Below are 57,671 nucleotides of genomic sequence, written 5' to 3'. Positions count from 1 at the left end.
TTGGTTGCAAAAATTCCGTTTCTGTTGTAAGATTGCAGAAGATCAGAATAATTGGCAATGGTACAATGCGTAAGATTATAGGTTCCTCCCCTGAAAATTCCTATGGCAGATTCTCCACAGTTGTTCATCACCAAATTCCTGGCAGTAATTGTAGATCCGACAGCATAAATCCCATATTCCTGGAAAGTATGAATGAAAGAATTATTGATCGTAGCATTGGTTTGTTTCATTTCGAGACCTTTTGTACCACCAAAAAGTCTTGCATAGTTCATATTTAAAGCAGAACCGGCTTCCATTTTAATAGAATTCCAGTTTTTAGGAATGGTATCGTATGCGGGATCATTTCTGTCGCCACGTAGTATAACATTATTGGCAAGAGTACCATTAATATTCAACGTTGCTCCTGAGAGAACCTTCATACCGCTGTTTTTATGAAAATACACTTTGGTTCCCGGCTGTATATTCAGGATTACATTCTGATCGACTGTTAAATCACCGTAGATAATTTTAGCTTTATTATTGTTCCATGTTGCATCAGAAGTGATAATATTCGGGTTGGATGAGCTTTTAATAAAGAATTCAGCATCCTGAACCACGGAAAATAAGACCACATTCTGCTGTCCGGCAGGGCTGTCGAAAAGAATTTTATCTTCAGCAATAGCTTCGGGACCGGTAGCTTCCGGAGCAATTTCTACAAAAATATAAAGGCTGTCTTTCTTTCTTAAAGGAACATCTTTAAAATCATATCCCGGTTTCCCGTCTACATTGATTTTATATAATGATGAAGCTCCTTTTTCCAGATGAATTCTCGGAATCAGGATGTCCTTATCTTCATTGTTGTAAACTTTCACCGCATATGTTTCAGAACGAACCTGATGATAAACCGTATCACAGAAAACGGTGTCTTTTGAAAAACTTAGTTTTTGCGAAGGCGCATCAAAACTGATGTCATCCTTATTGCAGGATACTGCCATAACAAGCATCCAGAAAGAAAAAGCCAGTATTAATTTGAATTTCATCGAAATTAAAGTTTAATAAATTTCAAATGTAACGAAAATACTTCGGATTTCTTATGAAGAAAAAAATATTGACATCATATTTGCAAATTCAAAAAAATATTGTACTTTTGCAACCTAAAATTAGCAGAGAAATATCCATTACTATTTCGAAAGCAAACTTTAATTTTTAACATTGTATTATGAAACCGCAAGGTTACATGTGACATTAACAAAAAAAGAAATTTACACATGAAAAACGGAATCCACCCAGAAAATTATAGACTTGTTGTTTTCAAAGATATGAGTAACGACGAAGTATTTCTTTGCAAGTCTACAGCAGAAACAAAAGACACTATCGAGTATGAAGGACAAGAGTATCCTTTGATCAAAATGGAAATCTCTTCAACTTCTCACCCTTTCTACACTGGTAAAGTGAAATTGGTTGACACTGCAGGTAGAGTTGATAAGTTCATGAACAAATACAAAAAATTCGCTAAGTAATTTTTTGACATTAAAAATATTAAAAGTCTTTCGGTTTCCGGGAGACTTTTTTTTGTTGTAATTTTGTTAGACTTGAATTTTAACATTAAACTTAAAAAACTGAACGATGCAATTAGTATTTTCAGATGCGCAATATTGGGAAGATTTTCTTCCGCTTACTTTTACTCGTCCGGTAGCAGAAATGCGATGCGGAATTCTGACATTCTCCGAGAGATGGCAGAAAATTTTAGAGAACACCGAAATCTCTTTTTTTACCGAAACTTATTTACAGAAAAAATTCCCGGAGCCTGAAAAAAAAGAAAGTCTTTTCCTGGTAACAAATTTTTTGCCCAGTGAAAATGTCATTCAACAAATAAAAGATCTTAAACAAGGAGAAGCATTAGTGCATGAAGATGAATTAATTGCTGCTAAAATTAATATGGATGGTTTTTCTCTTAATCAGATTGAGAAAATGACCGACATTAAAGAAGAGCTTGTTTTCTTTAAAAAACCAACAGATCTTTTTACCTATAATCAGAAAGCCATTGATTTTGATTTTGATTTGTTCACAAATGGGAGAACTTCTCAGGAACTTTCCTCCACCAACGGATTCTTGGGTGATAAAAAAAGATCTCTTTATTGAAGAAGGTGCTCAGATTGAATTTTCAACGATCAATACCAAAACAGGAAAAATCTATATTGGCAAGAACGCTGAAGTGATGGAAGGATGTAATCTTCGTGGTCCAATTGCGCTTTGTGAAGAATCTAAATTTAATTTAGGCGCAAAAATCTATGGTGCAACGACGGTTGGTCCACATTCTAAAGTAGGTGGAGAGGTGAGCAATATTGTTATTTTCGGATATTCAAATAAAGGACATGATGGCTTTGTAGGGAACTCTGTCATTGGGGAATGGTGTAATCTCGGAGCAGATACTAATTCTTCCAATCTTAAAAATAATTACGGAAACGTGAAATTGTGGAACTACAGAACAAAAGATTTTCAGGATACAGGGCTTCAGTTTGCAGGGCTGATCATGGGAGATCATTCTAAAACGGCTATCAATACCCAACTGAATACAGGAACAGTTATTGGTGTTGCTTCCAACATTTTTAAAGAAGGTTTTCCTCCCAATCATATTGAAAATTTCTCCTGGGGAGGTTTTAAAGATGATGAAAAATTTAAATTGGATAAAGCCTATGAAGTTGCAGAAAGAGTGATGGCGAGAAGAAAAATACTTCTAACTGAAGAAGATAAGGCTATTTTAAAACATATTTTTGATACGTATTAAACCGATTAATAAAGAGAACTTCAAATTTTTTTGAAGTTTTTTTACTTTTAATGTAATATTATGTAAAATCTGATTGTCTTACTTATAGAAACAAAACTTATGACCCAAGAGACTTTTAAAAGTACGGTATTCATTCTCAAAAATGAGATGTATCGCTTTGCGAAAAGGTTTGTCATGAGTAGTGATGAGGCAGAAGATGTAGTTCAGGATCTGATGATCAAATTCTGGCAGAAAAAAGAAGAGCTTGAAAAGTTTGGAAATTTAAAATCCTATGCTTTAAAAGCGGTCCGGAATGAATGCCTGAACAGACTGAAGCATCACGATGTAAAGATGGGTTTTGCGGATATGCAGGTTCATCGGTCAGAGCTTTACAGTATGGAAGTCAATAATTTGAAAGAACATATCATTGGTTTTATCAATCAGCTTCCGGAAAAGCAAAAGATAGTTATCCATTTGAAAGATGTGGAAGAGTATGAAGTCTCGGAGATCGCAGAAATGCTGGAAATGGAAGAAAACGCAGTAAGAGTAAATCTGATGCGGGCAAGACAAAAAGTAAAAGAACAAATCTCACAATTGATGAGCTATGAGCAAAGACAAATTTCAAGATAAATACGACGAGATCTTCCAACATTTAAAGGGAGAAAAAATGGACTGGGATTTCGAGGATTTTCTGAAAAAAGCGGAAGGTAAAGATGAAGTAAAAGATAATAATGGAACTCCGATTATTCCGATTGACAGTAAAAACAAACCTTCGATTCCGAAATGGTTCTGGATGGCAGCGAGTGTAGTGGTGCTGTTAAGCATTGGGTTTATATTTAATTATAATAATAAAAACATTGAAGATCAGGCTCAGCTGGTGGAAAATCAGATCAAATTGCAGAAAAATAATTTCATCGAAGAAAACAGTGAGCATCAGGCTCAGGTTGCTGTAAACCATGTGTCGGATTCTGTTTCAGGAGCGAAGAAAGATTCTGTTTTTCAGGAAAATACAGTAGCTGAAAAGGATTATTTAGATGAAATTTTACCAAAAAGAGGAAGGCTTAAAAAAGAAAGAAAGCCACGATATGTTTACAACTCCTCTTATCGAAAAGCTTCAAAAGATTCTACAGGATATAAGAATTCTTACGTTATTGTGAACGGAAAAAGAATTGATAATGTAGAAGAAGCCATTAATGTGACTAAGTATTCATTCCAAATATTTGCAAATAACGTCAGTGAAAAATTAGCAAAACCAACAGTCGTAGACGACGATTATTAATTAACCTTAAAAGATTTATGCACCTGATCAGGCACTAATAATCAAAAAAAATAAAATTGACTCATGAAAAAAATATTCATAATATTCGCACTGGCCTTTTCACATTTTTTCAATGTGTATGGGCAGAAAGATAAAGTAGACCAGCTTTTTGATAAATATCAGGAGGTGGAAGGGGTAACTACCATTAAAATTGCAAAACCGATGTTCGGGATGCTGAGCAATCTGGATTTGGGAGATGCAGAACTGGATCAGATAAAACCTCTTCTGGCAAAAATAAAAGGCCTTAAAGTACTGATTGCAGAAAAGCCTTCAAACTTGAAATCGGTCAAGGCGCAGGAGCTGTCGCAGATTAACAAAGATATCAGATCTTATTTAAGTGATCTGAATTACAACGAGATCATGACGATGAACAGTAGTGGCGCGAAAATAAAATTCCTTTCAGCAGAAGAAAAAGACGGAATTCTGGATGATCTCTTGCTGAGCATTGATAGCGGTGGTGAAGAAAGTATTTTGATAAAGCTTGACGGCAGACTTTCTATGGATGACATTAATAAACTCATTAATTCTACAGAAACCAAAACAAATTCTTCAACCAGTACAAGAACCAGCTTTGCTGCTCAGAATACGTCTTCATATCTTAATGGTGAATCCAGAAATGTGGGAGAATTCTCAGGCGTTCAGGTAAGCACCGGTGTCATTGTAAACTTTAAACAGGAAAATCCTACTTCCGTAAAGGTAATTGCAGACGCAGATAAACTTCAATACATTATAACAAAAGTTGACAACGGAGTTCTGAAAGTATATGTTGACAATAAAGGACAGCGAAATTTAAAGTTTAAAAATATCAATGTAAATGTTTCCTCACCGAGAATTGATAACATTAAAACCTCGTCGGGAGCTATTTTCAATGCTGTTAATAATATAAACGAAAATATGGTATCAGTTGATGTTTCATCAGGATCTGTGGTCAATGGTAACTTTAATATTTCAGACAATGCAAAAGTAGAGCTGAGTTCGGGTGCAGTGGTAAACTCTATGATAAATTCAACGTCAGTAAACGTAAAAGCATCAAGTGGTGCAGCAGCAAATCTCAGCGGAAGAGCTAATATCGGATCGATAGATGTGAGCAGTGGTGCCGTTTGTAATGCAGAAAAATTTCAGTTCAATGAGCTTGAGGCTGAAGCTACTTCCGGGGCTGTCGTATCCGGTCATGCAGTGGAAAGCTTAAAGGCAACTGCATCTTCCGGAGGAACCATAAAGTACAAAGGAAATCCTGTCATAAATTCTAATATCAGTAAAACGTCAGGCGGAAGCTTGAAACAAATTAACTAAAAATTAATAGCCATGAAAATATTAAAAAACATCTTTATAATTCTTTCCGTAATGTGCATGATGCAGTCCTGCATTGTTTCCGAAAAGCCGAATATGGCATACTTTTCAGAGTCGGGACGTGACTTTAAAGGAGCGAAGTTTGTAAGCATTAATGTTCCGTTGTTTTTGGCTAAACCTTACATCAAAAAAGCTTTAAGGGAAGACGGCGGAGATGAAGAACTTATCAGATTGGTGAAAAAAGTTTCTAAGATTAAAGTGTTGACTGTCGAAAACGGAGATCGCGAAATGCTTAAAGATTTTGCCAGCTATCTGAATAACAATAACTATGAAGAGTGGGCAACCATAAAGCACGATGGAGATAATGTAAACATTCGGGTAAAGCAGAAAGGCGATGCTATTAAAAATATGCTGATCACTGTAAACTCAGATAAAGAACTCGTGTTCGTTGATATTAAAGGAAGTTTTACAGCAGATGATATCTCAAGAATGATTGCTTCCGCAAAGGATAAATAGACATTTTCATATTCAATCATATTCTAAATTTTATTTTGTACAAAAGGCCATTTCTCATTAAGGAATGGTTTTTTAATTTACGTCATTGATTATTAAGTTTTATTTAAACTATTAAAATCCATTTTCGTAATTCATCAAAAAACCTTAATTTTGCAAGAAAGTAAAGATGTCTATTCATAACAAAATTGTAGAGACAGCCATCACTTTCGATGACGTGCTTCTAGTCCCTTCTTATTCTGAAGTTTTACCTAATCAGGTTTCATTAAAATCAAGACTTACCGACAAAATTACGCTGAATGTCCCTATAGTTTCTGCTGCGATGGATACAGTAACCGAAGCTGAACTGGCCATTGCACTGGCAAGAGTGGGAGGTTTAGGTTTCATTCATAAAAATATGACGATTGCAGAGCAGGCTGCACAGGTAAACCGTGTAAAACGTTCTGAAAATGGGATGATCTCTGATCCGGTAACGCTTACAAAAGATCATACTCTGGCTCAGGCTAGGGATACGATGGCTAAATATAAAATTTCCGGACTTCCTGTCGTTGATGCCGAAAATACTTTAATAGGAATCATCACCAACAGAGACGTAAAATATCAGGAAAACCTTGATATGAAGGTAGAAGAGATCATGACAAAAGATAATCTCATCACTTCCGATAAAAATACCAATCTGGAAAAAGCCAAAGAAATTCTTTTGAAGAACAGAGTGGAAAAACTTCCTATCGTTGATGCTGAAAATAAATTGGTTGGATTAATCACTATTAAAGATATTGATAATCAGTTGGAATATCCAAATGCTAATAAAGATCAGAACGGAAGGTTAATCGTTGGAGCAGGCGTTGGAGTAGGGGAAGACACTCTTCAAAGAATTGAAGCATTGGTAAAAGCTGGTGTGGATATTATCGGAATTGATTCTGCACACGGACATTCTAAAGGCGTTTTAGATAAAATCTCAGAAATCAGAAAAACATATCCGGATCTGGATATCGTTGGTGGGAATATCGTTACAGCGGAAGCTGCTAAAGATTTGATCGAAGCAGGAGCAAACGTTCTTAAAGTAGGGGTTGGTCCTGGTTCTATCTGTACAACGAGAGTTGTTGCAGGAGTGGGAGTTCCACAGTTATCTGCTATCTATAACGTTTACGAATATGCTAAAACTAAAAATGTCGCGGTCATTGCAGACGGTGGTATTAAACTTTCAGGAGATATCGTAAAAGCTATTGCAAGTGGAGCAGGCGCTGTGATGTTAGGGTCTCTTTTAGCCGGAACTGATGAGGCTCCGGGCGAAGAAATTATTTTCCAGGGCAGAAAATTCAAAACATATCAGGGAATGGGAAGTCTTTCTGCGATGAAGAGAGGTGGCAAAGAAAGATATTTCCAGAGTGAGGCTAAAAAATTCGTTCCGGAAGGAATCGAAGGAAGAGTTCCGAGCAAAGGTAAATTGGAGGATGTTATTTTCCAGTTAACCGGAGGTCTCAGAGCAGGAATGGGATATTGTGGGGCTAAAAATGTTGAAGCTTTACAAACAGAAACCAAAATGGTAATGATCACAGGAAGCGGATTGAAAGAATCTCATCCTCATGATGTTATTATTACTCAGGAAGCTCCGAATTATTCTTTGTAATAATAAATTCAATATAAAATGTAAGGCTATCTCAGTGTTGAGGTAGCCTTTAAATTTATAGTTATTCAACCTTTTTATATTTGAATTTTGGCTTAATAACATAATTCAAAAATCTTCCTTTAGATTGCACGGTTTTGAATCTTTCAAAGATTTCTGAAGGAACCTTCAAATAGTCATATACCGCACCCGACTGATAAATAATTCTTAAAATTTCAGTCTCAGGAAAATACAGATATTTATGGACTACTGATGACGGCATACATAGTTTTAAACAAAAAATATTCCTTTACCTATTGTTTATCCATAAAAAAAGCCTTCCGGAGAATTCCGAAAGGCTGATGAGATATTTTTTAATGAATTATTTGCCTAATTTGTCTTTGAAATCATCGATCCTGAAATTCGTTAAAGCATTTCCTTTTTCTACCTTTTCTTTAGAATAGAGTCGGAAATCATTTTCTGTTTTTTCCAGGAGATAATCATAAGGTCCGATATGAGAAATTAGTTTAACCAGCACCGGAGAAATCTCGAGACAAATGAAAAGTCCCATGATGAAAGCGGCTGCCAAACCAATAATGGCTGAATTTTTACCCAACTCGTCCAGAGCCTGAAGCCGTGCTGCAAAACCGTTAAATTTATCTTCAAATGTTTCCGTAGATTTTCTCTCCGTTTCCAGATTGGTGTAGACTTTTGAAATTTCTTTGTCTAAATATTCCAAACGAGGAGCTGCCTGCTTCTGATAATTTTCCAGATCCAGCCGTCTTTGTTCCTTTAGTTCCTGTTTACGTTTTGCATTGGGTCCGAAACCCTCTTTTCCGCTGGTTAATCCTGATTGTTTTCCCAGAATTTCTTTTTCGAGTTCTACTGATGCAGAATCATAAGATTTCTGATAGTTGGCAATTTTTTCTGAGATCTGCTTCTTTTCGGTTTCAAAAGGTCCGCTTTGCTGCAGAATCCTTCCGTTCATTTCACCCTGAAGCTGTTTTTTATTTCTCTGAATAATGGTATTCAACTGTTTATTAACTTCTTTTTCAAAGATTTTAAGTTCTAACGGTTTAGAAATTATAATTCCTAAGAAAGTTGCCAGAATCAGTCTCGGAATGGCCATTAAAACCTGATTCCACCAGGTCCCTGTTTTTTTAATGGAAGAAACAATGTAACGATCAAGATTAAAGATCATCAGTCCCCATAAAACACCAAAACCGATGGCAGACCAGATATTGTCAAAAACAGTGTACATCGCGTATCCTGCAGATAGGGTAGCGAAAACGGCCGTAAATAAAACGATTCCTCCGATCCCGGCAAATTTGTTCCATTCGCTGGGTGTTTTTCTTAAAATATGAATATTTCCTCCGGAGCATACCATTAGAAATTTCTGAAACCAATTTATGTTATGATTCAACTGATTTATAGTTTGTTGATTATTTTTCATGACAGAAAATTTATACAAATGTACTATTAAAAATCATACCAATGCAAAAGATAGTATTATGTTTTACCAAGTATGATTAAATATTAAGTTATTTTACTGTTAATCAATAAATTAAAATTATTTAAGAAAATATTCTTATCTTTAAGTAGCAATCACTAAAATTTTAAATATGAAAAATGTAATCAGCCTTTCACTGGTATGCTTATCGCTCGCCTTAACTTCGTGTAAAAAAGAAAAAACAATTGATGACGATCTTAAAGAAGTTGCCGCCAATATCAACAAAACAACACCACAAAACCTGGCCGATGGAGTTCGTCTTGATAGTGTATCCGCGCAACCCGGAAAAATTTTCAGATACAATTATACTTTAACTGAGGATGTAAACGAAAGTGTGACCCCGGAGCAGATAGAAGCTTTTAAAAAAACGGCAAAAGAGGGAGCCCTGCAAGTCATAAAAACTTCTCCTGATATCAAGGAATTCCGTGATAATGATGTTACAATGGTTTATACTTATTATGATAAAAACGGTAAACCAACAACAGATTTTAAAATTACTCCTCAGGAATATAAAACAAAATAATTACAAAATATCCCGGAGATTTTCATGCAATCTTAGATGAAATCTCTGGGTTTTATTTTAAACGATTTGGGTTTTGCTTTAAAAAACTTTCCCAACCGGTGTAAGATTTCGTGTCTGCAATGGTTCCCATATTGAAATGATGGCATACGGCTACAGCGAGACCATCGGATGCATCAAGATATTTTGTGGGAAATTCTTTTAGATTCAGAAGATTTTGCAGCATACCCGCAACTTGTTCTTTACTGGCATTTCCGTTTCCGGTAATGGCCATTTTTATCTTCTTCGGAGAATATTCTGTGATGGGAATATTGCGGTGAAGACTGGCTGCCATTGCAACGCCCTGGGCGCGTCCAAGCTTCAGCATACTTTGCACATTTTTACCGTAAAATGGGGCTTCCAAAGCAACTTCGTCAGGATGAAATTCATCAATTAATGCTAAAGTTTTATCGAAAATATATTTCAGCTTAGTCTCGTGATTTGGATATTTTTTTTAGCAATAATTCATGAATGGAAATCATTTCCATTTTACCTTTTTTTATGGAAATAATTCCAAAACCCATTATCGTTGTTCCGGGGTCGATTCCTAAAATAATCTTCTCTGCAATCATTGGGTCAAAGATATGACTTTGTCAGAAAATTAGATATTTAAATCATATTTAATTTTCCTTACAAAACTATCGTTTATTTAATCGTTGAAAGGCAGAAATCTGTATAAACTAAAATATTAGTTTATGTGCTTTATTTTAAAACCAGATCACAAAACCAGAAAACGTAGTCTCCATCATGGCTTTCAATGTCGGATTTTGGTTTGGGATAGGTCTTTTTAACAATTTCACCAATTTCAAAATCAATTGGATTTTTAAAAATCGGTCCATCAAAAGTGAATGTGTGAAATTCTCCGTTTTCTCCGCACGGATCTACATTTGCCGGTAAATCATTAATAAAATTTTTATCGATAATTCTTCCTGCAAAACTTTTGTCAAGATAAGTTTCGCTCACACAAGTTACAATAGTTTTAAAACCTAGATCCAGAAAATCATGAATAAGATCGGTTGTATTGATTTTCCACAGTGGAAAAATACCCTTAATTCCTATAGATTCTAATTGATCCTCTCGATATCTCCTTAAATCTTCCAGGAAAATGTCTCCAAAAATAGAGTGAGTAATGCCTTTAGCTTTAATTTTATTCATGGTTTTACTCATGATTTCACGGTATTCTTCCATGGTCGGCTCTTTCGGAAGCTCCATTTTGATTAACGGAAATCCTAAACTTTCAGCCTGTTTTTCTAACAACGAGACATGAACGCCATGCATTGATATTCTTTGGAATTCTTTATTAATGCTTGTGAGCAAAGAGACAATTTCAAATTGGTTTTCTTGTAAAATTTTATATAAAGCAAACGCTGAATCTTTTCCGCTGCTCCAGTTGAAGATTGCTTTGGGTTTCATTTCGCAAACATACTATTTAAAACAAAAAACCTCAAAGAATTTCCTTGAGGTTTTTTGTTTATACTTGTTAAAACAGTTTATTATTCAATAATTGTCTGTCCAACACGGACCGGACTACATATTCCGTCTATACTTACCGCCCACTTCAAACAAAGCATTGGTAATCTGTCCAAGCGAACAGTATTTCACAGCATCCATCATCACTTCGAATAAATTTTGCTGATTAATCGCAGCGTGTTGCAAAGTTTTCAGAGCGGCTTCGGATTTATCTTCATTAGATTTCTGGAAGTTGTGTAATGTTTCAATCTGAACCTGCTTTTCTTCCTCAGTCGAGCGGATCACTTCTCCCGGACGAACCGTTGGCGAACCGTCTTTTCCAAGGAAAGTATTCACCCCGATGATAGGATATTCTCCTGTATGTTTCAACCATTCGTAATGCATCGATTCTTCCTGAATTTTCGAACGTTGGTACATTGTTTCCATCGCACCCAAAACGCCACCTCTTTCCGTAATTCTGTCGAATTCTGCATAAACAGCTTCTTCAACCAGATCCGTCAGCTCTTCAATAATAAATGAACCTTGAAGCGGATTTTCGTTTTTAGCTAAACCTAATTCTTTGTTGATAATCAACTGAATCGCCATCGCTCTTCTTACAGATTGCTCAGTCGGCGTTGTAATTGCCTCGTCATAAGCATTGGTGTGCAAAGAATTACAGTTATCATAAATGGCATATAAAGCTTGCAAAGTTGTTCTGATGTCATTAAAATCAATTTCCTGGGCGTGAAGTGAACGTCCAGAAGTCTGGATGTGATATTTCAACATCTGGCTTCTTTCGTCTGCACCGTATTTCAGTTTCATTGCTTTTGCCCAGATTCTTCTCGCCACACGTCCGATCACTGAATATTCAGGGTCGATACCGTTGGAGAAGAAGAATGATAAATTCGGTGCGAAATCATTGATGTCCATTCCTCTTGACAAATAATATTCAACATAGGTGAAACCATTTGCCAATGTAAATGCCAACTGAGAAACCGGATTCGCACCCGCTTCTGCAATGTGATATCCTGAAATAGAAACCGAATAGAAGTTTCTTACTTTTTCTTTGATAAAATATTCCTGAACGTCACCCATTAATCTCAAGGCAAATTCAGTAGAGAAAATACAAGTATTCTGAGCCTGATCTTCTTTTAAAATATCTGCCTGAACGGTACCACGAACGGCAGCGATTGTTTTAGCCTTAATTTCAGCATAAGCTTCGGCAGGAATAACTTCATCTCCCGTGATTCCTAATAATTTTAAACCTAAACCATTATTGGAAGGAGGTAATTCGCCGTTGTATTTTGGTCTTTCTAAACCTTTGTCGTCGAATTTTGCTTTTAAAACAGCTTCAACTTTAGCCTCCAATTTATGCTCTGCAATATATTTTTCAACATTCTGGTCGATGGCAGCATTCATGAAGAAAGCCAGCAACATAGGCGCAGGTCCGTTGATTGTCATCGAAACTGAGGTCATTGCATTCACCAAATCAAAACCGGAATACAATTTTTTAGCATCATCCAACGTTGCGATAGAAACTCCTGCATTTCCGATTTTACCGTAAATGTCCGGTGGTAAAGCTGGATCCTGACCATATAAAGTCACAGAGTCAAAAGCTGTTGATAAACGTTTTGCATCCATTTCCGCAGAAACATAGTGGAATCTTCTGTTGGTTCTTTCAGGACCTCCTTCGCCGGCGAACATTCTCGTTGGATCTTCTCCGGTTCTTTTGAAAGGGTAAATTCCGGCGGTGTAAGGAAATCCTCCAGGAAGATTTTCCTGACCTTTCCATTTAATCAAATCGCCCCAGTCGGTATATTTTGGTAACGCTATTTTTGGAATTCTTAAGTGTGATAAAGATTCTGTTGAGGTTTCAACTTTAATTTCCTTTCCACGAACGAAATACGAATAAAACTCCTCGTGGAAGGCTTTTTTCGTATCATCCCAAGATTTCAGGAAGTCAATATTTTCCTGTTGAAGTTCTTTTTCAGCTTTTTGATATTCAGCATCCAACGTTTCATTAGAAAGGAAATTTTTCACTCCTTCAATATGATACATTTTTCTTGCTAATTCGGCTTGCTTTTCAACATTAGCATCATAAATTCTGTTGTTTTCAACAATTTCAGATAAATAACGAACTCTTTTTGGAGGAATGATGGTTACTTCGTCTGTAATTTCCTGTTCAACAAAACCTTGAAACTTTGGAGCATTGTCACCCTGAGCCTGTCGAAGGGTTTCGTTTACTTTTTCGATTAATCTGTTGTATAATTCCGTGGTTCCGTGATCATTGAATTGAGAGGCTTTTGTCGCATACACCGGCATATCATCCAACGGACTTTCCCACAGCAAATGGTTTCTCTGGAACTGTTTTCTTACAGCCTGAAGCGCATCCAAAGCGCCACGTTTGTCAGATTTATTTAATGCAACCAAATCTGCATAATCCAACATATCGATTTTTTCCAACTGTGTCGAAGCTCCGTATTCCGGCGTCATCACGTACATTGAAACGTCTGCAAAGTCCGAAACCTCCGAACCGGATTGTCCGATACCCGAAGTTTCCAGAATGATAACATCAGGGTGAGCTAATTTCAACACATTCAAAGCGGAATGAATGAACGGAGAAACAGAAACGTTGTTCTCTCTCGTCGCCATCGAACGCATATAAACTCTCGGATCATTGATCGCATTCATACGGATTCTGTCACCCAACAATGCACCTCCTGTTTTCTTTTTCGAAGGGTCAATCGAGATAATGGCAATTTTTTTATCTGTATTAGAACGAAGGAAACGTCTTACCAATTCATCTGTTAAAGAAGATTTTCCGGCCCCTCCAGTTCCCGTGATCCCGATGATTGGAATATTTAAATCTTTTGATTTTTCGTCAATCGCTTTTACCAATTCCGGTTTTTCTTCTGAAAAGTTTTCAACCGCAGAAATGATTTTGGCAATGCTTGTAGGATTTTTAAAACTGATTAAATCTAGGTCATTTGCTGTCACATCTTTTCCTGTGGCAAAATCTGATTTTTTAACCAGATCGTCGATCATTCCCTGTAAGCCAAGCTCACGACCGTCATCCGGAGAATAAATTCTGTCGATTCCGTAATCCATTAGATCTTTGATTTCTTCAGGTAGAATAACACCACCGCCGCCGCCAAAAATCTTGATCTGCGGCGAGTTTTTTTCTCTTAAAAGGTCGTAAATGTATTTAAAATATTCGTTGTGACCGCCTTGATAAGATGTTAAGGCAATGGCATTAGCATCTTCCTGAATGGCTGTGTTTACAACTTCTTCAGCAGATTTGTCGTGGCCGAGGTGGATGACTTCACATCCTGTTCCCTGGATCACGCGTCGCATAATGTTGATCGCAGCATCATGACCGTCAAATAATGAGGCCGCCGTAACAATTCTTACTTTGTTTTTAGGAGTATATTTTTGGGTTTCCATAAAAAATCTGAACAATTTCTAAATTCCAAATATAACAATAAAATAACAACCTTTTGTTTGTGGTTAATATTTTGATTTTCAAATGTTTAATGAAAATTAATGGGTTTTACACTTGCCTGACGAATAAACATTCGTTTAGGATTAAGGTTGAGACTCGCACTAAGTTTGAGGTAAAAAAACTTTAAATGGGTTTTGTAATATTAATTTCAAAAATCAGCAGCTTTTAAATTCTCAAATTAATTTCTTTACTTTTGCATTACATTTAATGGATATGAAAAAGGCATTGCTCTATTTTTTGTTGGGAACAGTTGTAAGTTTTTTAATCAATTATTTCTTTTACAGTTCAGAGAATATAAGACTTGATATTTACTATGCCATCGCTTTTGGTTTTGCGTGGGGAATTGCCTATTATCTGGATACGCCCAATTTTACACTGCCGCAAAAGTTAGGTCTGTCTTTTTTGGCAATGGCAATATTGGTAGCGTTTGGTGCTTTACTATTCAATCTTGAACTTGCGATCCCTTCAATCCTGAAGTTTTCTACAGTCTTTGTAGCGTATTATCTCATTGCGAGTTTCAGGGCCGGTAAAACGCTTCGTGATTAATGCATCATAATAAAGCTTGTGTACATCAATAAAAGCAGCATGCATAAAATTCCGACGAAGTTAATGATAAGCAGTAAAATGCCTTTCATTACACTGATTCCTCTTGAACTTTCATATACACGATGGTGTGCTATGAAAAAGTAAAGAAATAAATAAGTGATACCGGCTATATAAGCTAATGTCTGCAAGATACTAAGGATGATATTGTCTGGAATAATATCAATAAGCCTGTTGAAAAATATCAGAATCAGAATTCCTAATAACAGAAAAGAGAAATAATGCAACGTGAAAATCCCATGATCAAAGTACCACCATTTCTTTTTATTGTGGAAAATCCAGAGGAAAAGAGCAAAAATAGGGAGATATATAAAAAGAGCTTTAGGAAGTGTGTGAACAAAAGTTTCAGAGAATCTGTTGAAGATTTCTTCTCTTCCCAGACCTTGGTCCTGCAGGTGAAATACTTTTTTTAGCGAAAGGTCTCAGGAAGTCGAAAATACGCCGGTCACTCATTTTTTTAGCGTATAAAGAATCAAATTGCTTCATATTTGATGCTCCGAGAATACTTATTTTGCCATCTTTGGTTTCTGATAAAGCATCGGTTTCTATATCATTGCCATTGACTTCTGTGATTTTGGTATCTTTATAATATGCTTTTTTCCCTTCAGCGTTCTGTTTGCTTTTTATCTGTTGGGTGAGGCTGTCTGTAAACTTTGCAATCTTCTGTTCCTGTTGTTTTTCCCTAAGAATTGTCTGGGATGCTTTTTCTGTTTTATCATGCCCTTCCTCAGATTCTTCAAAACCTGAAAATAAGGAAGGAAGAAGGAAAGTAATGAAACTTATAAATATATACAGCTTTACCGGTGCAACATATGCCTGTCTTTTTCCGTTAAGATATTCTTTGGTGAGTCTTCCGGGATTAAATAAAAGATATCTGATTGTTTTCCAGAACTGACCGTCATAATGCGTAAAATCCTCAATAAAATGAGTAAAAAGATAATGGAACGGCTGTTTTGTTTCCGTATTTTCCTGTCCGCAGTGCGGGCAGAATCTTTCTTCAACGGTATGACCGCAATTAAGACAGTTCTTATCTGCTCTGATTTTTCCGTGGCTCATGGTTTTATAAGATTTACCGCAAATATAAATATTTAGTTAATATTGTGATTGTATTCTTAAACTTTAAATACGTTATTGAATAAAGTTTAATAAACGGAGCGTCTTATAATATTTCTAATATTCTTAAATAGGGTAATATGCCTTTAAGGTTATTCTTTTATAAACTTTTCAGAATAAATAATTCCATTCATTGTATAGGTGATAAAATAGATTCCGGGGGTTAATTCATGTATAGAGATCCAATATTCATCATTCTTAAAGACTGATTTACAATTTGTCTTCTTTCCGTTACTGTCGAGAATTTCCATACCGGATAATTTTTTATCTGTTTTAATTTTTAGAATATCTTTAGCAGGAACCGGATAGATTTTAAAATCAGGCTTTGAGATTTCAGCCGTTCCTAATGTTGTAATGTTTATTTTTTTTATTTTGGTAGTTAACTGCCCACAAGCATTTGTTGTTAGTTTTACATCATATGTGCCCTCGTTATAGATATGCAGAGGATTTTCTATACTAGATACTGTACCATCTCCAAAGTCCCATTGGAAAGTTGTAGCTCCTGAAGACTGATTGGTAAACTGTACGGTATTTAAATTTATAATCTGATAATTAAATCTTGTATGGACATCATTAACATTAATATACCAGGTATCCATGTTATTATAGACTACATTCTTTACGGCATTCCTCACGATATTGGCATCAGCAGAAGACAAATTTCCATTGAAAGTAACTGTAGTAGGATCTCTCTTAAATATAGCAGTATAAAAGGTATATGCAGCAATCATTGAACCTAAATAACTGGGATGCGATTCATCACTTTCATACAGCTCTAATGCAGGATATTGCGTACGTATATATCTCCATACCCTGCCTACAGGTGAAACTATGCTTTCGTTATCCGACGCAGCCTGCATATATCGCTCATAAAGCATGTCATCCATTCCTTCATAGGTGCACAGGTAAGAGCCTGGAGTACAGTTTTGCGTATCTCCGTTTTTTTCTACCCCACGTCATATAGAATATGACATTTCCGCAGGGATTGTTGTTCCTTATATTAATTGCCAGCTGAGCTGCAAATGGGAAAAATTCTGTTTGAACAAATGATGTGGAAAAAGCAGGTATCTGACTTTGCTCCTGCAGGACCACATAATCCCAGTTTCCCTGACTAATCGTATTTGAAACAATGGGATTTCCTGCATGATCTTGTAATGTAGATCCGCCCGGAGTATAGCTTTGGAAGTTGAGATTGTCACCGGCACTGCCTGCTATGTTACTGATAAGTTGCGGAAGATTGTTTTCTCCGGTGTAGCTATTGCCAATAAAATAAACATTTTTTGTAACCTGACCGGAATTTAGGGAGCCAATTAATAGAAATAAAAAATATAATTTTTTCATCATGAGATCATTTGTTTTGTAAATATAAAAAAAAATATTCATTCTTATCAATATTGCTCTACTCATTTTTTATATGATAACAGACTAAATATCTTGATTTTATGTTTACAGGTGTAATAATTCTAAGATATGTTTTTGGGTTACCAAAATAATTTGTACCTTTGCACACCCTTTTAAGGGAAAATTATGTTTAATCTTTAACTAAAACGTGTGAATACATTAAGTTACAAAACTGTTTCAGCGAACAAAGCTACTGCTAATAAAGAATGGGTTGTGGTAGACGCTGAAGGACAACCGTTGGGAAGACTAGCTTCTACGGTTGCAAAGATTTTGAGAGGTAAGCACAAAACAAACTTTACACCTCACGTAGATTGTGGTGATAACGTTATCGTTTTGAACGCTGGGAAAGTTACCCTTTCCGGAAACAAGTGGAACGACAAGACTTATATCTGGCATACAGGATACCCTGGAGGACAGAAGTCTATGACTGCGGCTGAACTTCAGAAAAAAGATTCTTTAAAAGTATTGGAAAAATCTGTAAAAGGTATGTTGCCTAAAAACAGATTGGGAGCTGCTTTATTAAAGAACCTTTATCTATATGAAGGAACTGAGCACAAACATGAAGCTCAACAGCCAAAAACAATTAATGTTAACGAATTTAAATAATTAATTATGTCTATAGTTCACAAAATCGGAAGAAGAAAAACTTCTGTAGCTAGAGTTTATGTAAGACCAGGTTCTGGAAACATTACAGTAAACGGTAAAGATGCTGCAACTTATTTCTCTACAGACGTGATGGTTTACAAATTAAACCAGCCGTTCATCCTTTCTGAAACTGTTGGTCAGTACGACGTTACCGTAAACGTATTCGGTGGTGGAAATACAGGTCAGGCAGAAGCTATCAGATTAGGTATTTCTAGAGCGCTTTGCGAAATTAATGCTGAATTCAGATTAGCTTTAAAACCTGCAGGTTTACTTACAAGAGATGCAAGAATGGTAGAAAGAAAGAAGCCAGGTCAGAAAAAAGCAAGAAAGAGATTCCAATTCTCAAAACGTTAAGAATTGCGGTAAGCTTAAAGCAATATGCAATAAGCTATTTGAACTTATTAAAATTTTTAATCCGCTTGAAAGCTTACAGCTTAATGCCTAAAGCTTAAAGCAACTTTGCCCGTTATGTTTAGCATCCAAACATTTCTCCCATCTAAAGAAATTGTTGATTGTTTAAAAAACGGAAAGTAAACTAACAAAAACAGAAAACATGGCAAAAGCAAATGTAAAAGACCTTTTAGAGGCTGGCGTACACTTCGGTCACATGACCAGAAAGTGGAACCCAAATATGGCTCCATACATTTTTATGGAGAAAAACGGTATTCACATTGTAGACTTACATAAAACAGCAGTTAAATTGGATGAAGCTTGTAGCGCTTTAGAAAAATTAACTTCTGCAGGTAAAAAAGTTCTTTTCGTAGCAACTAAAAAGCAAGCGAAAGAAGTAGTGGCAAAACACGCTGCTGAACTTAATATGCCTTATATCACAGAAAGATGGCCGGGAGGTATGTTGACGAATTTCGTTACAATCAGAAAGGCTGTTAAAAAAATGAACTCCATCGACAAAATGAAAAAAGATGGAACGTTCGAAACTTTATCTAAAAAAGAAAGATTACAGGTAGACAGACAAAGAGCTAATCTTGAGAAGAACTTAGGTTCTATCGCTGACATGGTGAGACTTCCATCTGCTGTATTTGTAGTTGATATCTTGAGAGAACACATCGCTGTAACTGAAGCTAAAAAATTAGGTATCCCGGTTTTCGGTATCGTTGATACAAACTCTGATCCTAGAAAAGTAGACTTCGTAATTCCAGGGAATGATGATGCTTCTAAATCTATTGATATGATCCTTAGCGTAGTTTCTGAATCTATCAAAGAAGGTCAGTCTCAGAGAAAAGCTGATAAAGAAAAATCTAAAGAAGAAGGAGAAGTAGTATCTGCTGATAAAGATGCTGACTTTGATGGAGAATAATTAAGATTTTCTTACCATACAAAACCGCGCCGAACGTAAGATTCGGCGCGGTTTCTTTTGTTATATATAAAGCCATGGTCAATTGGAAACCGTCACTTTATAAGAACTTTCTATAAATTTTGTTTTTTGATAAACCGTGTTACACACCATTCCCGACAGGTTGTAATTCTGATTTTTTAGGAACCATCACTGAGCTTGATTTATAGGCTGCGATAGGTATTTTCTTAAAATAATTAGTGCCGCTTATTGTCATAACCGTATTACAACGTGAATTATTTTCTATCGTTATTGAGGTCCTGGGATCGTCAGAAGAATCATTCAGCAAATAGGTTAAAACCTGCGCTGTCTCAGATTTATATGTTTTCAATAATGCCTCATACTCTCTTTCAACCTGAGCCGTAGAAGTTGTACTGCTTCCTGTATTTGTGGAAATAGGATGGGGTTTCCTGACAGGGTAGTTTGTCTTATGATTTGTAGTGCCACAACTATTCAGGAGCAGAATAAAAACTACTGAAAAAGGAATGTATTTCTTCATATTGCTACATTATATCTGCAAATGTAGTCTTTTTACTTTTTTTACTGAAGTTTTGCCTGTCGCAGGTTTAGGATTGTTTATCGTTAAAAACAGACTCTTGTTAATCTCTTTTTTTGAAGAATAAACAACATCACAGACATTGCCATTCAATGTGTAAGTGCCTTTATTTATTACAATAAAATTTTCACCTTTTGCCGGGACGGCCATATTATAAAAATCTTTTCCCTGAATTTTCAGGACAAGATTGCAGTCAGATTGATTTTTAAATAAGAGAATAACTTCCTTACTGTTGATGTCTTCATTGAACATGGCATTCAACAGCTTTACCGTTTTATCTTTATGTTCCTGTGACGTTGATGCGATCAGACGTTTGAATTCTTCGGCCTCTTCTGAGTTGGGCCTTCTGATGGCATCGCTTGGGATTTCGGAAATTACAGGTCTGGCTTCCATAGGTTTGGCATTCTTCTTTCCTTTGGTCCATTCAGCATTTTTCAAGGCAATAAGTTTAGGCTTCAGGACGCTTCTTTTCGGGTCATCAGGATGAGTCGTAGCCAGGTAGTTTTCGATTTCCTTGATGTCTGTACTTTCTAAAATGTTGTGGGAATGGTTTTCAACGCTTGTGCTTTTACAGGCGAAAAGCGTACATAACAAAATAATAAAGATGTTTTTTTTCATGACTGATTTTTTAATGTGTTTTATACGAACAAGAATGTAAGGATGTATAATTTACATCCTTTATAGTGAGCAACGATAAGTTGCTTACATGCGATAAGTTAGATTTGTAATAGCGGGTATTGTTTTTTTTTTCATCATTTTTTTGTTTTTTAATTAATTCTGAACTTGATATAAGTAATCGTTTTCCCTTTAGCAGAAAACAATTCTTCGTAATAAGTTTTGATGTCCCTTAAATGCGGGGTGTCAGGGTCGTATTCCGGTGCGCCATAGATATCATGATGTGCAGTAATGATTTCATATCCGGCACCCTGCAGAAAGCCAAGAGTATAACCGTGAAGGAATTCAGAATCTGTTTTTAAATGAATAATGCCGCCGGGCTTCAGGAATTTTTTATATCTGTTTAGAAAGTCGGGATGCGTAAGCCTGTGCTTGGTACGCTTGTATTTGATCTGAGGATCCGGGAACGTGATCCATATCTCATCTACTTCATTTTCACCAAAGAAATAGTCTACCAGCTCAATCTGAGTTCTCAAAAAACCAACATTGTGCATCTGGCTTTCATGGGCTTCTTTAGCGCCGAACCAGAATCTGGCACCTTTAATGTCAATTCCGATAAAGTTTTTCTCAGGAAAGGTTTTAGCGAGTCCTACAGAATATTCTCCCTTACCACAACCCAGTTCAAGAACGATCGGGTGATCATTCTTAAAGAATTCTGTTCTCCATTTTCCTTTAAGGTCAAAACCATTCAGGGCATCTTCTCTTGTCGGCTGAATAACGTTTGGTAATGTCTTGTTTTCTGCGAATCTTGCTAATTTATTTTTACCCATAGACACTTCTAAAATCTTGCAAAAATAGCGATTTTTATAGATATTTTGTTTAAATGGTAAAATTAAAATTAAGATTTATTTCTTGGATGAGCTGCCGAGAGCAACCATTAAAGGTTTCTGTATTGTTTTTTGAGATGCGTACTGAGCTCCGCATACAATGCTTGTAAAAAGATAATCTCCTTTCTGCACCACAATAGAATTGTCTCCGTGGGCGGGAACAGGAAGCCTGTACTTCGTGACACCGATGCCTTCCATTCTTACAATAATATTACAGTCAGATTTGTTTTCAATCATTACAATACATTCTTTGGCTGTGGGATCGTTATCAAAAAGAGAGTTCAATATTTTTACGGTTTTATTTTTATGCTCTACAGGGTTTTCTGCCATCAGCATATTGAACTCCGAAGCTTCGGTGTCGGGAATTGCAACAGTCTTTGCTGTTGGGGTGGAGACGGTAGGAGCTATATACACATTTTGCGGATTACTCGGAGTGTAAACGACAGCAGATTGACCGACCTGTAATTCTTTCTGATATTTTGCAATTTGCTTTTTCCTGATATTGGCATTCAGTTCCTCGAAAGATATTTTTGTGGAAGGGCGCCGTCTCAGCATGGCAAGCCAGTCCTGCATCTGTTTTACTTTTGTGTCACCGGGCTTGGCATTTTTAATGTATTCCTTCATCATATCCATGACGCGTGGCTTCAGAACAGATCTTCTGGGATCGTCGGGGTGCGCATCCCTCAGGAATGCATTGATTTCATAGATATTTTTACTTTTTAATATATCACTGTAGTCTTTACCTTTTTTCTGAGCTGAAATATTGACAAAGAGTATTGCGCTAAAAATCAGAAGTATCTTTTTCATTCACTGTCGTTAAAATTATTATCAAATTAAGGTGTCTGAAATATAACGGAAATTATGAGGTTTTCTGCGAAGGTCATTAAATTGTGATAAAAATAAGTATAATTTTTAAAAACAAAAAATGCATACTACAACGGGCAATATGCATTTTGGGGTGTTATGGGTGATGTATTATTTTACAACTTCCTGAAGGTGAGAATTTCTGAGTCTTCTCTGATAGATAGGCAGATATTTCTCTATCGGAATTTTTACAGCCTCGAAATTACCGGTTATAATATAAGGTTCTATATTTTCTGAAGTATATACAAACTGAAGAAAGTTATCAATAAGATTTTCAGGAATTTTAAACTTGATAAAATAGTCTTTTCCCAGATAGTTTTTAATCTGATTTACGGAGCTATTCATTTTTTCATACGCCATATAGCGCTGTTTCTTCTTGCGTTCACCGGAAAGGATATCGTAAATACTTTCTAGGCTGAAGGTTAATCCGCCATCTCTCAATCCTGCCACAGGGAGCTGAGGAGGTGTGCCGTCTCCTTTAGGTTCGGGAAGTCCGATCACTTTTTTTATAGCCAGTGCCTTATCTTCTTTTCGGATGGCATTTACATCGTATCTGAGATTTCCGGTAGGCTTAAACCTGTTGATCACAACTTCCTGAATATCATGATATGCTATTTTTAGTTCGATTAAATTTCTCTGCCCGATCATTTGAGGGGTCAGTTTAATATCCTTTCTTTCGGTGACAATTGATGTGAATCGTATCACATCGCCGCTATTGGCGGAAATCGTAAAATCACCATTGAAATCACTGAGAACGGTGTTCTGAGTAGTAAGATTGGTGACGTACACCTGATTAAGATATAAAACGGAATTATCTCTTAAAAAAACTTCACCGGAATAGGACTGCGCGTTAATTTTCACCAGAAAAACCAACACCAATAGTGTAAATAGCTTATTCATATAATTAGGGCAAAATTACGCAGAATTGTATCAATTTATACCTATTTTAGTAGTGAACAGTGGTTAAAGTTATATTAAACTTTGCTTTATAATTGTTAATGAATGTTATAAATATTTATTTTAAATGAAATTTTAGCTTTGATTTAATAATTTTTCACGAGCAGCCAGCTTGAATATTTTACGGTTGTTTTTCCGCCGAATTCAGTCCAGCTGATGAAATACCAGTAGGTTGCAGTATTTACGTGTCTTCCTGTAATCATTCCGTCCCAGATAAATTTGTTAGTGGGAGTTCCTCTGAAAACTTCGGCGCCATATCGGTCGAATATTCTGAATACGATATTGTCATTATTCATCAATGATGAATAATCAATCACATCGTTGTATCCATCCTGATTAGGCGTAATGGTATTGATAAGGTTGATAATCACAAAATCCTTTGTCACCTCATTGCATCGGTTCGAATCCCGAACATGTACAGTATGATTTCCGCGAGGCACATTTACAAAAACATTCGAACTTTGCCAGTTGTTGCCGTCCAGGGAATATTCATAGGGAGGAGTTCCTCCGCTTACCCCGATTGTAACGGTGCTTCCGCTTATCTCAATCAGCGAAATGACAGGAAGTACAGACTCTGTAACCGTCACATTCTGTCTATAGGTACAGCCTCCAAAAGTAAGGTCTACCCAATAATCGCCGGGGCCGACATTGTTGATGGAAGGCGTTGTTGCTCCGGTATTCCATAAATAACTGTCAAAACCGGGGCCTGCATCCAACATGGTTTTTGTTTTGGGACAGATTACTTTATTGACCAGAATGTCGGAATGCTTCGGTATTTTAATATTAATGATAATGGAAGCAATATTGGGGCAGAATCCTGATTTCTCAAAACGGACGTAAATTGTCTGTGTTCCTGTAATGTCTATTGGGTTTGAGGATACTGCAGTATTATTTTGTGCATCTGACAGAGTAGGATGAAATGTTACCGTCACAAGCGGATCTGTCGTGAACTGACTGATATATGTTGATAGGTCAATCGTCTTTGTACCATCCAGATTATCGTCACATACTGAAACGGAATATGATGTTTTAATAAGAGGGATTTTAGCGCCAATCGTAAAGACGAGAGGTTTCACTACCGGAGCACATCCATCCGGAGAGTCTACTCTTATGTAGATAGTGGTAGTCGCTGTATAAGACCAGTTGTTGGGAAGTGTATTATTGTTCCCGGCATTTGCATCATTAATATTTCCATAATATCTTACCCCTGGAAAATAACCTGGATTACTCAGCACAATAGGGGTAATATTCGATAAAACCACATTGATGATACCGTCCAGATTATCATCGCAAAATGATCCTGTATAGTTAGAAAAGACTGTGGCATAAGGATATAAATGAAGAGTAATTTGTGCAATATTTTTACAGCCCAGACTGTTTTTTACTACGGCGTAAACAATCGTTCCATTGGTAGCCGTATAGTTGGAAGAGGTTGTAATATTCGTTCCGGGAGTTTCATTCTGCGCAGCCGGTAAAGATGGATAATAGGTAATGGTTACGGGAGAATTACTTGTTACATTGGCGGTTGTTAAATTAAATATTCCCTGTCCCGATCCGTTGTCGCAAGCATTAAGAGTTACGTTGTTCACCGTTATGGTCTGAATATTAATCGTTACCGTTACCGTCTCGCAATCCGGAAGATTGGGGTCATTTCCGCAGAAAGTATAGGTAAATGTATCTGTTCCTGCTGTCCCCGGATTGGTAACAGTATAGGTGATCACTCCTGTACTGGCGTTCACTGTTGCTGTTCCCAAAGTTGGTGCAGTAAGGATGGAAACTGTTGAAGGAAGAGGTGTTTGTGCGGAAGATGTAAATGCTGGGGTAATGGTTTTTGTCGTACAGACATCATAGGCTATTGATGAAAGCTTAGTACAGTTCAGAACCTTATACTGCTCGGTCACCAATGGAGCACAACTTCCCATCGTTACCGAGCAGGTGTAATATCCTGATTGGGTAGGGGTGATTGATGGGTTTGTTGCTCCAGGAATGATATTTCCGTTATTGTACCATTGATACGTATCGTAAATAATAGGATCGACTGTAAGAATAATTCCGGGCACGCAATCTCCGCCTGATTTTAAAATCACCGGCTGGGTAGGAAATCCTGCGAAAAATCCTCCGTATCCTACAGCGTCACTTCCTGCATTGATTCCCGCCATGATTGCTTTGGATGAAACAACTGTTATGGTACCTGTTGTATTCGGAATGCCATAGGTTACCCAGTTGTTGGTGCCTGTCATATTAAAAGGTCCTGTAGTGGCGGGCGGTACCCCTCCGTTTACGGTAACTACAGCGCCACGTTCGGTGATAAGATTTAATTTTGTAGGAATATTTAAAATTCCCGTTGGATTTCCGTTGGAATACACGAAATTTTCATCAATAAAACCGAGCTCATTGATCTGTTTGGGAAGGTAGCAGTTTAATGCCGGAATAAAATTGAAGCCTCCGGTTGCGACCTCGTTTCCTGCAGTACTTGCTCCTGCCAGTACCTGATAGATATAAGCATTTTTCGAAGTTCTGATATACAGATTGTAATGTCCGTTTCCCTGAAGCTTATATTTCGAATCCGGGATCATAAAATACTGCCCGATATTTAAAGTGGCAATAGGCAGTGTTTCGTCATTCACACGGACTTCAGTATTGTTTTCTGTGGCAATTACCAGCGCTCCTTCCATATTGGAACCTATACTGCCATTACCTTTTACAAGGGCAAATTCATTTCCGAGCCGTTCTACAGGAACCGACTGGTCCATAAGGATATCCGAGCTGGTAGGGAAATTTCCCGCATACTGCCCGTTGAAGTTCCCGTTTGTGACATTTACGGGTTTGTCAGAAACTATTTTTGCTCCGATAAATCCATCGGAATTTCCTGCAATATTTCCGATACCGTCGATAATGTATGATTGTCCTTTGTTTAAAGTAAAAGTAATTGTCGGGTTTGTAACTCCTGTTGTTCCGTTGGAAAACTGCACTACAGGCTTATATCCGGAAATGGTAACGGTTGTGTTGTCTTCTGTTGCCAGCACACTCGTCATAAAATTCAGAATGCTGTTATTTACGGTAATCGGTGCATTAGCAGCGTAAAAAAAGCTTTCCGGTGGATGGAATTCCTTTTGATGTAATGATTTCCGCATGATTGTACACGGAAAATCTTAAATTGGCATAAAACGGAAATTCTGCTTTTACATAAATTCCTTTTGTAGTGGGCGTAAACAAATCCGTTTGTAATGTGGTAATAATAAAATCCCGGGGGATGTCAATCTTCTGAGGATTTCCTTTGCTGATATTAACTGTAGCGATAAGAACATTATTATTATAAATGCTTACCGGGAAACTCGTAATACGATTGGTGGAAAGATATAATTTCTGGTAAGGGTTGGCGTTTCCGGTTCTGTCTACCATAGGTGCGAACCAATGCTCCCTGTCCAATTGTGCAAATGCAAAGGTGAAAAAATAAAATATTAATAAAAAAGATAGAATTTTCTTCATTCAGATATTGCTTTTGTCACAAATTTAATAATAATATCCATTACCTTATTGAAAATATACAAAAAACCATAACGCTCGGTTATGGTTTCTGTATATCTGAATATTAATCAATGTTTTTTACCAGAATCCAGCCGGAATATTTTACCTGGGTTTGCGCTTTATTAGGCTCTGTCCAGGTGATTTCGTACCAATAGGTTGCGGTTGGAATCTTCTTGCCGTACATTGTTCCGTCCCATCGATAAGAATTAAACTGATTGGCCTGATGTACTTTATTGCCATATCTGTCATAAATATTGAATACCAGGTTTTTCTTATAGGATAGCTCAGAATAATCAATATAATCATTTTTGTTGTCTCCGTTCGGTGTGATGGCGTTCAGTAAATTAGGAACGGTGACTGTGACATCAATCGGTTCACAATTGTAAAAATCTTTTACATAAATGTTGTTTTCACCTCTCGGAAGATTGTCAAAGAAGTTTGAATCCTGCCAGTTGAGACCGTCCAGAGAATATTTGTATGGAGGTGTTCCTCCGACTGCGGTTACGGTGATTGTATTATTTTTGATCTCAAGATTCGAGATAACAGGTTGGGTAGCCTGTATTACGTTCACATTTTGTCTTGTAAAGCATTCTCCTGTTTTCAGATTTACCCAATAGGTTCCCACTCCTGCATTGATCGTCTGGCTTGTCTCTCCGGTACTCCATTGATAAGCATCAAATCCGGGGCCTGCATCAAGAGTAGCTTTATTTTCGATACAAATGATTTTATCACTTAAGACCGTAGATTTTACCGGCGGAATGACCATCAGCGTGATTTCGGCAATATTAAAACATCCGTTGGAGTTAATCACCTTTACATAAACTTTAGTATTGGAAGAAATGAATGCTGATGCAGGCGAAATTTCATTCGTTCCGTTGTTGAGGTCTGTCAGAGTCCGGTAATATTTTTTAATCAGCCCGGTTTGAGTGGTGAATCCTGAAGTTTCAAGGTTAAAGGATGCGGTATTGGGATTGGATTCAATAGGGCAGGATCTCACTATCACGTTGGTTACTTTAGGATTAGGATCTACAATAAGGCTCATGGTAACCTGCTCGCAGCCTACACCGCTTATTGGATTGGCGCAAAAGTGATATACCATCGTATCTGTCCCGGAAAATCCCGGATTAGGTGTGTAGGTGATATTTCCTGTGGCGGGATCTAATGTAGCGGTTCCGTTGTTTGGTGGCGTGTCAATTGTTGCTGTACCTAAAACAACAGGAACATTATGATTGGTAAACTGCGGAACAATTGTTTTCTGAGTATCACAAATGATTAAGCTCTTTGTCACCTGTTCGTAGCAGGATTCTACAACGAAAAGCGGTGTTGAGGTAAAGCAACTTCCCATTCCTACTTTTACCGTGTAGGTTCCGGCCTGCATTGGAGTGTATGTGTGGCCGGTGGCTCCGGGAATTGGGGTGGTGCCTATGTACCACTGATAAGAATCAAAACTGTCACCTGTTTCCAGAACAGCTCCGGGGATACAGTCTTCGCCCGATTTAGTGATCGCCGGAACAGAAGTAAATCCTGCAAAATAACCTCCATATCCTACAAAGCCACTGCCTCCGGCAATTCCTGCTGTTACTGCTTTTGTTGAGGTAATGGTTACATTTCCCGTAACGCCTGCAAGAGAATAGGATTCCCAGCCAAGAGTTCCGGTGACGTTATACGGTCCCTGAGCTGCTGTCGGTATTACACCGTTTACGGTAACGACGGCACCTTTTTCCGTTAGAATATTTAGTTTAATATTATTGTTGCTCTGAGTGTTTGGTGCCAGGGGAAGCATTGAAATCAAACCGATTTCATCAATTTTCCTGGGCAGCAGGCAGCTCAAAGGCGGAATGTAATTAAACCCGATAGTAGCGCTGGTTGTAGCCGTTCCTGCAAGAAGCTGATATACATACACATTTTTGGAGGTCTTGATATACATATTGTAATGTCCTGCTCCCTGATCGATATAATTATTATTGTTGACTTCATTTACCCTGTAGTGTTCCCCTTCATTAATAGTTGTCACTGCTACAGGATTATCGTTGACATAGATCTGGGTATTATCTTCAGTAGCTACGATAAGGGCATCTTCGGTTGCTGCAGAAATATTTCCGTAGCCTTTTACAAGAACAAATTCATTCCCAAGTCTGTCTGTAGGAACCGACTGATCCATCACGATATCTCCGCCCGTCAAAGGGGTTCCGAGATTATATTCCCCCAGGAAGTTTCCGTTGGTTACAGAGATTGGTTTGTCAGAGACAATTTTGGCACCGATAAAGCCTTTCAGGTTTCCGGGTTGGTTTCCTCTGCCTTCTATAATATAAGATTGCCCTTTGTTCAGGGTTATATTTAAAGTAGGAGAAACTGCACCGGTCACTCCGTTTGTAAAAGAAACGGTTGGGGCATATCCTGAGACCGTAACCGTTGTATTATCTTCGGTGGCAAGGACGCCGGTGGTGAAGTTCATTCCACTGGTAGAATTGGTGATAGGAGCGACAACTGCATAGAATTTTTTTCCGATACCTGCTTTTCCTTTAGACGTTAAAATTTCACCATGTGCAGGAACGGTAAACCTGAATGTCGCAAAAAAGGGTTTTGTTCCTTTTAAATAAAGACCTTTACTACCTACTGTGAAAAGATCTGCAGAAGAGGATCCGATCATGTCTGCAGCATTAATATAGTAGTATTGCGGGTTACCTTTGCTAATCGTAATAGTCGTAATAACCGTATTGTTATTATAGATTTCAACAGGAAAGGGAACTGTAGAATCTGTTGACAGGTAGACAGCCTGTTTTGCTGAAGAGGACAGACTAGCCGCTGAAAAGGGAGCAAACCAATGTTCAGTATCTCTTTGTGCCGAGATGTGGTTAAATGTAAATAGAAATAAAATAATAAAGTAAAGCTGTTTTTTTCATAGCAATCTGTTTAGTTTTTTTAGCAAAAATAGATTTTTATTTTGTAAATGGTATAAAAAATTCAAAAAATATAGCATAATAGCCATGTTTTTACTAATGATATATTTCTCTGCAATTGTCTTGCACCGAGTGTATCGGATACCTTACATCGGGCGGTGCATGCCTCTTGCATCGGGCGTCACAATCACCTTGCATCGGACGATATAAGTTCCTTATAAAATATAGCGAGGGATTCTCAATTTCTGACGGGACTAACCTTAATGATAAATTAGATCCCAAAAAAAAGCTGTCTTTACGACAGCCTGGGTATTTGAATCAGCTTTTAATTAATGTTTTTCACTAATATCCAGCCGGTGTATTTGATCGGTGTTTTCTCTTTATTGGTTTCATTCCAGTTGATGTGGTACCAGTAGGTTCCGGTGATGAGTTTTTTGTCATAATGTTTTCCGTCCCACTTGTAGTTACTGAATTTATCTCCTGTAAATATTTTGTTTCCGTATCTGTCGTAGATTACAAACGAAAGATTTTCTTTGTAGGCAAGTTCACTGTAATCAATGAAGTCATTCTTGTTGTCACCATTAGGAGTGATGGCATTGATCAGATTCGGTACCGTTACTTCAACGAATACCGGCGTACAGTTATAAGAATCTTTTACATAGAAAATATGCTGTCCTCTGGATAGTCCGGTGAATACATTGGAATCCTGCCAGTTGGTAGGTGAATCTACCGCATACTGATAAGGGCCTTGTCCGCCTGTCACATGAACGGTTGCGGTGTTATTTGAAATTTCAATTTCAGTAATGACCGGAGCTTCGGCTTTCTTTACATGTATAAATTGTTTCACAAAGCATCCGTTGTCTTCCAGAATTACCCAATATTCTCCTACTGTGACCCCTTCCAATACCTGTGTTGTAGCGCCGGTATTCCACTCATAAGATTCATAGCCGGGGCCTGCATCAAGATTTGTTCTTCCTTCGATACAGATGATTTTGTCTGTGAGTAGTTCAGATCTGTTGGGAGGAATTACCTTTAAATTGATTTTTGCGATAGTGTAGCACTGATTGCTGTTGTAAACCCTTGCAAAGACAGCACCATCTCCCGAAATATACAAATCAGAGACAAGTATTTCATTGGTTCCGTTGCTGGCATCTACAAACGTAGGATAATATTTTTTTGTAACAGGGCTTTCGGTTGTTACACTGGCCAGGTTTAAATTAAATTTAGCTTTTGTTTCATCAGCTTCCAGGAAGCATTCACTTAAAGTCGCTTCGTTTACCACAGGGGAAGGCAGGAATGATAATGTTATTTTGGCAGTTCCCACACAGCCTTCATTGGTCGTGACTCTTACATAGACAAATCCTTCTGTTGAAAGATAATTCGTAGGATTGGCAATCTGGTTTGTGCTTGCATTAAGATCGTTCAGAGTTGGGTAGAACTTCTTGGTCACCGGATTATACATAGTAACATTTGCGGTCGTAAGATCGAAGAAGCCTTTACCGTTGTATTGGCATGCCTTTATGGTAGTATCTGTTAAAATGAAAGGAACTACATTTAAGTTTAATGTCACATGTTCACAGTCGATAAATTCGGGAGCATTGCCACAGAACTGGTAAACGATAGTATCCGGACCGATGTATCCCGAATTCGGAATGTACGTGATCTGTCCTGTAGCAGGATTCAGTGTAGCTGTTCCGTGGGTAGGGTGGGTAAGGATGGTCACGGTACTTGCTACCGGAGTCTGCGTAGTATTGAATGAAAACGCAGGGACAATTACTTTGGTTGCGCAGGCACTCAGATTGGCAGTCGTATTTCTGATACATGAGAAAACTTTGTAAATAGGCGTAGTCTCCGCCTGGCATGTTCCCACAGTTACTTTTACCGTATAATTTCCTGCCTGAGTCGGGGTATATACATTTTGTGTAGCACCCGGTATTGAAACATTATTCAAAAACCACTGATAGGTCTCAAAGCTGTCATCAACCTCAAGAACTATTCCCGGAACACATTCTCCTGATTGTTTTGCAATTACCGGGATGGATGAAAACCCGGCAAAATATCCTCCGTATCCTACAACTCCACTTCCTCCTGCGATACCTGCAGTTACGGCTTTCGTAGAGTGTACGGAGATATTGCCTGTTAGTCCGGGTATAGAGTAAGTGACCCAGTTTGAGGTACCTTGCACAGGATATGGTCCCTGTGCTGCCGTTGGTGTGATTGGGGCGCCGCTTCCTGTATTATAGGTAACTGTAGCTCCTGCTTCTGTAATAATGTTTAATTTAATATCATTTAAACTTCCGTTAAGATTGTTAATTAAGGCAATCTCATCTATTTTATTTGGTAAAAAACAGTTCAAAGGTGGAATATAATTATAGCCCAAGGTTGCAATACTGGTTGCCAGACCTGCGAGAAGCTGATAGACATATACATTTTTAGAGGTCTTAATGTGCATGTTGTAATGCCCATTACCCTGATCTATATAATTCACATTATTCGCCGGGACTCCCGCATTCGGACCGTTTACTCTGTAAAACTGCCCTTCATTGAGTGTTGCTACTACCGGACCGCCGTTAATTTGTACTTCTGTATTATTTTCAGTGGCAATAATGATTGCGTCTTCCATCTGCGCAGATACATTGCCATTTCCTTTTACTACAATAAACTCGTTTCCTAATCTGTCTACGGGTACAGACTGATCCATAATGATATCAGAACTTGATCCGACAGGTCCCCACGAAAACTGACCATTGAAGTTACCATTGGTTACTGAAATCGGCTTGTCAGATTCAATTTTAGCACCGATAAAGCCTGTTGCATTTCCGGATTGGTTTCCTATTCCTTCAATGATGTAAGATTCTCCTTTATTCAGGGTGAAAGACATGGAAGGGGTATTGGCTCCGGTAGTTCCGTTAGAGAATATTACACTGGATGAATATCCTGAAACCGTAACGACGGTGTTGTTTTCCGTTGCTAGAATTCCTGTCATGAAGTTATAGATAGCTCCGCCCCCGATATCTGTAATCGGCGTTGCAGCTGCATAGAATTTTTTACCGATTCCTGCCTTTCCTTTGGAAGTGATGATTTCACCGTGGCTGGGAATTGAAAATCTAAGATTGGCATAATAAGGTTTAGTTCCCTTTGTATAAAGCCCTTTTGCAATCGGTTGGAAAAGATCGTTCTGTAATGTTGTGATAATATTTGAATTACCGCTTGTGATCGGAATATTATAAATTACCGGTGAACCTTTAACGACAGTTACCGTTTGGATTACTACATTATTATTGTAAATATCAACATCAAAAGGAACGGTAGAATCGGTAGAGAAATAAATTGACTGGCTGTTTGCGCCACCGTTCAGACCTGTTCTGTTCATCATTGGCGCGAACCAATGTTCTGTATCTCGCTGGGCAAAAACAGTATTAATTGCCAAAAGCATTAATACGAAAGATAGTAGAAATCTTTTCATATGGAATGGATTATGATTTCTACAAAAATAAACTTTTATTTAATACATTATTAATAAATCATAAAGAAAGTTAATTTTATTCACGATTTTTAATCAATAGCCATCCTGAATATGAAACTGGTAATTTTGTATCCGGTTCTGTCCATTTTAATAAATACCAGTAGGTTCCTGTAGATAAAGGCCTTCCGTTCAGCTTTCCGTCCCAGGTGTAATTCTTATCGGAAGATCTGTAAACAGGAGTTCCGTATCGGTCTACAACTTCTATCGAAACATTTTGTTTGATCCTGAGATCAGAATAGTTCAGAATATCATTGATGCCGTCTCCATTCGGGGTGATTGCATTAATAAGGTTTAACACTAAAAATTCTTTAACAACCGCAAAACAGCGGTCTGCACCCAGAACATATACGGAATGCATTCCTCGGGATAAGCCTGTAAATACGTTCGATGTCTGATAATCAATTCCGTTTAAAGAGTATTGGTAAGGAGGTTGTCCTCCGGAAACAAAAATGGTGGCATTATATCCGGAAACTTCAATTTTATTAATGACAGGAGACTGAACCGTAGAGACATCCACCGATTGGCGATAGATACACCCGTTGAATTCAAGATCTACATAATAATTTCCTGCGCCTGCTATTATAGTCTGGGTGGTTGCTCCGGTACTCCATTTATACGATGTAAAACCTGGTCCGGCATCTAAAATAACTTTTTGGTCATTGCACACAATCTGATCTTTCAGTATAGTCGATTTTTTCGGCGCCTTCATATTAATGGTTAAAATACCTGTATTGGGGCATTCCGTTGCGCTGGTAAATCTTATGTAAAATATAGTAGTAGATGCATTGACTGACTGGGCCGGAGATATGGCATTTGTTCCTGCCTGTGCATTGGCAAGTGTAGTGTAGAATGTCAGAGTAACACCTGCATTTGTTGTAAACAGGTTTTTATAATCATTTAAGTTTACACTTTCAGAGCCGTTGATATCGTTGTCACAAACTTCAGCATTGGCTGCTGAGGTAAGTAATGTAATTCTGTTACCTGTTTTAAAGTTAATCTGTCCGAAAGCAGGAGGGCAGTTTCCTGTAAGGGCATCTACGCGCACATATACTGTTGTGTTGGTAGTATAGGTCCAGGCGGTTGGTAAGTTGTTGGCATTTCCGGCATTGGCATCTGTCTGCAGGAGATAGTATCTGACATTAAAATTAGCAGGATTGGTAACAATAGTTGAGGTGACTGTGGAGAAATTAACATTAACGATTCCGTCGAAGTTATCATCACAGAGCGTAGCATTGAAATTTGCGGTATTAACAGTCGGGGAAGGGGTAGTGGTTAATGTGATCTGTGCCACTTTTGTGCATCCATATTGAGAAGTAACGTTGGCATAAACAATCCCTGCCGGTCCGCTATAAGCCGAAGAATTGGCAATCGGAGTTCCCGTTAAGGCTGCATTTGTAAAATACTGAACCGTAACTCCGGAATCCGGGGTAACATTAACGGAAGTCAGATTGAAAGTTCCGTTACCGTTTGAATCTGCGCAGGATGTTAATGAACCGTTTATTGTTTGTAAAACATCTATATTAATAATTATTTTAAAATACTCGAAATCGGCGGGATTGCCATTTCCTTCAGCGTAGTAGATAAAAGTATCTGTTGCATCTGATGTAAGCCCGGGGTTGGGAGCATAAGTAATTTGCCCTGTTGCAGGATTTACCGTTGCCGTTCCTGAAGTTGGTGCTGAAATAATACTGGTGTGGGAAGGTACAATGGCCTGAGTTGATGTAGTAAAAGCGGGAGAAATAACTTTCGTATTACAGGAACCGATATTGTAGGTTGTAGTCGTAATAGGCGGACACAAAGTATAATTATAGCCGGTTGTCAGTTTAGATTCGCAGTTGTTTTTCGTTACGAGGCAAGTATATGTTCCGGCTCCATATAATTCCGGATTGATAGAATACGAAGTTGCACCGGAAATAATGTTTCCGTTCAGGTACCATTGATATCCGTCGTAAGTATTGTCTACCTGTAATAATATTCCAAGATAGCAATCTCCTGTTTTTGAAATGACAGGGATTGAGGAAAATCCGGCGAAATATCCGCCATATCCTACCGCGCCGCTACCGGCTGCGATTCCTGCCGTAACTGATTTTGTAGAGTTTACCGTAATGGTTCCCGAAACACTGGGAATAGAATAAGTAACCCAGTTTGGGTTTCCGTTTACAGGAACAGGACCGTTGTTTGCGGCAATTGGGTTTCCATTTAATGTAACTGTTGCACCGGTCTGTGTAATGATGTTGAGCCTTGTACTGTAAGTCTGGCTTCCTATTCTGTTGATAAATCCTATTTCATCAATTTTATTGGGGAGAAAGCAGCTTAATGGCGGAATAAAATTCATGCCTCCTGTAGGATATTCATTGCCGGTTGAGATTCCTGCCAGAAACTGATATACATACACATTTTTATTGGTGGAAATTCCCATATTGTAATTTCCGTTTCCCTGATTAATGTAGTTGGAGCTAGGAATCATATAGTATTGACCCGTATTTAGCGTAATTCCGGAATTCACACCGTTAACAGTGATTTGCGTATTGTCTTCAGTAGCCACAACCAAAGCTGATTCCATTTGTGATGCTACGGTACCATTGCCCTTTACCACCACGAAGTCTTTTCCAAGCCTGTCGACCGGCACAGCCTGATCCATGAGAATGTCGTTGTTGCTAAGGCCATTATCGGGGTAGTGCATTCCGTTAAAATTACCATTGGTCACAGATACTGGTTTTGTTGCCACAATCTTTGCCCCGATTAATCCATCAAGATTGTAAGGGCTGTCTACAGCTAAAGCATCTAATATATATGATTGTCCTTTATTGAGAGTAAAGCTTTTTGTAGGGGTTGACGAGCCGTCAGAAAAAATAACATTGGGATTGTATCCTGAAATGACAACTGCTGTATTGTCTTCAGTTGCTGTAACTCCGATGGTTGAATTTATTATGGGAATACTTACATTCGGGGAATTACTGTTATTAGGAGCCATTGCGGCATAAAAAGTAGTACCCAATCCTGCTAAACCTTTCGACGTGATGATTTCCGCATGGTTCAGAAGCGAAAATCTGTAATTGGCAAAGAATTTTTTTGAACCGTTTACATACATTCCCATAGAATTCGGGATGAAAAGATCCTGCTGGTTCGTAGTAATCAGAAAGTTGTTCGGAATTGATACTTGTGTGGGATTGCCTTTACTAACCTGTACAGTGGTATATAAGGTATTGTTATTGAAAATCTGTACATTAAAAGGAGTTGTTTCATTGGTTGAAAGATACAAATAACCTTGCAATCCTGCATCGCCTACTTTTGAAGCCATGGGTGCAAACCAATGATCTGTATCAAGCTGAGCATTAAACAATAAACAAAGAAAAGTGCAGATGGTTAGTAGAAGTTTTTTCATGTTTCCCAATAAAGAATGCAAATGTAAGTATTAAGCATGAATTATTTGTATTAAATTAACAATTAGGCTGCGTAATTTATTCTTTAATTGAATATTTAATAAATTTTTAATGTATAATAACATCTCATAATTGTGAAATGCATAAAAAATCCCGATGAAACTCACCGGGATCTTTTATTTTTAAATCAGAAGATTATAAGCTTACTCTTACAAATCCTGTTACTTTAAGATCAGCATTTACAGATTTTACATAATCAGCAACTGAGATACTTCCGTCTTTAATGAAAGACTGGTGTACCAAAGTGTTGTCTTTGTAGAATCTCTGCATTTTACCTTTAAGGATATTCTCGATAATATTTTCAGGTTTTCCTTCTTTAATAAGAAGCTCTCTTTCGATTTCCAGTTCTTTATCGATAGTAGCCTGAGAAACAGTAGTTTCGTCAAGAGCAATCGGGTTCATAGCAGCAACCTGCATAGAAACAGCTTTTGCAGCTTCAGAAGCTCCTTCTACGTTAGCAGAAAGTGCTGTAATAGCAGCGATTTTGTTTCCCGCGTGGATATAAGCTCCCAAGAAAGGTCCTTCGATTCTTTCGAATGCTCCGATCTCGATTTTTTCACCGATAACACCTGTTTGCTCGATTAATTTCTCAGCAACAGTGATTCCGTGGAAATCTGTAGCCAATAATTCTTCTTTAGTAGCAGCGAAAATTGCCATTTCAGCCAATTCATAAGCTAGCTCGATGAAAGCTTCGTTTTTACCAACGAAGTCAGTCTCGCAGTTTAAAGAGATAATAGCACCTAAAGTGTTATCTTCGTTTACTCTAGCGATTACTGCACCTTCAGTAGACTCTCTGTCAGCTCTATTAGCTGCAACTTTCTGTCCTTTTTTTCTAAGGATATCTACCGCTTTTTCGAAATCTCCTTCAGCCTCAACTAAAGCTTTTTTTGCAGTCCATCATACCTGCACCTGTTTGGTTTCTCAATTTTGCTACGTCTGCAGCAGCTGGTGTATAAGACATAATATCTATTATTTTTTTATTTTAGATTAGTATTAATTTTTAGCTTAATTTTAAAGCAGTGCAAAGATAATGATTTTAATGACAAACTAAAAAATGACTTTTTGCGTTATTTACATATTTAATAAATTTTTAAATGTATAGTTAATGAAAAAAATATTTCTCCTTATTTTTTTATGCATATTTACCCTTGGTTTTTCACAGAAAAAGAAAAAGGCAAAAACGAAAGCCATCGTAGAAAAAGAAACCGTGATCATCTATACAGAAAGTGATGCGGAAGCTACCGCAGAAGCCAGAGTAGTGGCAGGATTTCTAAAGCAGAATCCCGGTCATGCGAAGACCGATTATTTTAAGAGAAAACTGATGCAGATTGTTATGGCAAACAATTCTCCTGAAGCCAAACCCACCATAAAAGCAATAAGTGAAGACAAAATCAAGCAGATGGTTCTTGATGAGAATAAACTTAATAAAGGTAAAGCAATGGCCGTTAATACAGGATCTGCGGCTCCCGAAAGAACGGTAAACTATGCAAGTGTTGCAGGAACGGCGACTAAAAAATCCGGGGCAAGCGAGCAAAATAAAAAAACGGCGGCGATGCTTACTCATCTTTTCAATAATGATCCGATGGATAGGGAAGCTTATATTAACATCAAAAACAGATCTAAATGTAACCTGATCGTGAAGATCAACGGGAAAAAGTACTACAATCTTGATGTTCCGGCAAACGGACAGAATTTCCTTCTGGTTGAAAAGGGAGAATATATCCTTACAACCATGGTTTGTGATGCGAAATATTCTTCATTAAAGAAAATAAACAAAGATATTGAGATCGAATTGAATCTTCGGGAAGAGTAAAATTACTGTATTTGAAATATTAGAAACAAAAAATTAATGGCTAAGAAATTTTCCCTTAGCCATTTTATTTTATCCTTTAAATTGCCCCATCGCAATAAATTTTTCCTGTCTTTGGGTTTCAAGTTCCTGACCTGTGAATTTTGAAAAGGCTTTGATGTTCTGTAAAATAGAAGTTTTCAGATGCTGAAAAGTTGCTGCCGGATCATAATGTGCTCCTCCAAGCGGTTCTTCGATAATACCATCGATGAACTTTTCTCTTAAGGCATCTTTTGGAGTAAGATTTAACGCATTGGCTGCGTCTTCCTTATGATCCCAGTTTCTCCAAAGAATGGATGAGCAGCTTTCCGGAGCAATTACGGTGTACCATGTATTTTCCAACATATATACTTTATTTCCTACACCGATTCCTAACGCACCACCACTTGCTCCTTCACCGATAATATAAGTGAAAATTGGAGTTTTAAGCTGTACCATTTCAAAAATGTTTCTTGCAATGGCTTCTCCCTGACCTCTTTCTTCAGCTTCAAGACCAGGATACGCTCCCGGTGTATCTACCAAAGTTACTACAGGAATCTGAAATTTTTCAGCAAGCTTCATCAATCGTAAAGCTTTTCTGTATCCTTCAGGATTCGGCATTCCGAATCTTCTGTGCTGCCTTTCCTTAGTGGTACGCCCTTTTTGGGTTCCTATGATCATTACTTTCTGACCGTCTAATGTCGCCAGGCCGCCAATCATGGCAGGATCATCTGCGAAATTTCTGTCTCCGTGAAGCTCAAGAAAGCTTCCTTTGTCTACCATTCCGTTGATATAATCAAGGGTATAAGGACGATCCGGGTGGCGAGACAGTTGTACCCGTTGCCAAGGAGTAAGATTAGAATAAATTTCTTTTTTCTTTTCTATGATTTTGTCCTCTATCTGGCTACATGCTAATTTTACATCAACACCACTTTCTTCTCCTACTAAAGAACAGGTTTGGTACTGATCCATTAATTCTTTGATAGGTAGTTCGAAACTTAAATATTCCATTTCTTGAAGTAAATTAAATCTTTCAAATTTATGAAAAATTATATGAATCTATTTAAAATTATTGATCGCATTGTTTATTCTGGAGATAGTTTCCTCTTTTCCAAGAAGTTCCATGATGTCCGGAACGTCCGGGCCTTTCAGTTCTCCAACTAAAGCTAAACGCAGAGGCATCATCACTTTACCCATTCCCAAACCTTTTTCTTCAGCCATATCATGCATAGTTTGCTTCAAAGTTTCTGCCTTAAAATCTACAGATTCAAGTTTTAAAGTCAAATCACCTAAAATAGAAGATGTTTCATCATTCCATGCTTTTTTCGATGCCTTTTCGTCATAAGATGATGGAGCTTCAAAGAAGAATTTTCCATTTTCATAGATGTCTTTCGGGAAGGTTGCTCTTTCTTTCATCAGATGAATGATCTTTAATAATGTATCATCCGAAAGCGTTATCTTTAAATCCGATTTTTTTAGAATATTTAATAATTCTTCATCAGATGTTTTCTGAATATATTGATGATTAAACCATTCTGCTTTTTCCTTGCTGAATCTGGCTCCTGCTTTATGAACTTTATTCAGATCAAATTCTTTTGCCATTTCATCCAACGATAAAATTTCTTTATCATCTGCAGGCGACCATCCCAATAATGCCACCATATTAATGAATGCTTCAGGAAGATAACCACTTTCTCTATATCCTTTAGAAACATTTCCTGTTGCAGGATCTGTAAAATTTAACGGAAATACCGGAAATCCGAATTTGTCACCGTCTCTTTTGCTTAGTTTTCCTTTTCCTTCAGGTTTTAAAATCAATGAAAGGTGCGCAAATTGAGGCGCTTCCCAACCCATTGCCTCATACAATAAAGTATGTAAGCCTAAAGAAGGAAGCCACTCTTCGCCACGGATCACATGTGAAATTTCCATTTCGTGGTCGTCGATGATGTTGGCGAAATGATAAGTTGGCATTCCGTCGTTTTTTACTAAAACTTTATCGTCTAACGTATTGGTATTCACGGAGGAATTTCCTCTGATAATATCTGTAAGGTTTAAAGTTCTGTCAATTGGCATTTTAAATCTAACTACATAAGGTGTTTTTTCATCCAATAATTTCTGAACTTCTTCTTCGGAGAGTGTTAAACTGTTTCTTAGCTGGTTTCTCGTTCTGTTGTCATAAGAGAATACATCACCTTTTGCTTCGTATTCAGCACGGATCGTATCAAGCTCTTCTGCTGTGTCGAAAGCAATATAAGCATAATCTGTTTTCAGGATCTGCTCTGTATATCGGTCGTAAATATCTCTTCTTTCGGATTGTCTGTATGGAGCAAATTTTCCTCCTTTCTTAGGGCTTTCATCGGCGATGATTCCGCACCATTCCAAGGCTTCTTCAATGTATTCTTCCGCGCCTTCCACGTATCTTGCGGTATCGGTGTCTTCGATTCTCAGTACAAACTCACCACCTTGGTTTTTAGCAAAAAGATAATCATATAATGCGGTTCTTACGCCTCCCAAATGCAATGGCCCGGTAGGACTTGGAGCAAAACGAACTCTTACTTTTTCCATTTTCAATAAAATTTTGTTGCAAATTTACTTAAAATTATAAAGTTAAAAATTTCTAAATTTCTTTTGTTTTAAATTTTGTTCACCTATATCGTTTTTCCATCATTAATTAATTTTTTTGAAATGTAATGATTTGTAAATGAAAACACTTTAACCATTTTTCATGTTACCATGATAAAAATCATTGATTTTATTTTTTATCGCTGTTTAGTGATAAGTATTTTTGTGATACATTAAAATTATACTATGAAAAGAAAATTTGCACTTTTTTTTAGGTGCTTTACCTCTGGTTTTCATGACCTCATGTTCAGTAGAAGAGCTTGATAACAACGCTAATGTAGAAAGTACAAAGTCCTCAAGAAGCAACATTTTTGCAGCGAAATATGCTGGTGACGGAGTTTATGATGTTTTAGGACACGGTTACAATGCTACAGGAGAATATGCTAATGCTAGTGCCGCAGGGTTTAAGGTTGTTGATATCGACAGGTTTAAAGTTGAACAATCTGCGAGATTGATTTCTGAAAATACTTTTTCTCAGGAATATATAGAAGAATATGGTGAAAATGCAGAAACATACTCTAAAATGGTTTCAACTAAAGTAGACATTACCGCTGGAATACCATTATTTAAAAAAACACTTTCTGTAGGATTTAATTCTGCTGTAACTACCACTAACAAATTCGATGCTAAATATATCTATGGAAGTTACAATCTTACGATAAAGCAAAAAAGAGTAAGATTTAACGCAACTGTAGATATGCTTGGTGATTATCTGACTCCTGAATTTATTCAGGATTTACAAACTAAAACCCCTCAGCAGATTGTACAGGACTATGGTACCCACGTTGCTGTTGATATTTATACAGGTGCTAAAATGGATATTATCTTCCAATCTGAAACAACCAATGAAGATCGTGAACGTGCTGCGAGAATTGGAGTTAAAGTAGGTATGGATAAAATTTTTGACGTTAATGTCACAAATGATGTAAATACTTCTGAATCAACTAAAAACTATTCTAGAAAACTGTGGTATAGAACAAGAGGTGGAGACCCGTCAAAAGGATTGATTGGAGAACTTAATTTGGATCAATCAAATCCAAAAATTAATATTTCTAACTGGCAGAGCAGCTCAACTGTTAACAATTCTGTCTTAGTTGATTTCGGGCAAAATGGATTGGTGTTTATTTATGATTTGGTAAAAGATCCGGTTAAAAAACAGGCACTTAAGACTTATGTAAATCAGTATTTAATTGACAATAAAGTATTTTTAGATTATATACCAGTACCTGTTTATGGTTTTTATAGCCCAGCAGATGGAGACCACTACCTTTCTACTTCTGCAGGAACACCTTATAATTATCAGGCAGAAGGTGAGCAATTCAAAGTGTATAGCTATAAAGCACCGAACACAGTTCCTATTTATCAGTTCTATAGTGCAAGTGACAGGGATCACTATTACTCAACTTCCTCTGGTACGCCGTGGAATTATACGTACGAAGGAATTGCATTTTACGCTACAATGGATAGCTCTAAAAAACCTATCTATCAATTCTATAATGGAGGAATCAGAGATCACTACTATTCAACTTATCCAGGAACTCCTAACGGATATACAGCAGAAGGTATTCCTTTTTATGCTTACTAATAATTAATAGTGTTTTTGATTTGTTAAAAAGGTATTCAAAAATACCTCTATAATATATGGAGGCTGTATCCAAAACAGTCTCCTTTTTCGTATTATTAGAAAAAGGTTATATAATATTGGCTTTTAAAGGCCTAAATTTTTACATTTGTAACAAAAAATTATGTTAGAAATAGGTGAGAGACCATGGGGGAAATATTATGTCTTGGCAGATGAACCCAATTATAAGTTAAAGAGAATTGAAGTAAATCCGGGTCAGAAGCTGTCTTATCAATACCATCATAAAAGACAGGAACAATGGACGATCATTGAAGGTGATGCCACGGTGGTTTTGGATGACAAGGAAATAAGCCTGAAATATGGTGAAAGTATTTTTATACCTCTTGGAGCCAAACACAGGATGATGAATCTTTCTGATAAGCCTGTCGTTTTTATTGAAGTGCAGACGGGGACTTATTTTGGGGAAGATGATATTGTGAGGATTGAGGATGAGTATAATAGGAATTAGTTGTATAAGCGTAAAATTTTGAGAGCAGTGTGAACATGTCATACCGCTTATATTTTTATTGAATGTATTTTTGTAGTCTTAATATTTTCAAATAATTAATGAAAAAAGCAATCTGTCTTTTTATCGTAGGAGAAAAGTACATGAAAATGTATAATAAGAATAAAGCCCTATTTGAAAGCTATGCTAAAAAGTGCGGAGCAGATATAAAAATTATTGATAAGCCTTTAGACGAAAAATTTCATCGTCCTCTTTTATCGCAAAAGTTATTAATTCCAAGTGCGACACGCGAGTATGATGTAGTCCTTTTTCTCGATTTGGATATTATTATTTCTGAAAAAGCACCTTCTGTTTTTGATTATCTTCCTGATAATAAATTTTTTGGAGCGGTTTTAGATCCGAGAAATACCGAAGAGTTTAATAAAACATGGGGTCATATACCAAGAATTCTTGAGGAAACGAATGAAATTTATTTCACAGATCGCCATTTTAAAAATAATAATTTGCTTCAGGGAAGTATTAATGGAGGCGTTTTTATTTTCAGACCTGAAAAAGTTGCTGATACTTTTAAAGATTATTATTTTTCTGATCATAATCAGGGTGAATTAAATAGCTTTGAGGAAACTCCATTTGCCTACTATTCTCAAATTAATGATTGGTTTGAAGCTTTACCAATTCAATTCAATATGCAGATATTATATAAGATAAAAGGAACAGAAAAGGGCCGTGAAATAATAAAAAAAGAGAAGAGATTTCCAGAATTTTTCCTCAAATATTATTATAAAAAAACCGGTAGCTGTATGTATCCTACCAAACAATATAAAGAGTACGTAAAACAAATTATTTCTGAAAATTATTTTATTCATTTTTCTAGTAATTATCCGATAATATACAACTAATTATGAACTTACTTTCACGCATTTCAAGCAGATTTATTACCATTACTTACGGAATTACTGTAAATGATGAAGCAAAGGAATTACAAAAAATTGCTGGATACTCTTCTCCCCCTAATTGATAGGAATGACGAGATCGTTGTTCTTCAGGATATTACAAATGAAAATAAAGAAGTATCTCAACTACTCGAAAGATATACCAACATTATATTGATTAAAGCAAAATTGAACGGAGATTTTGCCACTTTTAAAAATAAGCTAATTGAGAAAGCAACTTGTCAGTATCTTTTTCAGATTGATGCTGATGAATATCCTACAGAGTACTTTATAAAAACTTTAAAGCCTTATTTGAGAAAGGAAAAAAGTGTAGAGGTTTTTTCAGTTCCTAGAATTAATATTGTTGAAGGAATTACAGAAGAGTATATAAAAGAAATGGGTTGGAATGTAAATAAGGATGGGTATATTAATTTCCCTGATTATCAAATGAGAATTTTAAAAAATAATAAGAAAATTTTCTGGAAAAATAAAGTCCACGAGGTTTTATGTGGAAATAAAAATTTTACCGAGATACCAAATGACTATGAAAGATCATTAATTCACAAAAAAGAAATTGATAAACAGAAAAAGCAAAATGACTTTTATGAAACACTAGAAGACTAGTAATTTATTAAAATAATATCATGATAGATTTAGGAATTAATGTTTTTGGCTTCATAAAAGGGGAGTTTGGCATTGCCGAAGCGACAAGACTTAATTGCAAAGCCATATTACAAGCGGATATACCATTAAATATTATCAATTATGATGTTAAAACAAATCATAACGACAATGATAATACCTTTACCGAATTTGCTGAAAAGGCAGAATATCCGATCAATCTGATACAGATTTCTCCATCTGAGGAGGTTTTTAATTTTTTCTCGCATTTTGATTTTTCTTTTTTTCAAGGAAAATATAATATTTTATATATGGCCTGGGAATCAGAAACCATTCCGGAATCTTATATAGCGCATATTAATCTCTTTGATGAAATCTGGACGCCTTCGGAGTATTGTAAGAAATGCATAGAAAAGTATGTATCGTTGCCTGTGATTGTAATTCCTCATCCGGTACAATTTCCGTTAAATGAGCCGGAAGATAAGAGTGTCGAGGATATTTTTGATGAAGACAAATTTAATTTTCTTTTTATTTTCGATTACAACAGTTCTTTAGAAAGAAAAAATGTATTAAACCTTATCAAAGCTTTTCGGAAAACTTTTGATACAACAGAAAACAATGCTTTTCTGACGATTAAAACCTCCTTGTCAACACGTTTTTCAGAAGAAAAGAAGCAGATACTTGATGCTATAGGCTCTTCCGAGAAAATTAAAATTGTTGAAAAAATATTTGATAAAAACTCTTTCAACAATCTCATCAATCATTGCGACTGCTACATTTCCCTTCATCGCGCCGAAGGCTTTGGATTAACCATGGCAGAAGCTATGTTTCTTGGAAAGCCGGTAATTGCGACAGGTTATTCTGGTAATTTAGAATTTATGAATTCGGAAAACAGCTTTCTTGTTCATGCTCAAAAGGTAAATTCTCAATCTGCTGTTATTAATTATGATTCCAATACCATTTGGTCGGAACCGGATTTGCAGCAGGCGGAAGAGTATTTAAAAATTGTATTCAGCAACAAAGAATTATTAAAGTCTAAAGCCCAAAAAGGTTATGCTACGGTACATGAGAAATTATCATTCCAACATATAGGTCAGCTTATTAAGGAGAGGGGACTGGAAATTATTGCTCAGAACAAAATTCAGAAGAACAAATCTTCATTAATAAAAATATATTCAGAATATGTTCACCTCAAGAAAGATATTAAAATCTATAAAAAAGAGTGCGCCAATACAATTTATCTACAACATAAAAATGTATCTGAGAAACAGAAAAGACAGAAAATAATTATTCCCTGCCTTTTATTTTTTTAAGAAAAGCGTTTACTTTTTTTCTGATTTTATTGTATGCGGTTCTTTCCAGATAATTAACTTTCTTATTTAATCTTTCAATTTCACTTAGATAGAAAATATTATTTACATTTGAACTGACATTGCCTTCTTCTTTTTCAAAAGAATTGATAAAATTTAACCTGATTTTAAATAATTCACCAACGGATTCTAAAGAGAAATTGTTTTTAATCTGTGATTTTGCATTTTCTCTGAAATAATCTAATGAGTTGAAGTTGTTTTTGATATATAATAATTTTGCAACAGCATCCTGTAGGCGAGGTTTTGCCAAGGTCAGTCCTTCATCAATTAATCCTTTTGTATTTGAAGTTTTTGTGAAGTCATATTGAACCAAAAAACTGTTGTTGACATTCATAAAGTCCAGATTCCCGGAATAGCCCGTTCCGATAACAATTTTTCCGTAGGCCATCGCTTCCGCCATAGTTAGGCCAAATCCTTCAGAGCCGTGAAGAGAAATCAAAACATCCGACTGCTGAATCAGAGAATGAAGTTTTTCTTTAGAAAAATGTTCATTGATAATGATAACATTCGGAATATTATTATATTTTTCCAAAACTTTTTGAGCATCTTTACTTCTTTCCAGATTATGTGTTTTTACAATTAAAAAACTTTCTTTATCATCTTTAAAGACTGTTGTAAATGCTTCCAGGGTAGCTTCAGGATTCTTTCGGATCGTAGTACTCAAAGAATCAAAAATAGTAAGATAAATTTTTGACTGTTGAGGAATGTTATAATTTTTCAGATCAAAATCTTTAGAATTTTCGAGTTTCTGAATAGGATGAGAAAACCTTATCACCGGTATTCCTGTATATTTTGTAAAGATATTAACGCAAAAATCACTCGGTACCCAAAGTTCATCAAACATATTTAACAGCTCAGCTACTTTATCAGAAACCTCGGGGAATTCCCAGGCCCAATATATGATATTATAAAGGTTTTCAAGCTTAAGATCTTGGTTTTTTGAAAAAAAAGTCATTTATGAAATTAATGTTGATATGGAAAATATTAATTTGATTTTCGTTCTCTTTAAAAAAAAATTCTGTTAACCTTTCAAAATTTTCACTGGAGTAGTTGATTTTATGTACTTGTATTCCAGCTTTTTCTAATGCTAATGCATTTAATCGTGTGGCTTCAGAAATCCCGAAATTTCCATCAAAAAAAGCCATGATAATTAACACTTAACTCCATGGTTATAAAGTTTTAATTTTTTCTCTTATTTCTTCAGGCGAGAAAGGAAGGAGACTGTCAACCGAATGTTCGCGAAGTGTATTCCACAGTTTCTCATCATTGTTCAGGCGAATAATTGCTTCTGCAAAAGATTTTTCGTCATTGGCAATCAGAACGTTTTTCTCATTCACAAGTTGCATACCTTCTGCTCCAATGTCTGTAGTGACTACCGGCAGAAAATATTCAAAAGCCTGGCCTATTTTTCCTTTTACTCCGGCACCAAATCGTAACGGAGCTACCATTATTTTTGATCTCATAAAATGATCTTCAATGCTTTCCACAAAACCCAGAAATTTAAAATTAGGATATTGTTTAAGATCAAGCTTGTCGGCTACATTCCCGATTACGCTTACTTCAAGTTCAGGGTTTATTTTCCAGACAAGAGGCATTATTTTATCATATAGGAACTTTACGGCATCAATGTTAGGCTCATGAATTGACCCGATGAAAATAATTCCCTCACTTGCTGTAAAATCTTTTCTTTCGGAAATATCAATTTTAGGCTCATGTATATTTGATATTGTGATGATCTTATTTTTATCCGCATACTGGCTCATAATTTCCTTTTCCTTATCAGAAATGGCAATAATATAATCAAGTTGAGGTGCGACAACCGTTTCAAGACGGAAAAAATGCTTGTATTTTTTCTTTAACGAAATACGGTTTGGCTCTATTTCAATAGCCCTTTTATATCGTAAAAAATGAATGTCTACCATATCGTACATGAACTTTGCATGAGGTAAAATAGTTTTCATTTTTCTGTAAAATAAATTCAGCGCGAGTGGTCCGTTAAACCATACAAAATCTATTTTTTTGAAAGAAATAAGGAAATCATAAATGTTTTTGAATTTAATATTTTCTACAAATACAATAATGTTTTGTTGTTCATAAAACTTTACATATGTATCATCTTCAAATATATCAGGCGCAAACAAAATACAGTTATACCCAAGATTTTTGTAGATTAAAATGATTTCTTTGAGTCTGTTGGATCCAGAATCCTTATCGTGAGTGGGAAAATCTCTGGACGTAAATAAGATAGTTTTTTTAGATGGGTCGAAAGATGTAATGTTGATAATTTCCTGTGTGCCAAGAAGTTTAAGTTTTTCTTTTCTTCTGAAGTGTTTTTTTATTTTCTTTATAATTCCCATTATTAAGTTTTTTTATTGAGCCCGAAAACTTTATCCGTCCAGTGTTCCAGAGTATATCTGTAATAAACCTCTTCCGGAACTTTCTCATAGGGTGTCTCAAAAAAAGATTTTTCAAGATTACTACAGGTTTCGTTTAAAACCAAAATATTCTGCGGATTATAAAAATCATAACTTTTAATAGACTCATTATCAGTAATGATTTTCTTTTCTAATGCCATGGCTTCAAAAACTCTGAAACTCAGTCCATATTGGTTTTCACGTGTAAGATCAAGCAAAGCTCGCGAATTTTTGTAATATTTGGGAAGCTTTTTATGACTTATTTTTTTTATACTGAAAATAATGTGCAGGTTTTCCGGGATTTTAATGAAAACATTTCTCAGCTGATGTTTCCAGCCTTTCTTTCCGATGACAATGATCTGGAATTTCAACTTCAATTCCAATAATCTTTTGGTTAAAAGCTTAATGAATTCCACTCGTTTGTTGTCATAAGAAGTGATGTAAAACAAGTCTATTTCCGGTTTTTGTTTCTCACATCGGGTGAGCGGCAGATAAATGTAATTTGTTAATTTTTCGAAACCGTAACTTTCCACATCGGCAATATCGAATGAGAAAATTTTGTCGAAAAGGTTAAGTTTTTCCTTGTCAACCGAAACCCTTTCAAGACTGTCATAAAGATAAGTAATAAGACGGCCGGTATATTTTCTGATTTCCTGGAGCGTAGAAAGATCAAAAGTATCAGGATTCATTACAAGAATCTGATCCTGATATCCCAACTGCTCAAGGGAATCCGTTACAAATCTTTGTCTTTTTTCTGTCTTCAGGTTTTTATTAAGAAATATTTTGCTCACAGCATTAGTTGCCCTTTCACTAAAATTGGAGTGTGTGATATCACCTATTTTAATGTGGTGGGTATCTATGTTTCTAGAACGCAGATTTTCAACGATATATTGATCGTATCCCCAGAAATCGAAACTAATTACACAAATTTTCATCCAGTTAATGCTGCTCCTTTTTTTAATGATTCATAAGTCTCAAAAACGCTTAATGACTGTAAATAAGAAAGCTGATAGCCTTCTTTTCCATCAAGAATACCTAAACGCAAAATGTATGCCTTAAAAAATTTAAAAGCTGTTTTGGAATATTGATTGATACGATTGTACTTTTTTCCTTTGGCTGCCAGCTCCTGGCCTTTTAAAACTCCGTAATGGATCATTTTTGCTTTATAGGACTCATAATCATTAACGGAAAAGTGCAGAAGCTTATTTTTCATCTCGCCGATAGTTCCGTCTACGTGTAATGTTTCATGAACCTTCTTTCCGCTGATATATCTTGCTTTAGATTTTCTGAAAAGTCTGAAATTCTTGTCAGTTTGAGTCCCTGAATAATGAATCGGCTTTTCTGCAAAATAAAATTTCCGGTAAAAATAATAGGCGTCTTTTTGTACGGGTTTTTCTAATTCTTCTATAATTTCTTTCTTTAAAGCATGAGTAATCCTTTCATCGCCGTCAAGAAATAAAACCCAATCGTTGGCTGCTGCATCAAGTGCCAGGTTTCTTTGTTTTGTAAAATCTTCAAATGTATTCTGAATTACCTTTACTTTAAAAAGTTTTTGCGCAATTTCTACCGTTTTGTCTGTGCTGAATGAATCTACAATGATGATTTCATCACAAAAATCAAAACATTCAAGAACTTCCCGGATGTTTTTTTCTTCATTGTATGTTATGATTAAGCCACTTACCTTCATCAGCTTGTTGAGAGTATAATTATAAAATTTATCTTCAAAGATAAGTTTAATTTAAATTTTTTGCGAATCTTGATCTGTTTATTCTTAAAATTAAAGAGAATTTTATTTCATGATATTGATTTACAGTCAAAAAATAAGGGTATAACTTTTGTTAGCTATACCCAATATTTGGTTTTGGAACAATATTCCAAATTATTTGCATTCCAATATGGTTTTTTCAATAATCTTCACACAGTCCAACAGCTGCTCTTCCGTGATAACCAATGGCGGGGCCAGTCTGATAATATTTCCGTGAGTTGGTTTGGCTAAAAGTCCGTTTTCTTTTAATTGTAAACAGATATTCCATGCTGTAGAGCTATCCGGAGTATCGTTGATCAAAATAGCATTCAGAAGACCTTTTCCTCTTACTTTCGTGATCAGGCCGGTCTTTTCCATTACTTTTTCAATTTCAGATCTGAATAATTTTCCAAGCTCCTCAGCTCTTTCAGATAGTTTTTCTTCCTCTACAACGTCAAGAGCCGCTACCGCTACTGCACAGGCAATAGGATTCCCACCGAATGTAGAACCGTGTTGTCCTGGTTTTATAACGGTCATAATCTCATTATTCGCTAAAACGGCCGAAACAGGATACATACCGCCGGATAATGCTTTTCCTAAAATTAAAATATCAGGCTGTACATCTTCATGATAACAGGCAATCAGTTTTCCTGTTCTCGCAATACCGGTCTGAACTTCATCAGCAATGAAAAGGACATTGTGCTTTTTGCATAATTGAGAAGCACTTTTCAGAAAACCGTCATTCGGAACATAGACACCGGCTTCTCCTTGAATAGGCTCAACTAAAAACGCAGCAATATTTCCCGCTTCTTTGTTAAGAACTTCTTCCAATGCAGCAATATCATTATAAGGGATTTTAATAAAACCGGGTGTAAAAGGACCGTAATTCTGGTTGGCATCCGGATCGTTTGAGAACGAAACAATTGTCGTAGTTCTTCCGTGGAAATTATTTTCACAGACAATTATTTTCGCTGCGTTTTCAGAAATACCTTTTACTTCGTAGCTCCATTTTCTGGCTAATTTTACCGCTGTTTCCACAGCTTCAGCCCCGGAGTTCATGGGTAAAACTTTATCAAAACCGAAAAGAGTGGTAATTTTTTGTTCGTATTCTCCCAGTTTTGAATTGTAGAATGCTCTTGATGTTAAAGCCAATTTTTTAGCCTGTTCCACTAAAGCTTTTACAATTTTTGGATGCGAATGACCTTGGTTCACAGCAGAATAAGCTGAAAGGAAGTCGTAATATTTCTTGCCTTCCACATCCCATACAAATACACCTTCTCCTTTGTCTAAAACCACAGGAAGCGGATGATAATTGTGAGCGCCGTGCTTGTCTTCAAGGTCAATAAAATATTGTGAATCTCTAACTGTTTCTGCTGTTGACATAAATTTTTGGTTTTGCGCAAATGTAAACATTATAAATGAGATGAATAAACAGAAACCTCATGCTGAAAAAGAATTGAATTCAGGAACTTTTAAGCATATTGGGAAAGTGAATCAGAAAATATTTCTTACTCAAATAATCTGTTATAGTTATTCTATCTTTAAAAAAAGCGGATTTTAATGTTTGTTAATTTATAATATTGGGATCAACTTTGTCAAAATTCTGAACTTTGACAAAGTTTATAAAAAAACCGCTCAAAAAGAGCGGTTTACAAATTATATATAAAATCATCTTAATGATTGTCATATTTTCTGTCCATCACAAAATCTTCCATGAATTTTGTTGTATAGTTTCCTGAAAGATAATCTTCATTATCCATCAGTTGTCTGTGGAAAGGAATGGTGGTTTTTACTCCTTCAATATAAAATTCTTCCAACGCTCTTCTCATTTTTGCAATCGCTTCTTCACGCGTTTGAGCCGTAGTGATTAATTTTGCAATCATTGAGTCGTAGTTCGAAGGAATGGTATATCCTGAATAAACATGTGTGTCAACTCTTACGCCGTGACCGCCAGGAATATTTAATCCAGTGATTTTTCCAGGGGACGGTCGGAAATCTGCGTAAGGATCTTCCGCATTGATTCTACATTCGATGGAATGTAATTTAGGATAATAATTGATTCCTGAAATTGGTGTTCCGGCTGCCAAAAGAATCTGTTCTCTGATCAGGTCATAATCAATAACCTGTTCAGTAATAGGGTGTTCTACCTGGATTCTCGTGTTCATTTCCATGAAATAGAAATTTCTGTGCTTGTCCACAAGGAATTCGATCGTTCCTACTCCTTCGTATCCGATGAATTCTGCAGCTTTTACAGCAGCTTCACCCATTTTCTCACGAAGTTCGTCTGTCATGAAAGGAGAAGGAGTTTCTTCCGTTAGTTTTTGATTTCTTCTCTGTACCGAACAGTCTCTTTCAGAAAGGTGGCAGGCTTTGCCGAATTGGTCACCCGCAACCTGAATTTCAATATGTCTGGGCTCTTCAATCAGTTTTTCCATATACATACCTCCATTTCCGAATGCGGCTACAGCTTCCTGAATTGCAGATTCCCAATGATCTTTAAGATCTTCAGCTTTCCAAACGGCTCTCATTCCTTTTCCACCACCACCTGCAGTCGCTTTGATCATTACAGGATATCCTGTTTCTTCAGCTACTTTTACAGCGTGCTCGTAGGATTCGATCAAACCGTCAGAACCAGGTACACAAGGTACGCCGGCAGCTTTCATCGTAGCTTTAGCGTTTGCTTTATCTCCCATTTTTTCAATCTGTTCAGGAGAAGCACCGATAAATTTGATACCGTTCTTTTGGCAGATTCTTGAGAAATTGGCATTTTCAGATAAAAACCCGTATCCCGGGTGGATGGCGTCTGCATTAGTAATTTCAGCAGCTGCAATAATGTTAGGAATTTTAAGATAGGAATCTTTACTCATTGCAGGACCTATACAAACCGCTTCATCAGCAAATCTTACGTGAAGACTGTCTTTATCCGCAGTTGAATAAACCGCAACAGTTTTGATCCCCATTTCTTTACAAGTACGTAAAATACGCATTGCAATTTCGCCACGATTGGCTATTAATATTTTTTTGAACATCTTTTTTTAGATTTTAGGTAATAGGTAGTAGGTACTAGAAAATTAAGTCTGCAAAATAATTTTTATTCTGCAACCTAAAAACTGCAACCTAAATTAAGATGGATCTACTAAGAATAAAGGTTGGTCGTATTCTACAGGCGTAGCATCATCAACTAAAATCTTAACGATTTTTCCGCTTACTTCAGATTCAATCTGGTTGAATAATTTCATGGCTTCAATAACGCAAACTACTTTTCCGTTAGAAACTTCGTCACCTACATTTACGAACACGTCTTTATCCGGAGATGGCTTTCTGTAGAAAGTACCGATCATTGGAGATTTGATTGTTACATATTTACTATCATCAGATGCTGCTTCAGTACTTTGTGCAGGCACAGCCGGAGTTGCAGCCGGTGCTGGCGCAGCAGCCATCTGTTGAGGTGCAGTGTGATAAACTGCAGGTTGTGCATAAGCAACTTCACTACCAGCTAATGGAGTTTTAATAGTGATTTCGAAATCTTTAGTTTTGTACTTTACCTCAGAAACTTCTGCTTTAGACACAAACTTGATAAGATTTTGTATGTCTTTAATGTCCATAAATTTGATATTTGATTTTGGGTCAAAGATACCAAAAAATCGTAAAAAACAACAAAAAACCGCCAAATTTTATCAAAATCGGGCGGTTTTTGTATAAAAACGAGTGTTTTTCAGTGAAAAGCGACTCTTAATTTTCTTCAGTAGTTGCTACTTCTTTTTCCAATACTACTTTACCTCTGTAGTAAAGTTTTCCTTCATGCCAGTGAGCTCTGTGGTATAGGTGAAGCTCTCCTGTTGTTGCATCTTTAGCCAATTGAGGAACTACAGCTTTATAGTGAGTTCTTCTCTTATCTCTTCTTGTAGACGACTGTCTTCTCTTTGGATGTGCCATTTTCTAATAACTTTTTTAATTGATGAGCGATGAGATTCATCATCTCATCATTAAACTATTTAATTTTTATTCTTTAAATTTTTTAATGCGTCCCATCTCGGGTCGCTTTCAGGTTCTTCTTCCTTATTTTCTTTAGGGCTGAACTTTTCAAGAATGGCAAGATCTTCATCGCTGACATTCGGCGATATTTTTTTCATCGGAATAGAAAGTGCAACGTTTTCATAAATCAGCTGTGCTATGTTGAAAGCGTGATCATTGGAAGGAATGGTAATAACGTCTTCCTCGCTGTCGTCATATTCTTCTCCGAATTTTACCAAAACCCTGATTTCATTTTCGATGGGATGGTCGAAATTTTCGGTTGTGATATCACAAACCAATTCTACCGTGCCATTTACTTTGATCTCAAACTCCAGAAACGTAGTGTGTTTATCTAAAAAAACATCTACTGAAATTCTGGGATTCGTAAATTCCTGTTCAGTGTCAAATAATTGAAAGAACTCCTTATCTATCTCAAACCTGAACTCGTGCTTGCCGGTTTTTAGTCCGGAAAAGCTTACGTCATAGTTTCTTAACTTGTCCATAAAATGAGTGTGCAAAAATATGCAATTTTTTTATAATAACAAAAAATTCTAAAACAAATTAATTTAAAATCTTTATGCTTCAGATTCGTCCGGCAAATCTTCATCTATTCCGTTGTCTACAACCATTCTTTTAGGTTGCAGTCGGTTGGTCATCAAATCGTTGTATTCACTTCTGTTCCTGAAAATAGCAATAGCTGTGAATATAGCTTCTGTAAAACTCTGCTCATCAGCAATGTTTTTACCTGCAATATCATATGCCGTTCCGTGATCGGGGGACGTTCTTATGAAAGGAAGTCCTGCTGTATAATTTACGCCTTCTTCATAAGCTAAAGTTTTAAAAGGAGCTAAGCCCTGATCGTGGTACATGGCTAAAACGGCATCAAAACTTTTATATTTCCCTGGCTGGAAAAAACTGTCGGCAGGGAAAGGTCCGAACGCCAGAATTCCATTGTCTGAAAGTTCCTTGATGGCCGGTGCGATAATCTCAATTTCTTCTTTTCCGATTACACCGCCGTCACCTGCGTGTGGATTTAGCCCTAAAACGGCGATCTTTGGTCTTGAAATGTTAAAATCTTCAATTAAAGTTTGATTTAAAACCCGGATCTGCTTTTTTAATTTTTTCTTTAGAAATATTTTCGGCAACTTGAGCAATAGGGATATGATGTGTCAATACAGCAACTTTTAAATCCTCCGTTACCAGAAACATCAGCCCTTTTTTGTTGAATTTTTCTTCAAAATATCCGGTATGACCTGCATGCTTAAATCCCATTTTTACCATTTCATCTTTATTGATGGGTGCGGTAACGAGAACGTCGATTTCTCCTTTTAGCAAAGCTTCCGTCGCTGCCTCAAGAGAATCAATAGCCATTTTAGTAGATTCTTCTGTTGGTGTACCAAGCTCCACCGTAGAGTTTTCCTTTACCAGATTCACCATATTTAGCTTGCCGGCCTGCGCCTGTGATGCTTCATTAATATAATTGAAGTTTACATTCAGTTTCAGAATGTTTTTCTGATAAGTAAACAATTTTCCCGAACCAAAAATCACAGGAGTGAAAAAATCTGTAATTGTTTTCTCTGAAAGGGATTTCATGATGATTTCGGGACCGATGCCGTTGAAATCTCCTATTGAAATTCCTACTCTTACTTTATGGTTTTTTGGGTTCATTTTGATTATCTTTGAAGATTAATAAACTACAAATTTAGCAAAAAATAATATGTTCACAGGAATTATTGAAGCAGTTGGAACAATTGAAAAAATAGAGACATCCGGAAGTAACATTGATTTTACCCTGACGTGTCCTTTTACCCAGGAACTTAAAATTGATCAGAGTCTTGCTCATAACGGCTGCTGTCTGACTGTTGTGAAAACAGAAGGCGACCGATACGTTGTGACAGCCATTAATGAAACCCTTGAAAAAACAAATCTTGGGAAATGGAAAGTCGGAACGGTTGTCAATCTGGAGCGTTGCATGAAAATGGACGGAAGGCTGGATGGGCACATCGTTCAGGGACACGTTGATAAAACAGGTGAAGTTGTGAGCATTGAAAATAAAGACGGAAGTTATTTTATTACCATGTCATATGAAAATGACGGAAATTTTGTAACCGTTCCTCAGGGATCCATCACTGTAAACGGTATCAGCCTTACTGTTGCAAAAAGCGAAGACAATCTGTTTTCTGTTGCCATTATCCCTTATACATGGGAATTTACCAACATGAAATATTTAAAAAAAGGAGATAAAGTTAATTTAGAATTCGATATAATTGGTAAGTATATTGCTAGGTTAATTAAAAAACAGAATGTCAATTAGTATGTATAAAGGATATAGCTTAAGAAACCGTGTCTTTTTCGGATTCTTACTGGTATGTCTTTTGAGTGTAGTGGCTTCTTCTCTGGTTCCTTATTTTGTTTTAAGGGAAAATTCTGTGACTAAAAGCAGGATTGATATGCAGGAGAAAACGGGTGCGGTCATACGTTTTTTGGATTATGCCGTGAGTATGAAACATACGGAAACCAAAGATCTCCCCATACTTTTGGACAATAAGATTTTTGAAATTGCAGATATCAACCAGCATGATATTATTTTATATGATTTAAAAGGGAATTATTTACTTTCAAATAAAGAGGAAAGCCTTGTTGAGCAGAAAAAGGTTCCTATCAATATCATCAATAAAATACTTTCTACGAAAGCCAGAGTAGATATCAAGGGATATGATGCGTCCAAAGATGCTGTATTTACGTCTTCCTATCTGTTGTTGAAAAATAATGATCTTGAGCCGATCGCTATTGTCTATATTCCATTGTATCACAACGAATCGGCTTATTTTGACGTTCTTAATATTTATGTGAAATATATCATTCTGGTCGATATTTTTCTTATTTTATTCAGTGTGTGGTTCAGCTGGGTGATGTCTAATAATCTGGCCAAAAATATTACCAAGTTCTCTGATATGATTACCCGTATCACCTTATTTGAAAATGAAATGAGGCCAATCAGGTATTATAAAAATGATGAATTAAATGCACTTGCGAGAGCTTACAACAGAATGATTCTTCAGATTCAGGATCAGAAAGAACGGTTGCGCTTCAAAGCATCTGAGGAGGCGTGGAGAGAAATGGCCAAGCAGGTAGCTCATGAAGTGAAAAATCCGCT

General features: G+C 36.6%; 48 protein-coding genes and 4 pseudogenes (2 of these 52 running past the window's edge). 20 read left to right on the top strand and 32 right to left on the bottom strand.

Annotation, left to right across the window (positions count from 1 at the left end; genetic code table 11):
- Nucleotides 1-1,019: the 5' portion of a hypothetical protein gene (locus tag AAHI02_RS11370; protein ID WP_346983348.1), read on the bottom strand. The gene continues 391 nt to the left of window position 1, outside the view; only the first 1,019 of its 1,410 coding nucleotides appear in the window; it begins with the start codon at nt 1,017-1,019; the stop codon falls past the left edge of the window.
- A 228-nt stretch (nt 1,020-1,247) separates the two neighbouring features.
- On the opposite strand from AAHI02_RS11370, the gene AAHI02_RS11365 reads away from it, so the two are divergent.
- From AAHI02_RS11365 to guaB, 7 genes and pseudogenes are all read left to right on the top strand, one after another.
- A complete protein-coding gene (locus AAHI02_RS11365; protein ID WP_002976190.1) occupies nt 1,248-1,499 on the top strand; it encodes a type B 50S ribosomal protein L31 in 252 nt (83 codons plus the stop codon).
- Between the two features lie 106 nt (nt 1,500-1,605).
- Nucleotides 1,606-2,767, top strand: a pseudogene (locus AAHI02_RS11360) (GlmU family protein).
- Between the two features lie 99 nt (nt 2,768-2,866).
- A complete protein-coding gene (locus AAHI02_RS11355; RefSeq protein WP_346983347.1) occupies nt 2,867-3,376 on the top strand; it encodes a sigma-70 family RNA polymerase sigma factor in 510 nt (169 codons plus the stop codon).
- Entirely contained in the window at nt 3,351-4,025 is a 675-nt protein-coding gene (locus AAHI02_RS11350; RefSeq protein WP_346983346.1) for a hypothetical protein, read from the top strand. Before AAHI02_RS11355 ends, AAHI02_RS11350 begins: the two co-directional genes overlap by 26 nt.
- Before the next feature lie 63 nt (nt 4,026-4,088).
- Nucleotides 4,089-5,357, top strand: coding sequence for a DUF4252 domain-containing protein (locus AAHI02_RS11345; RefSeq protein ID WP_346983345.1), 1,269 nt, complete (start codon nt 4,089-4,091; stop codon nt 5,355-5,357).
- Between the two features lie 12 nt (nt 5,358-5,369).
- Nucleotides 5,370-5,870, top strand: a complete 501-nt coding sequence (locus AAHI02_RS11340) for a DUF4252 domain-containing protein (RefSeq protein ID WP_346983344.1) — start codon at nt 5,370-5,372, stop codon at nt 5,868-5,870.
- A 166-nt stretch (nt 5,871-6,036) separates the two neighbouring features.
- The gene (guaB, locus tag AAHI02_RS11335; RefSeq protein ID WP_346983343.1) at nt 6,037-7,497 is read left to right on the top strand and encodes an IMP dehydrogenase; all 1,461 of its coding nucleotides are present in this window, start codon (nt 6,037-6,039) and stop codon (nt 7,495-7,497) included.
- Between the two features lie 61 nt (nt 7,498-7,558).
- Here the strand turns inward: guaB and AAHI02_RS11330 are convergent, their stop codons facing one another.
- Together AAHI02_RS11330 and AAHI02_RS11325 are read right to left on the bottom strand one after the other, a co-directional pair.
- On the bottom strand, nt 7,559-7,756 hold the full coding sequence (locus AAHI02_RS11330) for a KTSC domain-containing protein (protein WP_346983342.1): 198 nt from the start codon (nt 7,754-7,756) through the stop codon (nt 7,559-7,561).
- A gap of 99 nt (nt 7,757-7,855) precedes the next feature.
- Nucleotides 7,856-8,926, bottom strand: a complete 1,071-nt coding sequence (locus AAHI02_RS11325; RefSeq protein ID WP_346983341.1) for a DUF4407 domain-containing protein — start codon at nt 8,924-8,926, stop codon at nt 7,856-7,858.
- 169 nt (nt 8,927-9,095) lie between these two features.
- Between AAHI02_RS11325 and AAHI02_RS11320 the strand changes: the two genes are divergently transcribed.
- On the top strand, nt 9,096-9,506 hold the full coding sequence (locus AAHI02_RS11320) for a hypothetical protein (RefSeq protein WP_346983340.1): 411 nt from the start codon (nt 9,096-9,098) through the stop codon (nt 9,504-9,506).
- A 52-nt stretch (nt 9,507-9,558) separates the two neighbouring features.
- On the opposite strand, the pseudogene ruvC reads toward AAHI02_RS11320, so the two are convergent.
- From ruvC to AAHI02_RS11305, 3 genes and pseudogenes are all read right to left on the bottom strand, one after another.
- Nucleotides 9,559-10,114, bottom strand: a pseudogene (gene ruvC / locus AAHI02_RS11315) (crossover junction endodeoxyribonuclease RuvC).
- Nucleotides 10,115-10,244: 130 nt separating this feature from the next.
- A complete protein-coding gene (locus tag AAHI02_RS11310) occupies nt 10,245-10,955 on the bottom strand; it encodes a diphthine--ammonia ligase (protein WP_346983339.1) in 711 nt (236 codons plus the stop codon).
- A gap of 114 nt (nt 10,956-11,069) precedes the next feature.
- Entirely contained in the window at nt 11,070-14,435 is a 3,366-nt protein-coding gene (locus tag AAHI02_RS11305) for a methylmalonyl-CoA mutase family protein (protein ID WP_346983338.1), read from the bottom strand.
- Nucleotides 14,436-14,706: 271 nt separating this feature from the next.
- Here AAHI02_RS11305 and AAHI02_RS11300 point away from each other — a divergent pair, with 271 nt between their 5' ends.
- Nucleotides 14,707-15,039: a hypothetical protein gene (locus tag AAHI02_RS11300; RefSeq protein ID WP_346983337.1), complete on the top strand. Its 333-nt coding sequence runs from the start codon at nt 14,707-14,709 to the stop codon at nt 15,037-15,039.
- 402 nt (nt 15,040-15,441) lie between these two features.
- Here AAHI02_RS11300 and AAHI02_RS11295 read toward each other — a convergent pair whose 3' ends face one another.
- From AAHI02_RS11295 to AAHI02_RS11285, 3 genes are all read right to left on the bottom strand, one after another.
- Complete coding sequence (locus tag AAHI02_RS11295) at nt 15,442-16,152, bottom strand: DUF3667 domain-containing protein (RefSeq protein WP_346983336.1); 711 nt, start codon at nt 16,150-16,152, stop codon at nt 15,442-15,444.
- A 149-nt stretch (nt 16,153-16,301) separates the two neighbouring features.
- Entirely contained in the window at nt 16,302-17,096 is a 795-nt protein-coding gene (locus AAHI02_RS11290) for a PKD domain-containing protein (RefSeq protein ID WP_346983335.1), read from the bottom strand.
- A gap of 4 nt (nt 17,097-17,100) precedes the next feature.
- Nucleotides 17,101-17,553 (bottom strand): hypothetical protein, encoded by a 453-nt coding sequence (locus AAHI02_RS11285; protein WP_346983334.1) that lies wholly within the window; start codon nt 17,551-17,553, stop codon nt 17,101-17,103.
- 207 nt (nt 17,554-17,760) lie between these two features.
- Here AAHI02_RS11285 and rplM point away from each other — a divergent pair, with 207 nt between their 5' ends.
- From rplM to rpsB, 3 genes are all read left to right on the top strand, one after another.
- Nucleotides 17,761-18,216 (top strand): 50S ribosomal protein L13, encoded by a 456-nt coding sequence (gene rplM / locus AAHI02_RS11280; protein ID WP_042722889.1) that lies wholly within the window; start codon nt 17,761-17,763, stop codon nt 18,214-18,216.
- 6 nt (nt 18,217-18,222) lie between these two features.
- Complete coding sequence (rpsI, locus tag AAHI02_RS11275; protein ID WP_042722891.1) at nt 18,223-18,609, top strand: 30S ribosomal protein S9; 387 nt, start codon at nt 18,223-18,225, stop codon at nt 18,607-18,609.
- Between the two features lie 199 nt (nt 18,610-18,808).
- Nucleotides 18,809-19,570 carry a 30S ribosomal protein S2 gene (gene rpsB / locus AAHI02_RS11270; RefSeq protein WP_346983333.1) on the top strand — a complete coding sequence of 254 codons (762 nt, stop codon included), beginning with the start codon at nt 18,809-18,811 and terminating at the stop codon, nt 19,568-19,570.
- A gap of 139 nt (nt 19,571-19,709) precedes the next feature.
- Here the strand turns inward: rpsB and AAHI02_RS11265 are convergent, their stop codons facing one another.
- The 11 genes and pseudogenes from AAHI02_RS11265 to tsf form a co-directional block, all read right to left on the bottom strand.
- Nucleotides 19,710-20,105, bottom strand: coding sequence for a DUF6759 domain-containing protein (locus AAHI02_RS11265; RefSeq protein ID WP_346983332.1), 396 nt, complete (start codon nt 20,103-20,105; stop codon nt 19,710-19,712).
- A gap of 9 nt (nt 20,106-20,114) precedes the next feature.
- Nucleotides 20,115-20,780 (bottom strand): DUF6759 domain-containing protein, encoded by a 666-nt coding sequence (locus tag AAHI02_RS11260; RefSeq protein ID WP_346983331.1) that lies wholly within the window; start codon nt 20,778-20,780, stop codon nt 20,115-20,117.
- 149 nt (nt 20,781-20,929) lie between these two features.
- A complete protein-coding gene (gene trmB, locus AAHI02_RS11255) occupies nt 20,930-21,607 on the bottom strand; it encodes a tRNA (guanosine(46)-N7)-methyltransferase TrmB (RefSeq protein WP_346983330.1) in 678 nt (225 codons plus the stop codon).
- 75 nt (nt 21,608-21,682) lie between these two features.
- Nucleotides 21,683-22,471, bottom strand: coding sequence for a DUF6759 domain-containing protein (locus AAHI02_RS11250; RefSeq protein ID WP_346983329.1), 789 nt, complete (start codon nt 22,469-22,471; stop codon nt 21,683-21,685).
- Nucleotides 22,472-22,639: 168 nt separating this feature from the next.
- Nucleotides 22,640-23,428, bottom strand: a complete 789-nt coding sequence (locus AAHI02_RS11245) for a hypothetical protein (protein WP_346983328.1) — start codon at nt 23,426-23,428, stop codon at nt 22,640-22,642.
- A gap of 143 nt (nt 23,429-23,571) precedes the next feature.
- A complete protein-coding gene (locus AAHI02_RS11240) occupies nt 23,572-26,619 on the bottom strand; it encodes a T9SS type B sorting domain-containing protein (protein WP_346983327.1) in 3,048 nt (1,015 codons plus the stop codon).
- Nucleotides 26,558-26,974, bottom strand: a complete 417-nt coding sequence (locus tag AAHI02_RS11235; RefSeq protein ID WP_346983326.1) for a hypothetical protein — start codon at nt 26,972-26,974, stop codon at nt 26,558-26,560. Before AAHI02_RS11235 ends, AAHI02_RS11240 begins: the two co-directional genes overlap by 62 nt.
- A 103-nt stretch (nt 26,975-27,077) precedes the next feature.
- Nucleotides 27,078-29,663, bottom strand: a complete 2,586-nt coding sequence (locus AAHI02_RS11230; RefSeq protein WP_346983325.1) for a T9SS type B sorting domain-containing protein — start codon at nt 29,661-29,663, stop codon at nt 27,078-27,080.
- 575 nt (nt 29,664-30,238) lie between these two features.
- Nucleotides 30,239-33,379 carry a gliding motility-associated C-terminal domain-containing protein gene (locus AAHI02_RS11225; RefSeq protein ID WP_346983324.1) on the bottom strand — a complete coding sequence of 1,047 codons (3,141 nt, stop codon included), beginning with the start codon at nt 33,377-33,379 and terminating at the stop codon, nt 30,239-30,241.
- Between the two features lie 76 nt (nt 33,380-33,455).
- Entirely contained in the window at nt 33,456-36,824 is a 3,369-nt protein-coding gene (locus tag AAHI02_RS11220) for a T9SS type B sorting domain-containing protein (RefSeq protein WP_346983323.1), read from the bottom strand.
- 193 nt (nt 36,825-37,017) lie between these two features.
- Nucleotides 37,018-37,843: pseudogene (tsf, locus tag AAHI02_RS11215) on the bottom strand (translation elongation factor Ts).
- A 144-nt stretch (nt 37,844-37,987) separates the two neighbouring features.
- Here tsf and AAHI02_RS11210 point away from each other — a divergent pair.
- Entirely contained in the window at nt 37,988-38,695 is a 708-nt protein-coding gene (locus AAHI02_RS11210; RefSeq protein ID WP_346983322.1) for a DUF6759 domain-containing protein, read from the top strand.
- Nucleotides 38,696-38,764: 69 nt separating this feature from the next.
- Here the strand turns inward: AAHI02_RS11210 and AAHI02_RS11205 are convergent, their stop codons facing one another.
- Together AAHI02_RS11205 and gltX are read right to left on the bottom strand one after the other, a co-directional pair.
- Nucleotides 38,765-39,721 (bottom strand): acetyl-CoA carboxylase carboxyltransferase subunit alpha, encoded by a 957-nt coding sequence (locus AAHI02_RS11205; RefSeq protein ID WP_346983321.1) that lies wholly within the window; start codon nt 39,719-39,721, stop codon nt 38,765-38,767.
- A 48-nt stretch (nt 39,722-39,769) separates the two neighbouring features.
- Nucleotides 39,770-41,275, bottom strand: a complete 1,506-nt coding sequence (gltX, locus tag AAHI02_RS11200) for a glutamate--tRNA ligase (protein ID WP_346983320.1) — start codon at nt 41,273-41,275, stop codon at nt 39,770-39,772.
- 256 nt (nt 41,276-41,531) lie between these two features.
- On the opposite strand from gltX, the gene AAHI02_RS11195 reads away from it, so the two are divergent.
- From AAHI02_RS11195 to AAHI02_RS11175, 5 genes are all read left to right on the top strand, one after another.
- Nucleotides 41,532-42,917, top strand: coding sequence for an MAC/perforin domain-containing protein (locus tag AAHI02_RS11195; RefSeq protein ID WP_346983319.1), 1,386 nt, complete (start codon nt 41,532-41,534; stop codon nt 42,915-42,917).
- Between the two features lie 160 nt (nt 42,918-43,077).
- Entirely contained in the window at nt 43,078-43,422 is a 345-nt protein-coding gene (locus tag AAHI02_RS11190) for a phosphomannose isomerase type II C-terminal cupin domain (protein ID WP_346983318.1), read from the top strand.
- Nucleotides 43,423-43,520: 98 nt separating this feature from the next.
- Complete coding sequence (locus AAHI02_RS11185) at nt 43,521-44,318, top strand: hypothetical protein (protein ID WP_346983317.1); 798 nt, start codon at nt 43,521-43,523, stop codon at nt 44,316-44,318.
- Between the two features lie 63 nt (nt 44,319-44,381).
- Entirely contained in the window at nt 44,382-44,975 is a 594-nt protein-coding gene (locus tag AAHI02_RS11180) for a glycosyltransferase (RefSeq protein WP_346983316.1), read from the top strand.
- A 20-nt stretch (nt 44,976-44,995) separates the two neighbouring features.
- Nucleotides 44,996-46,285 carry a glycosyltransferase gene (locus AAHI02_RS11175; RefSeq protein ID WP_346983315.1) on the top strand — a complete coding sequence of 430 codons (1,290 nt, stop codon included), beginning with the start codon at nt 44,996-44,998 and terminating at the stop codon, nt 46,283-46,285.
- Here the strand turns inward: AAHI02_RS11175 and AAHI02_RS11170 are convergent.
- From AAHI02_RS11170 to pdxA, 10 genes and pseudogenes are all read right to left on the bottom strand, one after another.
- Nucleotides 46,260-47,297, bottom strand: a complete 1,038-nt coding sequence (locus AAHI02_RS11170) for a glycosyltransferase (RefSeq protein WP_346983314.1) — start codon at nt 47,295-47,297, stop codon at nt 46,260-46,262. The two genes, AAHI02_RS11175 and AAHI02_RS11170, sit on opposite strands and share 26 nt — an antisense overlap.
- Nucleotides 47,298-47,511: 214 nt before the next feature.
- Nucleotides 47,512-48,699 carry a glycosyltransferase gene (locus tag AAHI02_RS11165; protein ID WP_346983313.1) on the bottom strand — a complete coding sequence of 396 codons (1,188 nt, stop codon included), beginning with the start codon at nt 48,697-48,699 and terminating at the stop codon, nt 47,512-47,514.
- A gap of 2 nt (nt 48,700-48,701) precedes the next feature.
- Nucleotides 48,702-49,691: a hypothetical protein gene (locus tag AAHI02_RS11160; protein WP_346983312.1), complete on the bottom strand. Its 990-nt coding sequence runs from the start codon at nt 49,689-49,691 to the stop codon at nt 48,702-48,704.
- Nucleotides 49,688-50,443 (bottom strand): glycosyltransferase family 2 protein, encoded by a 756-nt coding sequence (locus AAHI02_RS11155; protein ID WP_346983311.1) that lies wholly within the window; start codon nt 50,441-50,443, stop codon nt 49,688-49,690. Before AAHI02_RS11155 ends, AAHI02_RS11160 begins: the two co-directional genes overlap by 4 nt.
- 192 nt (nt 50,444-50,635) lie before the next feature.
- Complete coding sequence (rocD, locus tag AAHI02_RS11150; protein WP_346983310.1) at nt 50,636-51,883, bottom strand: ornithine--oxo-acid transaminase; 1,248 nt, start codon at nt 51,881-51,883, stop codon at nt 50,636-50,638.
- Between the two features lie 290 nt (nt 51,884-52,173).
- The gene (gene accC, locus AAHI02_RS11145) at nt 52,174-53,529 is read right to left on the bottom strand and encodes an acetyl-CoA carboxylase biotin carboxylase subunit (protein ID WP_346983309.1); all 1,356 of its coding nucleotides are present in this window, start codon (nt 53,527-53,529) and stop codon (nt 52,174-52,176) included.
- Between the two features lie 93 nt (nt 53,530-53,622).
- Entirely contained in the window at nt 53,623-54,105 is a 483-nt protein-coding gene (gene accB / locus AAHI02_RS11140; protein WP_346983308.1) for an acetyl-CoA carboxylase biotin carboxyl carrier protein, read from the bottom strand.
- Between the two features lie 127 nt (nt 54,106-54,232).
- On the bottom strand, nt 54,233-54,436 hold the full coding sequence (gene rpmF / locus AAHI02_RS11135) for a 50S ribosomal protein L32 (RefSeq protein ID WP_007843326.1): 204 nt from the start codon (nt 54,434-54,436) through the stop codon (nt 54,233-54,235).
- A 59-nt stretch (nt 54,437-54,495) separates the two neighbouring features.
- Complete coding sequence (locus AAHI02_RS11130) at nt 54,496-55,017, bottom strand: DUF177 domain-containing protein (protein ID WP_346983307.1); 522 nt, start codon at nt 55,015-55,017, stop codon at nt 54,496-54,498.
- A 72-nt stretch (nt 55,018-55,089) separates the two neighbouring features.
- Nucleotides 55,090-56,182: pseudogene (gene pdxA / locus AAHI02_RS11125) on the bottom strand (4-hydroxythreonine-4-phosphate dehydrogenase PdxA).
- 49 nt (nt 56,183-56,231) lie between these two features.
- Between pdxA and AAHI02_RS11120 the strand changes: the two are divergent.
- Together AAHI02_RS11120 and AAHI02_RS11115 are read left to right on the top strand one after the other, a co-directional pair.
- Complete coding sequence (locus AAHI02_RS11120; protein ID WP_346983306.1) at nt 56,232-56,828, top strand: riboflavin synthase; 597 nt, start codon at nt 56,232-56,234, stop codon at nt 56,826-56,828.
- A protein-coding gene (locus tag AAHI02_RS11115; protein ID WP_346983305.1) for a HAMP domain-containing sensor histidine kinase crosses the window boundary here: on the top strand, nt 56,818-57,671 show its 5' portion. The gene runs 601 nt beyond the window's last position; only the first 854 of its 1,455 coding nucleotides appear in the window; its start codon is at nt 56,818-56,820; its stop codon lies off the right edge, out of view. Before AAHI02_RS11120 ends, AAHI02_RS11115 begins: the two co-directional genes overlap by 11 nt.

This window comes from Chryseobacterium sp. POE27, assembly GCF_039727685.1.
Classification (GTDB): Bacteria; Bacteroidota; Bacteroidia; order Flavobacteriales; family Weeksellaceae; genus Chryseobacterium.
Note: the sequence above shows the minus strand (reverse complement) of the source record. Positions and strands in the feature narration are given on the sequence as shown.

Bases quoted from the DNA above. Each gene is read 5' to 3' on its own strand.
- gltX (WP_346983320.1), bottom strand. From the start codon at position 41,275: ATGGAAAAAGTAAGAGTTCGTTTTGCTCCAAGTCCTACCGGGCCATTG.
- AAHI02_RS11340 (WP_346983344.1), top strand. From the start codon at position 5,370: ATGAAAATATTAAAAAACATCTTTATAATTCTTTCCGTAATGTGCATG.
- AAHI02_RS11120 (WP_346983306.1), top strand. From the start codon at position 56,232: ATGTTCACAGGAATTATTGAAGCAGTTGGAACAATTGAAAAAATAGAG.
- AAHI02_RS11250 (WP_346983329.1), bottom strand. From the start codon at position 22,471: ATGAAAAAGATACTTCTGATTTTTAGCGCAATACTCTTTGTCAATATT.
- AAHI02_RS11265 (WP_346983332.1), bottom strand. From the start codon at position 20,105: ATGAAGAAATACATTCCTTTTTCAGTAGTTTTTATTCTGCTCCTGAAT.
- rocD (WP_346983310.1), bottom strand. From the start codon at position 51,883: ATGTCAACAGCAGAAACAGTTAGAGATTCACAATATTTTATTGACCTT.
- AAHI02_RS11285 (WP_346983334.1), bottom strand. From the start codon at position 17,553: ATGATGAAAAAATTATATTTTTTATTTCTATTAATTGGCTCCCTAAAT.
- AAHI02_RS11330 (WP_346983342.1), bottom strand. From the start codon at position 7,756: ATGCCGTCATCAGTAGTCCATAAATATCTGTATTTTCCTGAGACTGAA.
- AAHI02_RS11155 (WP_346983311.1), bottom strand. From the start codon at position 50,443: ATGAAGGTAAGTGGCTTAATCATAACATACAATGAAGAAAAAAACATC.
- AAHI02_RS11160 (WP_346983312.1), bottom strand. From the start codon at position 49,691: ATGAAAATTTGTGTAATTAGTTTCGATTTCTGGGGATACGATCAATAT.
- AAHI02_RS11355 (WP_346983347.1), top strand. From the start codon at position 2,867: ATGACCCAAGAGACTTTTAAAAGTACGGTATTCATTCTCAAAAATGAG.
- AAHI02_RS11225 (WP_346983324.1), bottom strand. From the start codon at position 33,379: ATGAAAAGATTTCTACTATCTTTCGTATTAATGCTTTTGGCAATTAAT.
- AAHI02_RS11290 (WP_346983335.1), bottom strand. From the start codon at position 17,096: ATGGATGACATGCTTTATGAGCGATATATGCAGGCTGCGTCGGATAAC.
- AAHI02_RS11310 (WP_346983339.1), bottom strand. From the start codon at position 10,955: ATGAAACCCAAAGCAATCTTCAACTGGAGCAGCGGAAAAGATTCAGCG.
- rpmF (WP_007843326.1), bottom strand. From the start codon at position 54,436: ATGGCACATCCAAAGAGAAGACAGTCGTCTACAAGAAGAGATAAGAGA.
- rpsB (WP_346983333.1), top strand. From the start codon at position 18,809: ATGGCAAAAGCAAATGTAAAAGACCTTTTAGAGGCTGGCGTACACTTC.
- AAHI02_RS11175 (WP_346983315.1), top strand. From the start codon at position 44,996: ATGATAGATTTAGGAATTAATGTTTTTGGCTTCATAAAAGGGGAGTTT.
- guaB (WP_346983343.1), top strand. From the start codon at position 6,037: ATGTCTATTCATAACAAAATTGTAGAGACAGCCATCACTTTCGATGAC.
- AAHI02_RS11300 (WP_346983337.1), top strand. From the start codon at position 14,707: ATGAAAAAGGCATTGCTCTATTTTTTGTTGGGAACAGTTGTAAGTTTT.
- AAHI02_RS11295 (WP_346983336.1), bottom strand. From the start codon at position 16,152: ATGAGCCACGGAAAAATCAGAGCAGATAAGAACTGTCTTAATTGCGGT.
- AAHI02_RS11220 (WP_346983323.1), bottom strand. From the start codon at position 36,824: ATGAAAAAACTTCTACTAACCATCTGCACTTTTCTTTGTTTATTGTTT.
- AAHI02_RS11240 (WP_346983327.1), bottom strand. From the start codon at position 26,619: ATGCGGAAATCATTACATCAAAAGGAATTCCATCCACCGGAAAGCTTT.
- AAHI02_RS11170 (WP_346983314.1), bottom strand. From the start codon at position 47,297: ATGACTTTTTTTTCAAAAAACCAAGATCTTAAGCTTGAAAACCTTTAT.
- AAHI02_RS11350 (WP_346983346.1), top strand. From the start codon at position 3,351: ATGAGCAAAGACAAATTTCAAGATAAATACGACGAGATCTTCCAACAT.
- AAHI02_RS11320 (WP_346983340.1), top strand. From the start codon at position 9,096: ATGAAAAATGTAATCAGCCTTTCACTGGTATGCTTATCGCTCGCCTTA.
- AAHI02_RS11205 (WP_346983321.1), bottom strand. From the start codon at position 39,721: ATGGAATATTTAAGTTTCGAACTACCTATCAAAGAATTAATGGATCAG.
- accC (WP_346983309.1), bottom strand. From the start codon at position 53,529: ATGTTCAAAAAAATATTAATAGCCAATCGTGGCGAAATTGCAATGCGT.
- AAHI02_RS11325 (WP_346983341.1), bottom strand. From the start codon at position 8,926: ATGAAAAATAATCAACAAACTATAAATCAGTTGAATCATAACATAAAT.
- rpsI (WP_042722891.1), top strand. From the start codon at position 18,223: ATGTCTATAGTTCACAAAATCGGAAGAAGAAAAACTTCTGTAGCTAGA.
- AAHI02_RS11210 (WP_346983322.1), top strand. From the start codon at position 37,988: ATGAAAAAAATATTTCTCCTTATTTTTTTATGCATATTTACCCTTGGT.
- AAHI02_RS11345 (WP_346983345.1), top strand. From the start codon at position 4,089: ATGAAAAAAATATTCATAATATTCGCACTGGCCTTTTCACATTTTTTC.
- AAHI02_RS11365 (WP_002976190.1), top strand. From the start codon at position 1,248: ATGAAAAACGGAATCCACCCAGAAAATTATAGACTTGTTGTTTTCAAA.
- AAHI02_RS11165 (WP_346983313.1), bottom strand. From the start codon at position 48,699: ATGGGAATTATAAAGAAAATAAAAAAACACTTCAGAAGAAAAGAAAAA.
- AAHI02_RS11190 (WP_346983318.1), top strand. From the start codon at position 43,078: ATGTTAGAAATAGGTGAGAGACCATGGGGGAAATATTATGTCTTGGCA.
- AAHI02_RS11185 (WP_346983317.1), top strand. From the start codon at position 43,521: ATGAAAAAAGCAATCTGTCTTTTTATCGTAGGAGAAAAGTACATGAAA.
- accB (WP_346983308.1), bottom strand. From the start codon at position 54,105: ATGGACATTAAAGACATACAAAATCTTATCAAGTTTGTGTCTAAAGCA.
- AAHI02_RS11230 (WP_346983325.1), bottom strand. From the start codon at position 29,663: ATGATCGGATCCTCTTCTGCAGATCTTTTCACAGTAGGTAGTAAAGGT.
- AAHI02_RS11130 (WP_346983307.1), bottom strand. From the start codon at position 55,017: ATGGACAAGTTAAGAAACTATGACGTAAGCTTTTCCGGACTAAAAACC.
- AAHI02_RS11235 (WP_346983326.1), bottom strand. From the start codon at position 26,974: ATGAAGAAAATTCTATCTTTTTTATTAATATTTTATTTTTTCACCTTT.
- AAHI02_RS11305 (WP_346983338.1), bottom strand. From the start codon at position 14,435: ATGGAAACCCAAAAATATACTCCTAAAAACAAAGTAAGAATTGTTACG.
- trmB (WP_346983330.1), bottom strand. From the start codon at position 21,607: ATGGGTAAAAATAAATTAGCAAGATTCGCAGAAAACAAGACATTACCA.
- AAHI02_RS11245 (WP_346983328.1), bottom strand. From the start codon at position 23,428: ATGAATAAGCTATTTACACTATTGGTGTTGGTTTTTCTGGTGAAAATT.
- AAHI02_RS11260 (WP_346983331.1), bottom strand. From the start codon at position 20,780: ATGAAAAAAAACATCTTTATTATTTTGTTATGTACGCTTTTCGCCTGT.
- AAHI02_RS11180 (WP_346983316.1), top strand. From the start codon at position 44,382: ATGATGAAGCAAAGGAATTACAAAAAATTGCTGGATACTCTTCTCCCC.